Here is a 57,671-nt window from a genome sequence, read left to right on the forward strand (position 1 = left end):
AATAAAAAGTGTTGTGAACTTAAAGTTCGCAACACTTTTTATTTAGTCTCATCTACTGCTTTTTCATTCATATTTTGTTTTTTAACCCATTTGAGGGTTTGATCAAAATTTAATACTGTAATGCCATAACATTTTGCAAGTTTTCTTATTTTATGTGTAACATGACTATTGGTTACAATCATTGCATGGTCCACTTCAAAGAAAGGAATACTTGCCTTAAGGGCATCTAAATGTTTCGGCATAACTTGATTTTTTTTACCAATACATTTAATAACTATCTTTACCCCTTCTTTTTGTGCAATAATCTGAGCCCCATATACTTCAGGTTCTTTTACTTCATCCGTTTGATAACTTAAATTCTTAAGTGTTAACTTTGTCCATTCAAGCCATGCTGCCTGATACATAAACCTTGGTTCTGCCTCCAAAAAATGTTCTCTAACCCATTTGAAAGGATGACACCAAAATGCACTTATAGCCCCATCTAAGCAGCCTTCCAACATTTTGCTTGCGGCTAACATTTGTGCTTCAAGGTGGACGCCATCTACAATCGTAATATGGTTTAATCTGGCAAGCTGAAGAACCTTTTCATCTGTCATGCTCATAGGTGAAACAAGTATGCCTTTGGTAATCGTCTTATCACGGCTAATCCAGCCTACCAATTGCTGTACTGCCTCAAAATCAATGGACTTCTTATTATAACACTGCATTAAAATAACTTGTTGTTCTTTAATCAGCTTAATAGTATTAGGCTGACTGACATTTCCTTGAATTTTGGTATAATAACCTAATGTACGATAAAGCCTTTCTAATAAATACGTAAAGCTACCTTCATCTAATTTATTTAAGTCTTTTAGGGGCTGCTTGAATTCTGTATAATGATTTTCATATCCATTGTAAATACTTAAAATCATAGCAATCAAAAGCCCTAGTACTAATAGTACTTTAATCCATATGGCAAAATCAATCATATAACTTAGTATATAAATGAGTACAAGCCAGCTTATACATGTCAAAATAACACGGCCAACTACTTTTGTATGATATATCATTCTATTTTCATTCATAATATCACCCTTTTGATTATGAACAAAAAAACGTTCTTTTATACGGCTAATTTTAACATTCTTCTATAGCTTGCATAGATTTATTTAACTTACTACTTATCATTTTTATATACTTTATCCTTCTACCAACAGCTTTTTGGAATAAATCCAATAAGTGTTGGTGCTGCTGAACCATTTGGTAACATATATTCAATTGTTACTGTTTCACCTTTTCTAATTGTTCCTACTGTAACAGCTTTAGTTGTTGTTCCTGAAAATGTACCTTCTAAAGGCATATTATAAACTTCATTATTCCATTTAATAGCGCCTTTAAAAGTACCTCCTCTATTATTTAAAATAACACCTGTATCTTCTGTTGCTGTTACTTTTAAATAATAAGATACTCCAAAGTTTCCTGCATTCTCAACATAACCCATTGTACGTTGATCATAACCAACTACCCATTCACCAGAGTTTGGAATACCGATATTAAGTTTTTCAGATTCTTTTCCATCTAATACAATACTGTAGTTAAATGCAATTTTATCGTATGTTCCACTATAATGTGCCCCATCTGCTGGATAATAAGTTAATAAATCTATATCTTTTAAAGTTTGATCACCATTTAAAGCTGCAGTAATAAATGTGACTTCGCCACTAGATTCGATATCTATATGAGCTGTAATACATTGATTATTCAGCCAGTTTTTATCATATATATACTGACTTTCACCTGGTGCTAACTTAATTGTTTCAGGTGCTGAGCCTTTATAATAAGCTTCTAATGCAACTTGGCCTGCACGTAATGTATCGGCTACTGGTCCTTTAATTGCTTTATTAGAAAGTGTGACTGTAATTGGCTCTTGTGTTTCATTACGTAAAATTAATGCTAAACGCTGTGTTTTTGTTGTATCTGGAATAGCACTAATATGATGCACAAGTAAACGCCCTTTACCTTTTAATTTATCTTTATATAAGATTCCTTCACCTTTAACAACTTCTGGTGAATCACTCATAATTAATGTACCAGGTACATCTGTTTTCTCTGTAACAACAACATCTTTGTAGTTAAGATAATTGATGCCTTTAAAGTTATCAATCCAACCACCTGTTTTACCTTGTGTAAAGCGATAAGCAAGCTCACTCATCTTTTCTTCACTTGTAATATGCACACGTGTTTCTATACCTTCACTACGATTACCATAAGCATCATCTAAATATAGGGTGATAATATAATCCCCTTCAGCAAAAAGGACTTCTGGTTTGCCTAATGTAGCACGTTTTGGCTCATCACTACTGCTACGATAAGTCCATTTTCCTTCCTTAACAGTTTCCCATGTTTCATTGTCATATGTATAAACAAATTCCATTTTTTCGCCTTGGGCATAGCTTGACTTTTTAGCTGTAAGTCCTGTAATAACTGGTGCTTTATTCTCTGCAATTGTAACTGTCTCATATGTCCAATCACTCCATAAACCTCTTACATCTTGAACTTGAAGTCCAATAACATATGTCCCTGCACGTGGCTTTTTAAAGATTTTGCCGATTTCTTTATTTGTAACCATTTTATCGCCAACTACACTCCAAAGTTGATCAACGATAGCATCCCCATCTGGATCTGTGCTTGTACTTGTTACAATGACTTCTTGTCCAGCTACATATCTTGAGGAATAACAAAGCTTGCAATAGGTTTTTCATTTGGTCTTTCATCCACTACAGGTACACTGGCTTGTACCTTTTCTGTTAATGTAATAACCTTTGTAGAACTTTCAAATTCAACCTTAATCTCAAAGGCTTCACTAATAAAACGTACTGGTAATAATGTTACCCCATCTTTAATCATAGGTGTCACTTCTAATTCTACTGGCATGCCATCGACATAGGCTGTATGACTTCCTATTGTTACTTGTACCACTGTTCCATTTTTAGTAATTGTAACAGTTTGTGTCTCGCTATTCCACTCTACTTGAGCGTCAACTACTTGATTCACTACAAAGCGAAGTGGTAAAAGTGTTGTATTTTGTACCACAGTTGGTGGACTTAATAAACTTGTCTCTTCACCATTTACAGTAGCCTTTGTTGTATTAAGTATCAAGACAACTTGATTCCCCTTTTGTTCTGATGTCACTTCATTTTCTGACACAGCTGCATTTTCTGTTCCTGCTGCCGAAGTATCTGATTCTGTTTCCTGAGCTGGTGTTTGTACATTTTCTTGATTTGTTGCATCTGATATGTTCATCGCTGCTGCTATTGTTATTGGCGTTACTTCTGGGGTTTCAGCATAAAGACTTGTTTGATTAAGGATCATCCCTGTCATAAGCAAGATTATCATCCATTTACGCTTTTTCATATGCTCTCCTTACTTTTTTATATTTTTTATTCGCCATTTATTATAACATATCTACATTCATTTTTAAAATTTTACACATATATATCAATAATCTGTAATATATCCGTAATGTTCTAATTAAAAAAGAATTACCATACATCTACCTTTAAGTACATCATGGTAATTCTTTTTTTACATTTTATGTTGGATTAATAACGATAACTTTCAAGTACTGGAATAATACATGCTTCATTTTCTTGAAAGATGTCCAGTCCACTAATACGTATTTGTTTTTCAAGCTCTCTATAATCTTCTGGTAAATAGTTAATAATCTTTTTACCTTCTATTACTTTAAAAAGTAGAAATGATTCGCCATCAGCTTGTTCATATAACGTGACTTCATGAGTACTTAGTTGTTTGTCAATCATAATACTCACACGTCTCGTAGCACTTAATTTCTTACACTCCTCTGGTTCTAACCATCTTACGATTTGTCTTGAATCCATATTTATACGCCCCCTTATTGAAGTGCTTTTATACAATATATCAACAAGAGGTCATGTCCTATGACAAGTTTTTGAGAAAAGACAAGCCATTTTGCAAATTTGTCTTACTCGTTTGGATATACAACGCCCCATTTGCTTCTTAAATCGTCCATTAACTGCATCACATAAAGTGTTTCAGCATGTGGCATTGCTTCACATTCTAACTGGCTATTTTGAATTGCCTCAATGCATGCCTTTACTTCATACTCATACCCTGTAATTTGCATTGGCACTTTAATCTCTTTAATAAGTTGACGCCCTAAATCATAAATCTTAATGCTTTCACAGTTATTAATATTCTCAATAACCATATAACCTTTATCTCCTGAAATAATCCCTTGGCGATCTGTTTGCGCGAGAACTGTACTATTTAAAACAGCTATTTTACCATCTATATAAGTGATTGTGATACTATTTTGCAGATCAACCCTCTTATCTGATAAAACTGCTGTAGAAGTAATCTCTTTAATGTCTTTACCAAAATGCATTAAAGCAAAGTTAATTGGATAAAGTCCTATATCTAATAAAGACCCGCCTGCTAAACTTGGCTCTGCAATTCTTTCTTTATTCCAAATCACATAACCTAAATTAGCTGTTAATGCCGCTGGCTTTCCAATAATGCCACTGGCGATTAAATCGTCTATCATTTGACGTGAAGGCATATAACGTGTCCAAATTGCTTCTGTAATAAGGACATTTTTACTTTTCGCAAGGGCTATAATTTCCTCTGCTTCTTTCACATTTCTTGTAAATGCCTTTTCACATAAAACATGTTTACCATGTGTAATGCATAACTTTGCATGTTCATAATGTAGCGAATGTGGTGTGGCGATATATACGAGTTCCACTTCTTTATCTGCCACAAGCTCCTCATAAGATCCATAAGCTTTTGCCATATTAAATTTGTTCGCAAAACCCTCAGCACGCTGAATGTCTCTTGCAGCTACTGCATAGCACACTGCGTCCTCCATTGCACAAAGTGTTTTCGCCATAGTTTCTGCAATACGTCCTGCACCTATAATTCCTATTTTCATTTTATTTCCTCTTTCATTTAAAATGTCTTATCTATTGTAATACATTTTAAAATAAAATGCCAATTTATTCATAACCAATTTCATCAAGCGCTACAACTCCCGATTGATTTACGAAACTTATTTGTATCTCTACAATCTGCGTTAAATCAATGGCCTTATTATTAGCTTTAAACTGTTCACTTGGTATACTTACGGTTTGAAATTGATGTTTATATTCCTTTTCATTTAAAATGTATTGCAGTTTATTAAGCCTTACTAAAAAAGCTGGATAAATAGTGGCATTTTCACCTAATGAAACCTCTGCTTCCTGATTAGCCCCATCAATTACCTTAATCCTTCCTTCTAGAAGCTGTGCCTTATCTTCTTCAAATTTTTCTTGTAAATTCATAATATCAAATTGTAAAGCGCCATCCTTTATATTAAACGCTGGTGTCATAATTTTAAGTGTAGGCTTTGTAATATTCCAATGTAAATAAACTGCACTATTACTTTGTGCTGCTTCCGTAGGATACAAGCCTTCAGTCCATACATTACCACCCTCTACTTCAAGTGTGACACCCTCTAAAGTCCCTGTGACGAGACTTGTATCTTCTTCAAAGTTACATAAGGTTGTAAAGTTTGATGTCTGATAACTTTGGACATATAATGTCTCCGGCAAATACGCCCTATAACGCGCATAATCTTCTAAAAGCCCTATATGGGTTGTATCTTTTTTGAGACTACAATCTAAAAATGTTTTAATAAAAATTTCTGCAATACGTTGTTGATTTCTTTCACTAACGAAGTTTTTGACGTTAAGTACATGGGTATAAAAACCTGATTGATCATAAAGTCCCCATCTTGAATTAAATTGGCCATGGTTACATCCTGCACAATATAAGGCTGTTTTAAGATACTGGCCTTCACCTGTAAAATGAATATTCTTATACTGCTTAATACCGCTAAAATTATATAAGTCTTGGTCATTAGAACCATGTATAATAAGGTAATTTACATCTTCTAAAACAACAGATTTATTAGTGGGCTTATATTGATCAATAGTTGGTGCAATCGCAATAAGCCCTTGTATATTAAAGTTATAATCAAAATGCATGCTGCCATTATTAGGATTAACCTTTTCATGATTAAATAAATAAGCACACTAATGGCCTCGCCGCCTCTTGAATGTCCAGCTAATGCTAATTTTGTTTCATCGATTTTTTGATAAATAGGATACTTGGAGTCCTGATTATACTCTAGTACAGATGCTATATTTTCTAAAAGCAATATAGCCCTTGCATCATTTTCATTATTTAAGAAGTTACAGGCATTTTCATCTACTGATACCACCACATAACCAGAAGAAGCTAAATACTCACCTAAATAAGCATATCCCAAATAAGATTCTTCTCGATAGTCATGATTACCATGCACAATAAATAATGTTGGACAGTGATTGACTTCCTTTGGATACCATATTTGTCCTCTTAAAGGCACACAATTTAAATCATAACCTTGATATTTCTTTTTAATATATCCCATAGTCCCACTTTGACTGGCATAGGCCTTTAAATTAATAGTCTTAGAAAGCATATCTGAATCTTTAATATCATAGGTACTTGATAATACCGTATAATTCCCAGCTGCAATAGATGCTTCAAAACGCTCAACCTCACCTTGAGGTAATACCTGTAGCACCTTAGTTAAATTGAGATAAGTCTTAATATACGTATCCTCAAAACCTTGTGTCATTAAAAACCATCCACTCAGTATAATAAGACCTCCACAAACTACAATCACACCTATATTAAATTTAGTATATAACCTGCCCACTAAAAGGGACCATAAACTCTTTAAAAACAAAATAAGGATTAACCCTGCAATAATGCCTATCACCACTGCACTTATTTGGCTCATTCTAAAGGTAAAATAAGTTACACCAGTTATTACCGCACCTAAAATCATAATAACTGAAATCAATTCTTCTACGCCATTTCTCAATGACAAGGTAATAATCCATCCACCAACAAGCTGCACAGCTACACCTATTATAATGCAACCAAAAACTACGATTAAATCACCTAATCTTCCTAAACCATACTTGCTGCTCACTTTATCTGATACTATTAATGCTACTAAAATCAGTGCCAGCCAGTACATAATCTGACTAGATTTAATAAAATTTCGCGCTTTCCAAGCTTGATACCTCATAATAGCTGTACGCCATATACTTTGAAACTTCGTTTTTACTTTCTTATGCATAGCTCTTACCCCTATATTTATGAACTTATAATGCTTTAACACTTATGCTAACATTCATTTATTTTCTCACTACTTAACTGAATCTATTCATAGGTATACTGTTTAAAAATGGCCGCAAAAAACTACCTAAGCACATTTTAGTCCATGTCCTTAAGTAGCTTTTTATCATGATTTAAATGGCTGTTTTAAAATACGTGTGATATGCCAATAATTTTTCATATTATAGGACTTATCATAAGTTACTTCCTCTAAAAGATTTGGTATCTGTATACAGTCATAAACTAAAGCCTCTTCTTCACTATTAAATTCAATCTCCGCATAATAATAGTGTCCCTTAGTACCAGGATCCACTTCACAAACCTTAAGCCTTCTGTCACCTAATTGATATACACGATAATCCTTTTCAATCATCTTTTCTTGTAAGAGATCTAAAAGTTCTTCATAATGTACCTCACTTATTTCAAACTCTACTTCTTTACGTGATAAAGTCCCATCTGATTTAAAACATAATTTATAAGTTGTACAATCTCTATTCACTGTTTTACGAATACGTGCTTCAATATTGTCAGTGCAAAGATAACCTTGTGCCACCTTGGCCCTTCTAATGCACCCTTCTTCTGGAAAACCTGATACTAAAAAACGTCTTTCTATTTCCATGTGCTTTCTCCTAACATTCTATATTATATACTAATATAACATATTATAAGACATCTCCCAACCTTATTATAATAAAGTTAAAAACAGCCTCCTATGAATTTACTTTATCATAGAAGGCTGTAGTATAACTAACTATATCACATTTAAGCTTTCTTTATTAACTTCTTTATTTTGAATGCTTCCATCTTTTACATATAAAATACGTTGCCCATAATTAGCAGATTCCAGTGAATGTGTTACTTGAATAATTGTCTTTCCTTTTTCTTTATTTATTCTTTGAAAAAGTTTCATAATCTCATTTCCTGATTTTGAATCTAAGTTACCAATAGGTTCATCTGCTAAAATAATATTAGGTTCATTAATTAATGCACGTGCGATGGCAACTCTTTGCTGTTGTCCACCTGATAACTCCCTTGGCAAATGATTTTTACGTTCAGTAAGTCCTACAATTTCTAGTATCTCATCTAAATTTTTCTTATATGCACTGAGCTTTTTGCCATCTAGTAATACTGGTAACATAATATTTTCTTTTACATTTAAATTAGGAATCAAATTATAAAATTGAAATACAAATCCAATATCCTTTCTTCTCATAATGCTTTGCTGTTTATCATGCATCATTGAAATTTCCATGCCATTCACTTTGATGCTTCCCTTTGTAGGTTTATCTAAGCTTCCTAAAAGATACAGCAATGTACTCTTACCTGAACCTGATGGTCCCATGATAGAAACAAATTCTCCTTGGTTAATCTGAAAACTAATGTCCTTTATAATTTCTACCTCTTGATTTCCTAACTGAAAGGTCTTCCATAAATGTTCTACTTCAATCACTGCACCCATGTATTCTCACCCTATTCATGTATTATTTAAGCACTATTTAATATACTGATTCATATATCTGCCAATCTCTTTGGCATTTTCTTCATTTAAGATCGTCATATGACTTCCATCTATCTCATGACAAATTATATCTTGTTCTAAATATTTTTGCCAATGTTTATGGAAGTTTGCGCCGTTTTCCTTAGCTTTAAAATAAGTAAATTCTGTTTTTACAGTATTTAAAGGTTTATAACTTAATACTGCATAAGCAATAGTTCTTATGCCATTAAGCTGTCTAATAAATGTTTCTATAGACATATCTGAATCCTCTTTAAGTAACATCATCAAGTTTTCTGGTAATCTTTGCTTTAACGCTACTAGAGCTTCTTTTATTAAATATTTTTTATTTAAATATTTTAACGCTACTTGCCATGCCTCTTCAATTTCAGTTACACCACTTAGTGATTTATTAAACTCTGAATCATCTATCAATGACTTAATAAACAATTTTTCATCTTTTAGTGCATTCATTTCTTTCTTATACTGACTTGGTGCTGGGGCATCAAACATTGCACAATAACCTATTAATACTGCATCTTCCTCTAGCTGTCTTACAATCTCAAAAGCAATATTACCACCAGCGCTCCAACCAACAATATGATAAGTTCCTTGTGGTTGTACTGTTTTTATTAAACTTATATAGTGCTGTGCTAAATCTTTAACTGTCATCTCTTCAGGTCCAACACCTTTTAAGTCACGTGCACAAATTCCCCATATTGGATAATTACCTTGTAACGCTTTACAAAGTGATAAGTATCCCTCTATTGTTCCACTACCATCATGTATTACAAACAGTGCTTGAGAGTGATCTTCTCCCTGTCTTAAAAGTATAAGTTGCTTAGCATGTTGACTTACCCTATACTTTTGCTTATCTATTAACTGTCCCATCTCTCTAATAGTAGTATATCTAAATAAATCTGCAAAAGCAATTTCTACCTTAAAGACTTCCTTTATTCTAAGTAATAATTGTGTTGCTTTTAAGGAATAGCCGCCTATTTCAAAGAAATGCGCTTCTACACTAATTGGTTCTTTAATGCCTAGAATTTCTTTCCATATTCTCATTAACTCTTCTTCTATTTCATTACTTGGCATAATACAAATACTATTTACGCTAATAGCATTTCTTGGGTCAGGCAATACTTTAACGTCAATTTTACCATTTGTAGTCATTGGTAAATCTTCTACTTGAACAAAGTATGTTGGAATCATATATTCTGGTAAAAATCTTCCTAAATACGTTCTTAATTCATTAATTTCTATGGATTCTTGTGCTTCATAATATGCACAAATAACATGTTCATCATGTGCTAATATTTTCTCCACAACAATGCCGCATTGAATACCTTCATATTTAAGAAGTTGATTCTCTATTTCTTGTAATTCAATACGATAACCTCTGATTTTAACCTGATGATCGATACGTCCTAAAAATTCAATATTACCATCTGGTAACCACTGACCTAAATCTCCTGTCTTATACAGTAATTCTTCCTTACACCAAGGTGCTTGTATAAATTGACTTGCAGTTAATTCTTCCTTATTGACATAGCCCTGTGCTAATCCTACACCACTTATACAAATTTCTCCATGTACGCCTATTGGCAATAATTGATTATTCTTATCTACAATATAAACCTTTGTATTCGCAATAGGTTGTCCTATTGGTAGTTTCTTATCTAATCGCTCTTTCGCCCTCCACATTGTTGCACATATAGTTGATTCAGTTGGTCCATAGGCATTAATATAAGTTACATTTTGTTGCCATTTTGAAACTAATTCCATATTTGTTGCAGAACCTGCTGTAATCAGCATACGTAATGTAGGTAAATTTTCTACCTGAAGCTGTGCTAAATATGTTGGGGGTAATGTTGCAACAGTTACATGATGCTGTGTTAAGTATGTTTCAAATTGACGACTATTTCCTATAACTTCTTTAGGTACAATACATAAAGTAGCACCTAGATGTAATGCCATGAAAATCTCCCAAATAGACGCATCAAAAGAATTACTTGCAAATTGTAAAATACAGTCTTCCCTTCTTATATGTAATGTATTTTTAAATACAGCTTGTAGATTCGCTATTCCTTTATGTCTTACTTTAACCCCTTTAGGTTTACCTGTAGAGCCTGATGTGTAAATAATATAAGCTAAATCTTCAGGTGTATTGATACATGGTAAATTTTCTACCCTCTTCGTATCTACATGGTCTAAATTAATCTTCACACCCTTGAAATCTAATTCATGTGCATATACTTTATCAATTAATAATATTTGTGTCTGACTATCTGCTAACATATAATTAATTCTTTCGCTAGGATATGTTGGATCAATTGGTAAGTAAACGCCACCAGCCTTTAAGATTGCTAAAACACCTATCATCATTTCACAAGAACGTTGCATCATGACACCCACAACAGTATCTTTTACAACGCCTATTTCTCTTAAATATTGTGCGACACTATTAGCCTTTTCATTCAGTTCTTTATAGGTTAGCTGTTTATCATATAAACTCACTGCAACTTGGCTACTAGATTCATCTACTTGATTTTCAAATAATTGCGTGATTGTTTGATGTGTGTCATAAGGCATACTTGTATTATTTAACTTCGTTAGAATTTCCTGTTTTTCTCTATCTGTCATAAGCTCTAATTGATCTATTGGACACTCTAAATTACAGCTAATTTGCTCTAATAACTTGATATAATGTTGTACCAATTTATACATTGATTCTTCTTTAAAGAGCTTTGTGCTATACTCTAATTTAAAACTAATTTTTCCTTCAATTTCTTCTGCTATTAAAGTTAAGTCAAATTTAGCAACATCATTCTCTACATTAACAGGTTCAATATCTATTTGACTTTCTATATTAGCGCCATCTGTATTTTGCATAACAAACATCACATCAAATAATGCATTACGACTTAAATCTCTTTGGACATTTAAATCTTCTACTAACATTTCAAATGGATAATCTTGATGTTCTATTGCATTTAAAGAATTTTCCTTAACACTTGCTAAAAATTCTCCAAATGGCAGTTTGCCATCTATATAGTTTCTAATAGGCAGTGTACTTACAAACATACCCATAACATCTTGTAAACTTGTTCTACTTCTACCTGCAGAAGGAATACCTACAATAATATCATTTTGACTCGTGTATTTATAAAGTAATACATTATACGCCGCCATAAGAAGCATATATAATGTTGTTTTTGTATGATAAGTTAATTCACTAAGATGTTTGGTGAGTATTTCATCAATACTAAAGTCTATACTTGCCCCTGCAAATGACTTCATTGTTTGTCTTGGATAATCTGTTGGTAAATTTAATACTGGCAACTCGCCTTTAAATTGTTCTAACCAATAAGCTTTTTGTTCTAGCATATAACCACTTTCAAATAATTTATTATGCCATACTGCAAAGTCTCTATATTGAATTTCATGTGCTTGTAAGGCTATACCTTCATAAAGTGACATGAGCTGCTTAATAAAAATTCCTTCTGATATACCATCAGATATAATATGATGCTTATCCCAAATTAAAAACCATTTATCTTGCTGTATTTTAACTAGCTTAATTCTCATAATTGGTCCATTTATTAAATCAAATGGTTTTATAAAGTCTTTCATATATGCTTTATAATTCAGTTGCTGCTTATTATATAATACTGAAACATCCTCAATTTCTATTGGCAAGTCATATGTTTCCTCCGTATGTACTTGTTGCATTAAATTACCATCATTCATAGCAAATGTTGTTCTTAAAATTTCATGATGTAGCATTAAATCTTTAATAGCCTTTTTAAAACGTTCAACATCTAATTCTTGCTTAATTAAATAAGCTGATGGCATATTATAACTTGTATTTTCTAAATTCATTTGTTGTAACATGAACATACGACGTTGTACAAATGATACTGGATATAGACCTTGTGCATTGATAGCTGGTGTAATTTCTAGCGTTTCATCTTCTTTTTGACACTTCATAATCAATTCAGCTTGTCCTTTTATTGTTGTCACCTTGAAGAAATCAATTAATCTTAAATTAACATTAAATGTTTCTTGTATCTTACTTAATAATAATGTAGCTTTTAATGAATGTCCGCCAATTTCAAAGAACTCATCTGAAGTACCAATTTCACTAAATCCTAATACTTGTTGCCATATTTCTAGTAACTGTTCTTCTAATTGATTTGCTGGCGCTGTATATGGCTTTCTATTAACCGTATTGACATTTGGTTTTGGTAATGCCTTTCTATCTACCTTACCATTAACCGTTAATGGTAAAGCTTCTAAGAAGATATAATAGGTAGGCAACATGTACTCTGGTAAGCTACTTCTTAGTGCTTCTTTTATTTCAGCTGTATTATGTGATTTATTACTTACAATATAAGCTACCAATTCTGCTTCGCCCATATTATTTTGTATATTACATACGGCTGCTTCCTTCACCCACTCTAAATGATTAATTTGGCCTTCTATCTCGCCTAACTCAATACGATATCCTCTTATCTTCACTTGATCATCTATTCTACCTAAAATTCTATTTGGCCATCAGGAAGCCATCTTCCCAAATCTCCTGTCCTATAAACCATTTGCTCTGCTTGAATTGGATGTTTTACGAACTTCTCTTTAGTCAATTGTGGCCTATTTAAATATCCCTTAGCGACACCTACGCCGCCTATTACGATTTCACCCACAATACCTACTGGCAATAAATTATGCCATTCATCCATAATATATATTTCTGTATTGGCAATAGGTTTTCCAATAGGCACTCTGTTGTCTTCTCTTAGCTTGGCCTGCCAGCTTGTTGCACAAATTGTAGTTTCTGTAGGACCATATGCATTGATATACTTCACATATGGCATCCAACGTTTTACTAACTCTAAATTAGTTGCTGATCCAGCCGTAATAACCATTCTAAGAGATTTTAAATGTTCTGGATTTAAGTAGGTTAAGTAAGCGGGTGGCAATGTTGCTACTGTTACTTGCTGCATTGTTAAATATGTTTCAAACAGACTACTATCACTTATTGTCATTGTATCAATAAGGCATAATGTAGCCCCTACTTCTAATGCCATAAAGATTTCCCAAACAGATGCATCAAATGAACTACTTGCAAATTGTAAAATACAATCTTTATCATTGATGCCTAATGTCATTTCAAAGTATGTTTTTAAGTTTACAACACCTCTGTGAGATAACATAACCCCTTTAGGTTGTCCTGTTGAACCAGATGTATAAATCACATAAGCCAGGTTATCTATATTCCTTGTCAAACATATATTTTCTTTTTGACCTTGTATTTCCTGAGAAACATGAATCACTTCGCCACTAAAATACTCTATACCTAAATCGTCTTGATTTGTTATAAGGATTTTCACCTTACTGTCTTTTAATATATAATCCTTTCTAGCTTGTGGGTAACTTGGGTCTATTGGTAAATAAGCTGCACCTGCTTTTAGTATACCTAATATACCAATAATCATTTCTGGAGATCTATTCATTAACATCCCCACAATTGTATTTTCTCCTACTGCTTTATCCCTTAATATTGCTGCAAGTCCATTTGCCTTCTCATTAAGCATTTCATAGGTCATTGACATTTCATGATACTTAAGTGCAATACGTTTTGGTCCGTTTACTACTTGCTGCTCGAATAATTCACATATTGTTTTTTCTGATTCATATGCTATCTTTGTTTGATTAAATACACATGCCACTTCATTTTCTTGCGTCGTATCCATTAATTTTAACTTGCTCATATGCATCATAGGATTCGTAATAACTTGCATTAATATATTGAGGTAATGCTTCATAAACTGTTTAATTGTTTGAGCTTTAAATAAGCTTATACGATATTCTATATTTAATACTAATTCATTTTCTACGACCTCTGCTAATAAAGTCATATCAAACTTAGATACCTTATTTTTAGCCTCTAAGCTACTAATTTCTAGCCCTTCTATTTCTGCTGTACCTTTATCTGTGTTTTGCATAACAAACATCACGTCAAATAATGGATTTCTACTTAAATCTCTCGTAATATGAAGTCCTTCTATTAATTCTTCAAATGGATATTCTTGATAACTAATATCTTGTAAAATATTTGTTTTTACCTCTTGCAAAAATTCTACAAACTGTTTATCACAATTTACCCTTTGTCTTAGTGCAATAGTATTTACAAATAAACCAACTGTATCTTGAATAGCTTCTTGTAATCTACCAGCTACTGGTGTACCTACAATAATGTCATTTTGCCTTGTATACTTAGAAAGCACAATATCATATACAGCCATTAAAAGCATATATAATGTGACATCATTATGTTTTATGAACTCTTCTATTTTAATAAAATCTCTTTTTGGAATTGTAAAGCTTATACAATCACCATTAAAATCTATAATAGATGGTCTCATATAATCCGTTGGTAAATTATAACTATTTAATTCTCCTGCAAATTTATTAAGCCAATACTCTTTTTGTATAAGTTTATTTGCAGCTGGTAATTGATTTTGCCATACTGCAAAATCCTTATATTGTAACCTTACTGGTTCAAGCACTTTATCATTATATAATTTGACTAGTTCATTCATTAATATGCCTTCTGAAACCCCATCTGATATGATATGATGCTTATCCCATAGCAATATATATTCTTGTGCTGCAAGTTTTACTATTTTCACATGCATTAAAGATGGTTTTTCTAAATCAAAAGGCTTAATAAACGCTGCCATTATTTCTTCTACTTCTCCCTTGTAAGGGTACTACTTGTTAGCTCTGATAAGTCTTCTGTTTGCATTTTAAATGCTACATCTTCACATACTTCTTGAACGAAGGCATTATCTTTTGTATAAAATTTAGTTCTTAATATCTCATGTCGCATAATAAGCTTTGTAAATGCTGTTTCTAATTGTGCTATATCTAATTGCTTAATCTTATAGGCACTTGGCATATTGTAATATGTACTCTCTCTATCCATTTGGCTTAGAATATACATACGTTTTTGCATAGGTGACATTGGATAGAATTCAGCTTTTTCTGCTAATGGAATAATTTCTGTTTCTTGAACCTTTCTATCACTTCTTATAATTAATTCAGCTTGTTTCCTTATGGTTGTATGTGTAAAGATTTCTGCTAATGTAATCTTATAGTTAAACATTTGATGTATTTTAGCCATTAACAATGTTGCCTTTAAGGAATGTCCACCAATTTCAAAGAATTCATCCTCTACACCAACTTGCTCTATACCTAATATTTCTTCCCAAATTACAGCAAGTTTTTCCTCTATAGCATTTTCAGGAGGTATATATTCTACCTTTAGCTTATCATTTGCACAAGGTTTAACTAATGCCTTATAATCAACCTTTCCATTTGAATTAAGTGGTATATATTCTAAATTTATAAAATAACTTGGAATCATATACTGTGGTAAATAATGTGTTAATTGCTTAATGATTTCTTGTTTCTGTAATACCTGTTCTCCTACAATATACGCTACAATTTCTTTTTCGCCTATATTGGTTTCTATAACTGTTACAACTACTTGTTTTACGCCAGCTATATTCGCAATTTGTCGTTCTATTTCACTTAATTCTATACGATAACCTCTTATCTTCACTTGCTCGTCTAATCTACCTAAAAATTGTAGTGTACCATCAGGTAACCACTTTGCCCTATCTCCTGTACGATACATTAATTGTCCTGGAATAAATGGATTATTGATAAACTTCTGATGTGTTAATGCTTCTTGCCCTATATAACCTTTTGCTAAACCAATACCACTAACATAAATTTCACCTGCAACATTAAATGGCACTAACTGCTTATAGGCATCTAATATATAGACTTGATGATTATCAATTGGTTTTCCTATACTCTCTACATGTTGCTCATCAAAATTCACATAAGCTGTGGTTGTAATACTATTTTCAGTTGGTCCATATTCATTAACAAGTTTAATGTTTGGATTGATACATTTACTTGTTTGAATTAATTTTACACTTGCTTTTTCTGCTGCTAATACAATGCATCTTAATGTTTGAATATCTTCTTTGGTACTCCATGCTAAAATTGCTTCATACATTGATGGCACTAAACTCATATGTGTCACTTTGTAGTACTTAATACTCTCTACAACATAACTATAATCCTTAACTTTATCTTGTGGCATTAAAATCAATGTACCACCTGACAATAAGCTGCCATAGCAATTCGAACCAAAGCCATCAAATGCATATGATAATAATTGCAATGTTGTATCTTCTGTTCCTAATTCATAATTTCTAATGCGCCATGCAATATAGTTACTAACGCCTTGATGGGTAACCATAACACCTTTTGGTAAACCAGTTGTACCAGAGGTATAAATAACATAAGCTAAGTCTTCACCTATATTGGAATCTTCTACTCGTATGTTACTTTGTTGCACTTTAAGTGGTAGCTCAATATCCACTACTTCTCCTTCAAATGATAATTCATCTTTAAATTGTTTTTGAGTAAGCAATACTTTTACGTGACTATCTCTTAACATATATTGCTTTCTTTCTAATGGATAACTTGGGTCAATAGGTAAATATGCACCACCGGCTTTTAAAATAGCTAATAAACCAACTATCATTTCAATAGAGTTTTCTACTATCATACCTACTATACAATTTTTACAAATACCAAGTTCCTTCAAATACGCTGCTAATGTATTAGACTGCTTATCTAATGCTTCATATGTTATTTTGTCTTTATCGTATTTAACTGCAACATGATTTGCATACTTCGTAGCTACTTCTTTAAACATACTTGTTAAGGTAGCATATTTATTTTTACTTTGGATTATTGGGTTAAATTCTTCTAATAATTTGTGTTTTTCTTCAACCTGTAACACATCTATCTTAGAAATTTCTAGGTCTTCATTTTCTATAACCTTTTTTAAAATCTGTATATAGCTTTTTGCAAAGCGTTTAATTGTTGTTTCACTATAAAGTGCTGTGCAATATTCAAATACAAACTGAATTTCTTCTTCTTGCATTGTTGCAATTAAACTAAAGTCTAATTTAGACTCCTTACGTTTATGCTCATATGACTTTAATTGAATACCTGATAATTGAATTTCTTTTTGACTATCAATATTTTGTAATGTAAAGACTGTATCAAATAATGGATTTCTACTTAAATCTCTTGATAGATTTAATTTTTCAATCAATAGTTCGATTGGATAATTCTGATGCTCTAATGCCCCTAATGTACTTTCTTTCACTTCATTTAAAAATGTCTTAAACAGCTTATTACCAGTTGGATAGTTACGTAGTGCTAATGTATTAACAAACATACCTACTGTTTCACTATATTCTGCTCTATTTCTTCCTGCTACTGGTAATCCTACAATGCAATCTTCTTGTAAAGTATATTTTGCTAATAATATATAGTAACTCGCTAATAAGACCATATAAAGTGTACTATTATTCTTTTGTGCTAAATCCATAAGCTGCTTTGTAAGATTTGCATCTACACTAAAGTTATACAAATCGCCTTCAAAAGATTGTACTTGTGGTCTAGCATAATCTAGTGGCATATCTAATACCGGCAGCGTTCCTTTAAATATTTCATGCCAATAATCTTCTGCTGCTTTAAAGGCACTTTGTCCAACCTGTTGATTTTCCCAAACAGCATAATCTTTATACTGTAATCCTACTGGTTTTAAATTTTCACCTTCATAAAGCGCACCGAACTCTTCTATTAATTTTTTATTAGAAAAACCATCTGTTACTAAATGATGAATATCTACCATTAATAAATATTCATTTTCTACAAGTCTAATAACACCCACTCTTAATAATGGTGCTTTATTTAATTCAAAAGGTTTTATAAAGTCATTCATACAGGCTTCAATAGTACCTTCTAATTTTTCCCAATAAACTAAGTCAAATTGTACTTCGTCTTCTATGACTTGTACAACTTCTCCTTCTACTAATTCAAAATGCGTTCTTAAGGCTTCATGCCTTGCAATTAATTGTTTAAAGCTTTCTTCTAGATGCTTAAGATTAACTTCACCCTTAAGTGTAAAAATCATAGGTATATGATAGTTCGTATTAACGCCTTCAAATTGCTCTAAAACATATAATCTTTTTTGCATCGTAGATAATGGGTAATAAGCTTGTTTTTGAACCTGGCCTGCTGCAGTATATTCCTCTTTTTGTGCATGCATAATTTCTAATGCCAGTTGCTGTATGGTTGGCGCCTTAAATACTACTCTTAATGATAATTTTACATCAAATACCTCTTGTATTTTATTGATTAATAAGGTAGCTTTTAAGGAATGTCCACCTAGTTCAAAGAAATTATCTTGTGTGCTTATTTGACTCGTTTCTAGAAGTTCTTTCCAAATTATTACCAATTTTTCTTCAATATCATTTTCCGGTGCGACATATGTACGACTTATTTTATTTGCTTCACTTGGTTTTGGTAAAGCTTTATAATCTGTTTTACCATTTAAGGTTAATGGTATATTTGGAATTTGAATATAAAATGTTGGTATCATATAATCTGGTAAATACTGCATAATATATGCTTTTATTTCTTGAATATCTAATGCTGTTTCACTAACTATATAAGCACATAAAACTTTTTCCTTATCTGTTTGTTCAATAGCCGCTACAACTGCTTCTTTAATTTCCCCCATATTTGTTAAGCACTTTTCAATTTCACTTAACTCAATACGATATCCTCTAATTTTTACTTGATGATCGATACGTCCTAAATAACTTATATTGCCATCTACACCCCATTTTCCCAAGTCTCCTGTGCGATATAGTTTTTCACCTTCTTTAAAAGGATGTGGGACAAAGCTTTCTTTTGTCATTTCAGGTAAATGATTATAACCTTTACCAACTCCCAGTCCGCCTATACATATCTCCCCTTGGCATAAAGTTGGTACCAGCTGATCATTTCTTAAAATATAGATTTCTACATTCGGTAAGGCTTTACCAATTGGCAATTGATGCATTTTCTCTAATATATTAGGTTCAACTGTATAAGTTGTAGAGACATCACAACACTCTGTAGGTCCATATACATTTGTTATTTTACTAGCTTTTAATACCTTCATCTGATACCATTTCTGAAGCGTTCCTACAGGTAAAGCTTCACCACCTATTAAAAATCTTTTTACTTTGATAGGCTCATTTATTGATTGTGCTGCTAGCATAATGAGTTGCAAATGGAGTGGCGTACCATCTGATATATCTATATTATTTTCCACATAAAATCTTAACAATTCCTTACCATCAAATCTTGCCTCATTGGATGCAATACATAAACTGTGTCCTAGTAATAATGCTGCAAAAATTTGTTTTATTGAGGCATCAAATACATATGGTGAAATAAGGCTAATATTAAGCGTTTGATCATACTGTTTATAAATACGTTCATTTAATCCATATACTAAATTCACTACATTACTTTGCGCAATCATTACACCCTTTGGCATACCTGAAGTTCCTGATGTATAAATCATATAAGCTAATGCTTCTTGAGCACCCTTAAATGAATCCTCTACATCTTTTAATTGCGCTAAATCTATATCCATTACCTTATATTCTTCTAATAAAGTAGCCTTTTCCACATTTGATACTTTCAATAATAGCTCTGCCTTACTATCTTCCAAAATATAGCGAATACGTTCTTTAGGATACTCTGGGTCAATTGGTACATATGTGCCACCTATTTTTAGAATGCCTAAAATACCAATAATCATTTCTAATGAGCGTGGCATAAGTAATACAACTGTTTGATTAACTTTAATTCCTTCATCTTTAAGGAGCTGTGCTACTGCATTTGCTTTTAACTGAAGTGCCTTATAAGTTAATGACTGATTATTATAACTTATTGCCATGGTATGTGGATGTTTTTGAACCTCTTCATCAAATAAATCTGCAATTGTTCTTTCTATTGGATACTTCATCTGCTCACACATTGCATGATTTAATAACATTTGTTTTTCTTCACTTGTTACGATTTCAATGTCTTTAATTCGTCTGTTAATGTCACTTACTAATGCACTTAAGATATTTATAAAGTGTCTACTCATTTTTTGTATTGTTTCTTTTTTAAATAGCTGTGTGCTATAAGTAAGTGCAAATTCCATCTCCTTATCATCTTCATAAATATGTAATGTAAGGTCGAATTTAGAAAGTACATTTTGTAAATAATCAAGCTTTGTTAATTGTAACTCACTGTCTTCATCTAACTGATGTGTTACCTTTTCATAAGAGAAGAATACATCAAAAATTGGATTTCTATCTAATGTTCTCTTGATATCTAATTTATTAACTAACTCTTCAAATTGATAATCTTGATTTTCAAATGCATTAATTGTATTTTGTCTTATCTCTTCGAGGAATGTCTTTATCGTCTTATGTGGTGCTAAATTATTTCTAATGGCTAATGTATTGACAAACATACCTAGCATTTGCCCTAAATCTGCATGACGTCTACCTGCAATAGGTGTACCAACTATAATATCTTCTTGGTCACTATAACGTGCTAGTAATATATTATATGCTGCTAATAAAAGCATATAAGTTGTACAACCTGTTTGCTTAGATAAATCTTTCAAGGCTTCTACTAATTTTTTATCACAAGTAAATTCTAAGTTGTCACCTGCCATTGTTTTTTCTTGTGGTCTTTCAAAATCTGCTTCTAAATTTAAAATTGGTAATTCGCCTTTTAAGTTCTGTAACCAAAATCTTTCTTGCGCCATCATTTGTGCTAAACCAAATTGGCTATTTTGCCAAACTGTAAAATCCTTATATTGTATAGCAAGTGGTGATAATACGATTCCTTGATAAAGTTGTAGCCACTCTTGAACTAAAATATCTATAGATAAGCCATCTATAATAATATGATGCATATCTAGCAGTAAAATATGTACATCTGTTTCTATTTCAATCATACTTACTCTTACAAGTGGTGCTATGGCTAAATCAAATGGCTTCATAAACTCTTTTGTAATTTGTGCTAAGTCTTCTTTTCTAGCCTTAATTTTTGTAATTGGTATAGAAACTTGGTCATGTATGATTTGTACAGGCACACCTTCTTTAGTTTCAAAACTTGTTCTTAAAGGCTCATGACGTTCTATTAATTGCTTAAATGCCCACTCAAATTGTTCTTGATTTAAGTTTCCTTTAATCTGCACAGCATAAGGTATATGATAAGCCATATTCGCTGCCGTTAAATGCTCAATAATATATAATCGTTTTTGTGCTGAAGAGACCGGATAGTATGCTTGTTTTTCAATTGGCGTTATTGCTTCAAATGCTTGTTTCCTTGCACCTTGAATATATTCAGCTAATTGTTTAATGGTTTGACATGTAAAAATAGTACTTAGAGCGACTTTAATATTAAAAGTCTTACTTAATTTACTTGCTAATATCGTTGCTTTTAATGAATGTCCCCCAATTTCAAAGAAATTATCTTGTATTCCTATTTGCTGAATCTCCAGTACTTCTTGCCAGATTGCAACAAGCTTTTCTTCTATTTCATTTTCAGGTGCAATATATTCTTGCCCTATATAATGATCTGCTAACAAGTTAGGTAAAGCTTTCTTATCCACTTTTCCATTGCTATTGCTAGGAATTTCATCTAATTTTACATAAGCTGAAGGAATCATATAATCTGGTAAATTTTCAGCTAGTTGCTTTTTAATATCTGATACCTTTAACATATCATTCATGACAATATACGCACATAATGTATCTTCATTTACAGGTATGACAACGCTTTGTTCTATACCCTTAATTTCCATGAGTCGTTTCTCGATTTCACCAAGTTCAATTCTATACCCTCTTATTTTTACTTGTTCATCCATACGACCTAAAAATTCAATATTACCATCTGGTAACCATCTTCCCAAATCGCCTGTATAATAAATTCTTTCATACCCCTTACGATTTGTTATAAGATGGTTTGATTGATATTTTTCTTGTGTTAATTCTAATGCATGAATATAACCTCTCGTTACACCTTTGCCAGCTACACAAATTTGTCCTGGCACACCAATTGCACATAATTGCTTATTTCTATCTAATATATAGACTTCTGTATCTGCAATAGGTTTACCAATTGGTATATTGACAGCATCTTGTAAATGACATCTATGATAAGTTACACAAACTGTTGATTCTGTAGGACCATAAGTATTATAAACAACTGCATGTTTTAACAAGTTGTCAATATAATGATATTTTAGGACATCACCACCACTAATATAGGTATGAATACTTTTACAACCACCTTGTTTATTAAATTCATTAAGCAATAGTGGTGAACAACTGATCATACTTACCTTGTAATGTGCTATAAATTTCATTAATTGTGTAATATCTTTAATAGCTTCTTTTGTTGGTATAACGATACTTGCGCCACTTACTAATGCAGGATAAACTTCTTCTACAAATGCATCAAAACAAAATGAAGCTTGTTGTAACATTCTGTCTTCTGCATTTATCATAAATTCATTTAAAAAGGCATTGATGTAAAAGAGCAAATTACGATGTTCTACTACAACACCCTTAGGTTTACCTGTGGAACCTGATGTATAAATAATATATGCGGCTTGTTCTGGTAAAACCTCAATATGTGCATTGTAATGCGTTCTGCAACCTGTTTTTAATTCGTCCACATAAAGAGATTTTATCTCTTGATTCATCTTATTTTTAAGTTGCTTTTGCGTCAGTACCAATTTACAGTTACTATCACTTATCATATATGCAATGCGTTGTAAAGGATAATCTGGGTCAATTGGTAAATAGGTTGCACCTACTTTAAGAACTGCCAATAAGCTGGCAATCATATTCGTTGAACGTTCTACTAGAATACCTACTACATCTTCTGCTTTTATACCAGAATAGGTTAACCATGAAGCAATTATTTCTGCTTTTTCATCTAATTCTTTATAGGTAAGTGTCTGACTTTCAGAAATTACAGCTACTTTGTCAGGTGTGACTATAGCTTGTTTTTTGACTAATTCATGTGCAAGTAATGTACGTCTATTTTGTATTTGTGTTAAGTTAAAATCTACTAATACTTGTTTTTGTTCTACTTGTGATAGCATCTGAATTTCTGCAATCATTGTATGACTATTTTCTGCAATTGATTTCAAGATATTATTATAATGATTTGCCATACGATAAATTGTCTCTTCTTTAAAAAGCTTTGTGCAATACTGGAATAAGAATTCAATTTTAGTTCCTATTTCATTTGCATCTATACTTAAATCAAATTTTGCTTGATTTAAGTCAAAACTAATTGGCGTAATAGCAACATCGCCCATTTGGCTTGGAATATCCTCTGCCATATTTTGAAGTGAAAACATACAATCAAATAATGGATTTCTACTCATATCACGTTTTAAATTTAACTTATCAATTAATTCTTCAAATTGATAATCTTGATGTGCATATGCCATAAGTGCGTTTTCTTTCACTTCCATTAAAAACTCAATAAACGTTTTCTTACCTTCAGGGAAGCTTCTCATGGCTAATGTATTGACAAACATACCTACCATTTGCTCTAAATCTGCTTGTGATCTACCTGCTATTGGTGAACCAATAATAATATCTTCTTGTCCTGTATATTTATAAATCAGTACATTATAAGCTGCTAATAAAAGCATATATAATGTTGCACCAGTCTCCTGAGCAAGCTGTTTGAGCTTTATAGTCGTCTCTTCATCTACTTCTACTCTAAAGGTTTTACCTTCTGTGCTTTGTATAGAAGGTCTATTATAATCTGTTTTCAGATTTAAAACAGGTAATTCCCCTGCAAATTGATTGAGCCAATAAGTTTCTTGTTCTTTCATCATTTCTGAGTTAATCATCTTATTTTGCCATACCGCATAGTCCTTATAATGCAGCTTAATTGTCTCAAGCGTCTCATTATTGTAGAGCTTTGTAAACTCTCTCGCAATAATCCCTAATGAAACACCATCTGATATAATATGATGCATATCATATACTAAAAGATGTTTTTGTACATCTAATTTTATAAGCTTAACACGTATAAGTGGTGCCTCTTCTAATTTAAATGGATAAATACTAGATTTTACGACTTCTTCTATAGATAAGTCATTTGCAGCAGTATACTCTACTTTTACTGTAACTGACTCATTTACTTTTTGATAAACTTGTCCATCAATCACTTCAAAAGAAGTCCTTAGTATTTCATGTCTATTAACTAACTCTTTAAAGATTTCTTCAACCCTTTGAACATCAAGATTTCCTTCTATTAAAAGGATACCTGGAATATTATAATTAATGTTGTCCTCATCTTCTAAACTTCTTAAAATATACATACGTTTTTGAGCAGACGATACTGGATAATATTCTTGCTTTTCTGCTGCTTCAATTGGTGTATATCCCTTCTTATAACTTACTGCTATCACCTTTGCAAGTTGTCTAATTGTTGGTGTTTTAAAGATTTGTTGTAATGTAATTTCAACATTAAATGCCCTTTGTACTTGTGCCATTAAGGTAGTTGCTTTTAATGAGTGACCGCCTAATTCAAAGAAATTGTCTTCAACACCTATAGGCATAATACCTAAAAGTTCTTGCCAAATTTCAACCAACTTCTCCTCAATTTCATTACTTGGTGAGATATGATTTTTCTGTATGACTACTTCATCTGATGGTTGTGGTAATAAACTCTGATCAACCTTACCATTTTGATTAAGTGGCAATGCTGGAAGCTGAATATATTGTGTTGGTAACATATATTCTGGTAATTTTTCTAAAAGACAAGTTCTTAATTTACTTATATCTATTGTTTCATTACTTACAATATACGCACATAAATATTTTTCAGAGCTGCTATTTCCAATTACTTTAATTACTGCCTCTTGAATATAGGCTATTGCTAAAAGTGCTCTTTCAATTTCACCAATTTCTATTCTAAATCCTCTTATCTTAACTTGATTATCAATACGTCCTAAGAAAATTAAATTTCCCTCTGTATCCCACTTAACTAAATCTCCTGTTTTATAAAGCTTGCCTAAACCAAATGGATTTTCAACAAATTTTTCCTTTGTTAAATCTGCTTGATTAAGATAGCCTCTAGCAACGCCATCTCCACCTACCCATAATTCTCCAGGAATACCTATAGCCTGTAATGCACCTAAGTGGTTTACAACATATGCCATTGAATTACTTATTGGTTTTCCTATTGGTATACTTTGAGCATCTAGATGATTAATTGGATAACATGTAGAAAAAGTAGTATTTTCTGTTGGGCCATAGCCATTAATAATCTGTACACCTGGGCATGCTTCACGTACTGCACTAATATGTTTATAGGATAAGACATCTCCTCCTACCAATAAATAATCTAATGTTTCAAACATTCTAGCATTCTGCTGCACGAGTTGATTAAATAATGGTGAAGTAAGCCATAAAATATTAATCTTATACATCCTAATAGCTTGTTCTAAACGCTTGGCATTTAATAATACAGCCTCATCTACTAAATAGAGGGTTAAACCATTAAGTAATGCTCCCCATACTTCAAATGTTGATGCATCAAAGACAATGGCTCCTGTTTGTAATATACTTGACCCTGGCTCAAATTTTATATAATTTGTATTTTTTACAAGGCGCATAACATTTTTTTGCGTCACCATAACACCTTTTGGCTTCCCTGTAGAGCCAGAAGTATACATAATATAAGCTAAATCATTTCCAGCATTAACACTTAAATTCGTACGCAATGACTGTGGCATTTCTTGTATCTTTTCTAATTTTAAAGGTAATGTTATGCCTTCAAATTGAATATCAGATTCTAACGCATCATTACTTAGAAGAATACGTGCATGACTATCCTTTAACATATAATTAATACGTTCTGCCGGGTATTTATAATCTATTGGTAAATAAGCACCACCAACTTTTAAAATAGCTAACATACCAATAATCATTTCTATACTACGTGGCACCATTAAACCAATTAATTCATCTTTTTGAATATCATATTGACTAAGTATACGCGCAAGTTGATCCACTTTTTGGGCTAATGTTTCATACGTGAGTGATTCATTATTATATACAAGTGCTATACTTTGTGGTGTCCTTAAAACCTGCTCCTCAAAGACTTCTATAAGCCCCTTTTCACTTTCATATGATGTTTTTGTATCATTAAATTCATATACAATTTGATTTTCTTCTTGTGTACTAAGCATTGTAATATTATCTAGTGAAACTTCTTTATCTATCACAATGCTGTTTAATATATTTACAAAGTGTCTATAGAGTCTCTTAATACTTTCCTTTTTAAAGAGCTTAGTACAATATTCAATCGTTACAACCAATGTTTCTTCTTCTGTTACAGTTAAATTTAAATCAAATTTAGAAGTTGTTGCTAGCATATCCACTATATTGAATTCTTGGTTCTCCACGATAAACTGATTATCTGCTGAAATATTTTGCACTGTAAATAATGTATCAAATAAAGGATTACGACCTAAGTCTCTTTGAACTTGTAACTTATCAATTAAATCTTCTAATTGATAGTCTTGATGTGCATATGCCTCTAAAGTCATTTTCTTAACTTCTTCTAAGAATGTTTTAAATGACTTACTTCCAGATGGATAAAAACGCATTGCTAAAGTATTTACAAATACACCTAACATTTCTTGGCTATCTACATGAGTTCTTCCAGCTATTGGTGTTCCTATAATGAAGTCTTCTTGATTTGTATACTTATATAGTAATACATTATAGGCTGCTAAAAGTAACATATATAACGTACATTCTGTATCACGTGCTAAGGCTTTTAAACTTCTTGTTAACTCTGGTGAAAGTTTAAATTCTATGCTATTTCCTTCGAAACTTTGAATCTGTGGTCTCGCATAGTCTGTTTGTAAATTAAGAACTGGTAACTCTCCTTTAAATACTTCTAACCAATAGTTTTCTTCTTCCTTAAATTTCTCAGATTGCATCAACTGATTTTGCCAGAAAACATAATCTTTATACTGTACTTCAAGTGGATTTAATGCATTGCCTTTATAAAGGGTTAAAAACTCTTTAATTAAAAGTTGTCCTGATACACCATCAGTAATAATATGATGCATGTCAATTAATAACATATGGTGCATCTCATTCATTGTTACTAAACCTACACGTATTAAAGGTGCTTTGTCTAAGATGAATGGTCTAACAAACTGATCAATACTTTCTTCAATACGCTCTTTAAATTCAATCTTCTCTACCTTAAATACTACTTCCTTTAAAATCTCTTGTACTATTTCATCATTAATTCTTATAAATTGTGTTCTAAAGATTTCATGTCTTTGAATTAATTTATTAAAGATATCTTCTATTTTTTGAGCATCCATCTGTCCCTTAATTTCAAGCATTACTGGGGTATTATATAGTGTTTTTTCATTAGCTAATTGATGTACAACATATAACCTTTTTTGTGTACTAGAAAGTGGATAATAAGGCTGCTGTTTGACCTTAACTATTGGCGCATACTCTGTTTTATAACTAGCTCTAATATATTGAGCTTGTGCTTTTACTGTTGTATGTTTAAAAATTTCTTTAAGTGGTATTTCTATACCAAATACTTTATAAATTTTAGAGATTAATACTGTGGCTTTAAGTGATTGTCCACCTAAATTAAAGAATGAATCTAATACACTAATTTTTTGAGCCTCTAATAACTCTTGCCATATTGTTACTAATTTTTCTTCTATTTCATCACTAGGTGCTTCATATTCACTATGCTCATAATGATTCATTTTAGGTAAAGGTAATGCTTTCTTATCTACCTTACCATTTGGTAATTTAGGAAACGCTTCTAATTGCATAAAGCATGTAGGCACCATATAGTCAGGTAGTGTATTGGCTAAAAATGCTTTAATTTCCTTTATTTCTATTGTCTCTTTCGCCGTATAATAAGCACATAAATAAGTCTGACCCTCTTTATCTCTATATGCACTAACTATGGTATCTTGAATATCCTTATATGTCTGTATACAGCTTTCTATTTCGCCTAATTCTACTCTGTATCCTCTTATCTTAATTTGTTCATCTATTCTGCCTCTATATAATAGCTCTCCATTCTCTGACCAACTTGCTAAATCACCCGTTCTATATAGACGTTCCTCAAAATCTTCTAATACAATAAATTTCTCCGCTGTCAATTCTTCTGCATTATAATAACCTCTTGCTAAACCATCTCCACCAATATATATTTCTCCAGGTACACCTGTTGGTACTAATTTTTGATGTTGGTCTAATATATAAATTTTAATATTGGCAAATGGCCTTCCTATATTAGCAATCTCTTCTGAGCGCATTCCTATATGATAAGTTGTTCCTATTGTATTTTCTGTTGGTCCATATTCATTAATTAATACAATATCTTTATTTAATCTTTTGCTTTCTTTTAATAGCTGTGCATCAGCTTTTTCTGCTGCTAATATAACTTTTTTAACACTTTCTAAGTCTTCTACTGTTGCATTTTCTAAAATCATCTTATACATGCTTGGTACTAGACTCATCTGTGTCACTTTATGTCTTTTAATAATATCTGGTATAAGATGATAACTTTTTCTCTTTTCTTCATTTAATAAAACAAGGCTGCCACCAGATAGTAAACTCGAATATAAATTAGCACCAAATCCATCAAATGAAGGTGAGATAAGTTGTAAACATCTCTCTTCCTCGCTGATATTATATTGCTTGTTTCTACTTTGAATATAATTTACTACACTTCTATGCTCAATCATTACACCTTTAGGTCTTCCAGTTGAACCAGAGGTATAAATAACGTATGCCAGTGTTGTATCTGAAATATTACGCTCTAAGTTTCATAATTATCACTTAGTAAAGAGGCATCAGATACGTTAATCCTCTTACCTGTATAACAATCTATCTGATTTGTTGTGCTATTCGTAATAAGTAACTGTACACCACTATTTTCTAATATATATTCTATTCTGTTTAATGGATATGTAGGGTCTATCGGTAAATAAGCTCCACCTGCTTTTAAAATACCTAGGAATGTTGCGACCAATTCTATAGAAGTTTCTAACATTACCCCTACAACTTCTTTAGGTTGAATTCCCTCTTTTATGAGACTATGGGCAATTTGATTGGCTTTTTTATTAAGGGCTTCATAAGTTACGTGATTTCCATCATTAATTAATGCAATCGCATGAGGTTGTTTCTGCACTTGTTGTTCAAAAATTCTATGTATTGTTTCTTGTGAACCTATCATTTGACTTGATTGACTAAACGTTTGTAAAATCTCTACTTGCTCTTCTTCTGTCATCATTGAATACTTGTCTAAAGTTTGGTCTGGATTATTCAATAGTTGTTTCAATAAGACTTCATAATGACTTAACATCTTTTGAATTGTTTCTTCTTTGAAAAGACCAGTACAGTATTGTATACCTAAAGTTATATCTTGCTGCGTTTCTAACACTTGTAATGTTATATCAAATTTAGAAACCGTATCATCAAATTTATATTCCCTAACTTTAAGGCCTTCTAAATCAATTACTGCATCATCTATATTTTGCATGACAAACATTGTATCAAATAATGGATTATGGCTTAGCTCCTTATTTAAACCTAACTTTTCAATAAGATATTCTAAAGGATAGTCTTGATGTTCGAATGCTTCTAATGTATTTTGTACAACGTCTTTCAAGAAATTTCTAAAAGTCATTTGATATGTCACTTGATTCTTAAGTGCTAATGTATTGACAAACATACCCATTATGTCTTGTACATCTTTATGATTACGCCCTGCTATAGGTGAGCCAATAACAAATGATTCTTGACCTGTATATTTATATAATAAAATATTATAGGTTGCTAGTAGAATCATATAATAAGTCGCACCTGTTGCTTCTTGTAACTGTTTTAAGCTATTTACCACTTCTTGATTTAATTTATGATAAACTGTTTTCCCTTCAAATTGTCTTACAACCTTTCTAGGATAATCTGTAGGAAAACTCAAAATAGGAATATCATCTTTAAACTGTTCCAACCAGTAACGTTCTTGTTGTTCTAATTTTAAATGATATTGCTCACTTACTTGCCACATTGCATAATCTTTGTATTGTATTTTAGGCTGTGGCAATATTTCATTCTTATAATACTTGATAAATTGTTCAATAAATAGCTTAGTAGAAATACCATCTGAAATAATATGATGCATGTCATAGCATAATATGCTCTTATTAGGTGCTAATTGAATTAATTGCACTCTCAATAATGGTGCTTGAGATAAATCAAAAGGTTTAATAAACTCCTTCATATACGTGGTAATATCATCTGTATTCCCCTTTTGAATTTCTACTTTAAAAGATACTTCAGGATTTACCTTCTGCATAATCTTGCCATCTACTATTTCAAAGCTTGTCCTTAATATTTCGTTTCTTTCAATGACAGCTTCAAATGCATGGGTAATCTTTGACTCATCTAATTCGCCTTCTATAATTAAGGCGCCCGGCATATTATAATTTGTACTTTCTGGCTCCATTTGATTTAACATATACATTCTATTTTGAGCAAATGAAACATCATAATATGGCCTTTCTAATGCTTTTTCAATATTGTCACACTGTGCTTGTGTGCCTTGAATAATTTGTGCTAAGCCCTGAATAGTAGGACTTTTGAAAGACTTCTTTCAAAGTAACTTCTTTGTTCAATTTACTATTAATTGCGGCAATCATCATAGTCGCCTTTAATGAATGTCCACCTATTTCAAAGAAATTATCTAATATACCTACCTTGTCTTTTCCTAAAATTTCTTCCCAAATACTTACTAATTTCTCCTCTATTTCATTAGTAGGTGCCACATAAGATTCATTGTTATATAATGCTAGATTAGGTTCTGGAAGCTTCTTTCTATCTACTTTGCCATTTGAGGTCATAGGCATCTTATCTAAGGCAATGAAATAAGCTGGAATCATATATTCAGGTAAATCCTTAATTAATGCTTCTCTTAATGCGGCAATGACTAAAGGACTCTCACTAATTACATAAGCACATAAATATTTTTCACCTTGTTTATCATCTTTTGCAATTACGACAGCTTCTTTAATGGTTGGTAATTTTAAAAGTGCACCTTCTATTTCACCTAACTCAATTCTAAATCCTCTTATTTTAACTTGGTGGTCAATACGGCCCAAGTATTCCATTTCGCCATTTGGTAAAAGTCTAACTAAGTCTCCTGAACGATACATTCGCTCATACTGCTTATATGGATTTTGAACAAATTTTTGAGCTGTTAATGTTGGATTATTCATATAACCTCTACCAACACCATCTCCCCCTACACATAATTCTCCAGGTACACCTATTGGTACAAGTTTCATATTTTGATCCATAACATAAGTTGATAATGTTGGAATAGATCGTCCAATATTAGATATATTAAGCTGTATATCTTCTATTGTAATTTCTTTATAGGTAACGTGTACAGTTGTTTCTGTAATACCATACATATTAATGAGCTTGGTTTGTTGATATTTTTTTGCCCATTCACTTAGTAAAACAGGTTTTAATGCCTCTCCACCAAAAATAACATATCTTAAATTTAAATGATCTGTTTGTGAAGCTAAGCTCTGCTCTATTAAATTATAAAAAGCGGTCGGTGTCTGATTAAGTACAGTTACTTGTTGCTTAGCTAATAGCTTTAAAAATGCCCTAGTATCTTGTGCTACAATTCTAGGCACTAAAACAAGCTTGCCACCATAAAGTAAAGCCCCATACATTTCCCATACAGAAAAGTCAAAACAAAATGAGTGGAACATTGTCCATACATCATGTTCACTAAAATCAAATTGCATCTTGTCATTAAATAATAATCTGATTAAGTTGTGATGTTCAATCATTACACCCTTAGGCTTACCTGTCGTTCCAGAAGTATAAATAATATAAGCTAAATCAGATGGCTTATTCACATTTACTAAATTATCTGTATTCTTATCATACAGTGTTTCATCACATGCCTCTAATACAATGCCCTTATAGACAATATCCTTCATTAATTCGCCCTGTGTAATTAAAACCTTTGCCTGACTATTTTCTAACATATAGTTAATTCTATCTGAAGGATATAATGGTTCAATTGGTAAATAGGCTCCTCCAGCTTTTAATACTGCTAAAGCTGAAATAATCATTTCCATAGAACGGTCTAACATAATTGCTACGATGTCATTTGGTTTAACACCTTTTTCTCTTAAAATGTGTGCTAAACTATTTGCTTTTTCATTAAGTATTTGATATGAAAGCTCTTTTCCCTGCATAAATAATGCAATATTTTGAGGTGTACATGCTACTTGTTGCTCAAAAACCCTTCCTATCGTTTCTTCATATGGATATACTGCCTGTGTATCATTAAATGTATATAAAAGTTCATTCTTTTCTTCAAATGAAAGAATTTCTAAATCCTTAATTAAGCAGTTAGGTACCTTAACAATTTGCTCTAATAATTGTAAATAATGCTTGAGCATACGCTGAATTGTTTCTTTTTTAAATATCTTAGAGCAATATTCCATTTCAAAATAAATAGCTTCTTTATCTTCTTTTACTTCAAGAGATAAGAAGAACTTCGCAAATTTACTTTGAAGTTCAATAGGTGTTAACTTAAGATTATCTATTGCAAATGTCACCTCATCCATATTTTGGAGTGTAAAAACTACATCAAATAATGGATTTCTTGATAAATCTCTCTTTACTCCTATTTCATCTACTAATCGATCAAAAGGATAATCTTGATTTGCATATGCATTTAAGGTTTCTTCTTTAACCTCTTTTAAAAAGTCACTAAAACTTTTTTCTCCACCAGGATAATTTCTAAGTGCTAATGTATTTACAAATATTCCTACAATATCTTCAACACCTTTAATATGACGTCCTGCAATTGGTGTTCCTACAATAATGTCTTCTTGACCAGTATATTTATATAATAAAATATTATATGCTGCCACTAAAAGCATGTATAAGGTAATGCCTTTTTCCTTAGTCAATTGATATAATTCTTCTTTTAACCCATTATGTCCTTTAACAACAATACAATCTCCCTCAAAGCTTTGATGTCTTGGTAAAGGAAAATCAGTTGGTAAATTTAATGTTGGAATCGTTGTATCAAACTTTCTTAACCAATATTTCTTTTGCTCATCATACATATTGGCACTTAACTTTTTGTTTTGCCAAGCTGCAAAATCTTTATATGTTAACCCCATAGCTGATAATAGTTTATTATTGTAGGCAGCCATAAAGTCTTTCATTAAAATATTAATAGAAATACCATCTGAAATAATATGATGCATATCAATAAGTAAAATATTCTTTTCCTCACTTACCTGAATAAGTGCTATACGTACTAGTGGGGTTTTATGAAGCTCAAATGGCTTAATATAACTTAAAATAATTTGCTCTGCCCTTAACTCATCTGCTTCTAAATAATCTATTTTAGCCTCTATATGTGCTGCTATCTTTTGTTTAAGCTTACCATTAATATATTCAAAATAAGTTCTTAAAGCCTCATGCCTATCAAATAATACTTGAATTGCTTTTCTAAATTTATCCTGATCAATTTTACCTTTTATCCAAAATGCACCTGGCATATTATAAGCCGAACTACCTTCTTCAATACTATTTAATATATAAAGCCTTTCTTGTGCAGCAGATGCCTCATAATAATTTGCCTTTGGAACTGATGGGATTGTTTCATGATTATTGTCTTGAATATTAGCAATATAATTTGCCATTTTTCTAATGGTAGGATTTACAAATATTTCTTTTAAAGGAAAATGGATATTAAAGCTTGCATTAATTTTTGACATCAACAAAGTAGCTTTTAATGAGTGACCGCCAATCAAGAAAAAGTCATCTAGTACACTAATATGCTCTATCTCCAAAACTTCTTGCCACAACTTTAATAACACTTCTTCTGTTTCATTATGTGGTAATACGATACGGGCTGTATCTGCTACAATTCCTGCCTCTTCATGATTTGGTAATGCTTTACGATTTATTTTTCCACTAGGTGTTAATGGGAAAGCTTCTATTTGCATATAAAAAGATGGTACCATATATTCTGGTAATTCTTTAGACAAATAACTTCTAATCTGATTGATATCTATTGCATTTTCACCTGTTAAATAGGCAACTAAATATTTATTACCTATTTGATCTTCTTTAGGTACTACAACTGCATCTTTTATGCAGTCATTTTTAACTAATAATGCTTCTATCTCTGCTAACTCTATACGATATCCCCGAATCTTAACTTGATGGTCTATTCTTCCTAAATACTCAATGTCCCCATTAGCTAACCATCTTACAAGATCTCCTGTTCTATACATTCTTTCTTTATTATAAAATGGATCCTTTACAAACTTCTCATTCGTTAACTGCTGTCTATTTAAATAGCCTTTTGCTAATCCATCACCTGCTATACATAGTTCACCTGCTATGCCTATTGGTTGCATACGATTCATTTCATCTAAAATATATGTTCTTGTGTTAGCAATTGGTTTACCAATTGTTATTTTTTCCAAACCTTTTAACTCTTTAATAGTAGAGAAAACTGTTGTTTCAGTTGGTCCATAACAATTATATATTCTTGCATCACTTAATGCATTGAGCTGTGTTTGTATGCGTTCTGGAAATACTTCTCCTCCTAATAAAACTGCTTTAATAAGCGATAGGCATTTTGCACTTTCTGTATCACTTAATAAGATTTGCATACGAGAAGGTGTCGTTTGAATGAACTGAACTTGATTCTCACGAATAAGCTTAGCCAACAAAATAGGATCTCTTTGTTGCTCACTATCTGCTAAAACAATTGTGACACCTTTTGATAATGCAAAAAGACTTTCTGTTACAAACATATCAAAAGATACTGTTGTTACACTTACAATCGTATCAATGTCCCTTAAATCTATTTGCTGCGTTAGTGCTTGGATTAAGTTATTAACTGATTGATGTGTCAAAGCTACACCTTTAGGTTTTCCTGTTGAACCAGAGGTATAAATAATGTAACTCATATCTTCTGGTTTATTAATAGGCTCTAAATTTTCATTATTTGTCTCATCATGACAACTTTTATCATTTTCTAATAAATCAATATTTAAAGTTATACCTTCAAATAAATCTTCATTTATACTACTACTATCCATTAGTAATATTTTTGCCTGACTATCTTGTAACATATAGGCTTTACGTTCCTTAGGATACTCTACATCAATAGGCACATACGCTCCACCCGCTTTAAGCACTGCTAAAATCCCAACAATTAAGTTAACTGAACGTTCTAACATAATTGCTACAAGGCAATTCTCTTTAATGCCTTGACTTCTTAAATAATGTGCTAAATGATTTGCCTTAGCATTCAATTCCTTATAAGTAAGTGTTTGTTCATTAAATTTTAAAGCAATCACATCTGGCGTTTGTAGCACTTGCGCTTCAATTAGTTGTTGAATTAAAGCTTCTTTGTTATACTTTAACTGTGTTGCATTAAAAGTATTTAATATTTGTTGCTTTTCCTCTTCTGTTATAGCCTCTATATTATCAGCTATGCTATTGGGATTTTTGACAATTTGTTTTACGATATTTTCAAAGTGTAGTTTTAAACGTGCAATAAAATCTTCATCAAATAATTTATCATTATAACTTAATCTAACGGTAATTGTATCGCTCGGATAAACTACTAAGTTAAAATCATATGTCGTTTCTTCAAAAAATTCCATATTATCAATGGTTAAACCTAATTTTTGATACTTACTTAGATTTTTTATGCCTTCTTCAATTGGATAATTTTCAACTACCATGATATGATCAAATAATTCACTGTTTAGCATAGACTGTGCTTGAATATCTGCTAAAGGCAAATAGCTATATTCTATAATTTCAGTTTGTATGCTTTGTACTCTTTTAATCATTTCAATAAATGTTTCATTCTTTTTAAATTGAATATACATTGGTAAAGTATTAATAAATAATCCAACCATTTGCTCTGATCCAACTAATGTACTAGGCCTACCTGATACAACAACACCAAAAACTACCTCATCTGAATGATAATAATTTTTAAGCAAAATCCCCCATATACCCTGAAGTAAATTATTAAGTGTAACACCTGCCTTTTTAGATATATCTTCTAACTTGCTTGTTAATTGCTGATTAATTACTAAATCTGACTCTTCTATATGACGTTTTACATCTACACCACTTGAAACATTTTGTGGGAGCTTATAGGCCTTTTCATAACCTCTTAAATATTCTCGCCAATAATTTAATGCCTGTGTATTATCTTTTTTCTTAATCCACTCTATATAACTACTATATGGATATATCTCATTGACATCAATTGATTGATGAGCTTGTAAATTCTTATAGTTTATAAACATGTCTTGCATGACAATGCCCAGACACCATCCATCCATTAAAATATGATGGTAACTCCAAACTAAGCTATACTTTTCTTCCCCTAATTTATAAACACACATTCTCATTAAAATATCTTTTGATAAATCAAATCCTCTATCAATATCTTCTTTTTTTAAGATATTAATTTTTTCCTTTTGCTGCGCCTCACTATAATTTGATAAATCCACATAGCCAATAGTAGCTTTTCGTTCTTTTAAAACGATTTGTATAGGCTCTTTTACTTTATCTATCTTAAATATTGTGCGAAATATATCATACTTTTCAATAAGGCCATTAAATGCTTGTTCTAGCATTTTCATATCCAGTTTACCTGTTATGTCCATTGAAATTTGTTCAAAATATGAGTGTTCTTTTTTGTCTAGTAAGTAATGAAATAACATCCCCTGTTGCATAGGTGTTAAACTATATATTTTCTTTATTACTAATTTGGGTTTCATCAGTATCTCCTTCTCTGTTTATTCAAATAAAAATCCTAATAATATTTAGTTTATAAATATGTTAACAACCCAATACTAATAAAAAATTTAATCACTAAATATATTTAGTGATTATTTTTATCTCTTATAAATATATCTATTTCCTTAACCAATACATTCAGAAATAGCTTCCTTTAAAATATTACAACCTTGCTCTAATAACTCCATTTCTATATTTAATGGTGGCATTAATTTAACCACTGCATCATCTCTTCCTACACGCTCTGTAATTAAACCTTTTTCAAAACATTTCTTCATGACTTCTTTAGATTTTGCGCCGCCACCTAATGATGTAAAGTCAACTCCCCAAATTAATCCAATTCCTCTTGCGTTAATCTTTTCATGAAGTGGCATAATTTCTTTTTCTAAGTATTCCTTTATAAAACTCTCTCTTTCCCATACCATTTCATCTAAATTAACCTGTTCTCTATACTCTATTGCAGCTTTTGCTGCTACAAAGGCCATTTGATTTCCTCTAAATGTCCCATTGTGTTCTCCTGGATTCCAAATATCTAGTTCTGGTTTTAATAAAAGCAATGACATAGGTATACCATATCCACTAATAGATTTTGATAAGACAACCATATCCGGTATAATTTCACTTCTCTCGAAAGATAAAAATGAACCTGTTCTACCACATCCTACTTGTACATCATCACAAATCAATAAAATATCATGTTTTTTACATAAGGCACTTAAATCTTGCATCCATTTGTTAGAAGTAATATTAATGCCACCTTCTGCTTGAGTTGTTTCAAATATAATTGCAGCAGGTTTCTCAATACCTGAATGATCATCTGTCAAAACATCATCTATGTATTTAATTGTATCAATTCCCGCCATAGCATAAGATGGATGTGGCATAAATGTCACATTTTCAAGTGGCACGCCAGCGCCTAATCTACTATCTCTATTACTTGTTACAGCTAAACTTCCTGCTGTCATTCCATGAAAAGCTCCCATAAAAGCAAATACACCATTTCTCTTCTTTACTTTTCTCGCTAACTTTAATGCGGCTTCAACTGCATTAGTACCTGTAGGACCACAAAATTGTAATTTATAGTCTAGCCCTCTAGGCCAAAGAATTTTTTGAGTAAATGTCTCAATAAATTCTCGCTTAGCTGTTGTATACATATCTAAGCCATGCATAATATTATCTTCCATTATATAGTTAATGACTGCTCCCTTAAGATAATCATTATTATGTCCATAATTTAAAGCCCCTGCACCAGCAAAAAAATCAATATACTCCTTGCCATCTTCACTAAATAACCTTGCACCTTTAGCCTTTTTAAATACAACTGGAAAAGACCTACAATAAGATTTTACATTTGATTCCATCGTATATAATAATTCCATATAAATGACCCCCACTCATATTTTGATTATTTAATTTCTCGATTAATTAAAAATGCATATACCCCATCTTGATTCATTAATTCTTCATGTGTTCCTTCTTCAGCTACTTTCCCCTCCTTAATAACAAATATCTTTTGACATTTTTTTATAGTAGATAAACGATGTGCTACTATTACAACTGTTCGGTCCTTCAACAAAGTGTCAATTGCTTGCTGAACCTTTAGTTCATTTTCAGAATCTAAAGCAGAAGTGGCTTCATCTAGTAAAACAATAGGTGTATCTTTTAAAAATGCCCTAGCAATTGCTATTCTTTGTCTTTGACCGCCTGATATATTTTTTCCTCCTTCTTCAATTATAGTATTATAACCTTCTGGCAATGCTGTTATAAATTCATGTATATTGGCACTTTGGGCAGCTGTTATAATCTCTTCATCTGTTGCATTTGGTCTAGCATATCGTATATTCTCCTTAATTGTATCTGCAAAAAGATAAACTTCTTGAGGCACATATGTCACTTGACTTCTTAAATAATCTAAATTATACGCCCCAATAGGTTTACCCATTATTTCTAAAACACCTTTGGTTGGCGGATAAAAACCTACTAATAATTTTAACAAAGTACTTTTACCACCTCCACTTGGACCTACAAATGCAACATTTTGACCTTTCTCAACCTTTAATGATAAACCGTTAATAGCATAATCTTGCTGGTTGTAACTATACTCTAAATCCTTGAATTCTATGATAGGCTGCGTTATTATTTCATCTTGTGTAAATTCACTTATAACCCCTTTTCGAGTTTCACCACTTATTTCTTCATCTAAATCTAAGAGTTCAAATAAACGTCCAGCTGAAGCTAACGAAATTTGTAATGTTGAAAAGCATTTACCTATACTTAAAAACGACTCACTAATATTAATTTGTAGTTGTATAACAGCCGCCAGTGTAGCAATCTCAATTTCGCCATTCATTACAAGGAATGTTCCTATCATTAATGAACCGCCAAATCCTATCATACTTAAAAAATAATTAGTTCCTTCTAATACAGCGACTTTATTAGACCTTGCTACTGATAATGTGGTCAAATTTTCATTTACATCTTCAAAACCTTTATATCCACTATGATTTGTTCCAAACATTTTTAAGACATAAAAACCAGCTAATTGGTCTGTATACTTTTCTGTTAAATACCCCATACTATTTTGAACTTTATTACTTAATTCATGAATAGGCTTTGAAAACAATGTATTAATAAATGTTAAAAAGACACCCATTATGCATAAAATACATGTAATCTTCCAATCCAAAATAAACATTATAATAGCTGAACCTATTCCTAAAACAAGTGTTGAAACAATTTCTCTTAAATTTTCTGTAAAAGCTTTTTCTGCTAATAATGTGTCATTTGCAAATCGAGAAATAATATTGCCACTATGATGTGTATCAAAGTAACTTATAGGCAATCGTTGAAGCTTTTGAAATACTTCTTGTTTAATGATAACCATCGTTTCTCTTATAGCTTTTTTATAATAATAAAAGCAAATTGGCAAACTGATTATTAATATAAGTGCTGCAATTCCTAATATCTTCAGAATGCCTATTATTAATGATAAATCAGATGCCTGTGCAGCTACTACTAGTCTTTCTAATACAAAAGCTAATAGAATATACATACTTGCATTTCCTATGCTTTGCCCTATTAAACCAATAATGTAGGATTTGCTTCGAGGTTTCATATAGGACATTAAACGTTTAAATTCTTTCATTCCTATTAAATTAAGCATGTTCTCTTCTCTCCTCATTATTTTCATAGTTTTCTTGTGGCATCTGCTGCTCATTTAATTGTTTATAATAGAGATTATTACACATTAATTCTTCGTGTGTTCCTCTTCCTACAATTTTTCCTTTATCGAGAACAATAATTTCATCTGCATTCCTAATTGTTGATAATCTATGTGCGATTACAAGTACTGTACTATTTTCTCTTATACGCTCTAAAGATTCTTGAATTAAAACTTCTGAATGGGTATCTAGTGCTGAGGTAGGCTCATCTAATAAAACAAGTGGTGCTTTCCTGAGAAAAGCTCTTGCTATAGCAATGCGTTGCCTTTGACCACCTGATAAACTGTTTCCTCTTTCCTCTAATACTGTATTATAGCCGTTTGGTAAATGTTGAATAAATTCATCCGCATTAGCAGCTCTTGCTGCCTCAACAATTTCATCAATCGTAACATTTTCCATCCCATAAGCTATATTTTCTGCTATTGTATTTGGTAAAAGATATATATCTTGCGACACTAATGAAATATTAGAACGTATCATTTTTAAGTCTAATGTTTCAATTGGCTGTCCCCATAAATTAATCCTACCTTCACTTAATTCATAAAAACCACAAATCAACTTAATAATTGTACTTTTACCACTTCCACTTGAGCCTACTAAAGCTACTGTAGTTCCTTTTCTTACATTAAATTTTACCCCTTCAAGTACAGTATTTGAGTCATTATATGCAAATTTTGCATTATTAAATTCAATAATATTTTCTGCATTCCATTGAAGTACATTGTTACCACCTTCTTTTTCAATAGGTTGGTCTAATATCTCAAATAAATGTTCGACTACACCTGAAACAGTTTTATATTCTGTAAGCATTCTTGGTAACATCGCTGCTGAATTGGATAGAAAATCTAGTAAATATATGAAAGCCAATAATTCACCTGAGGTGAGGATACCTGCAACACACAGATATCCTCCACAGATGACACTTACAATAATAGGACCTATACCTAAAATAGTTCCTATAGGTACTAATAGAGAATTAATCTTCTCAATGCTCAAACTTTCTTTTAAAGTACAATCTAATAAATAGGCATATTTATTAAATAACTTGTCGTATAAATTATATGTTTTAACAATACTCACACCATTGATATTGTCTTGGTAAGTCGCATTTACTTTCGCAATTCCTTTTTGTAATAATTTAATTCTTTGTTTAACAGGAATAACAACAATAAATGTAAGTCCCATTGTAATGCCCATTGTCACAATGCTAATTAATAATAAAATCCCATTAATACGTAAAAGCAGTATAAACGCACCTAAAAATAATATGGGTTCATATACAAAGTTCTTTAAATTATTTTCCAGGAATTCTTGTAACAATATGATGTTATTCGTAAGTCTTGATACAATTTCTCCTGAATGATTCTGCTCAATATAGCTTACATTAATCTTTTCAATGTGTGCATAAAGTGCACTTCGAATATCTCTTATGGAATAAAAGCTAAACCTTGCAGCTGTATATTTCACAAAGTAACTGGAAATAACACCACTTACAGTTATACCTGCAATAATATACACATATTTAACTAATCCATTAGACTTTTTATCTTGTAGTTGTTCTACAAGTGTGCTAATTATTTGAGATAAATAAAGATTAATGCCCACTAAAATGAGCGAAAACACTAAACATGCTAATAAGAAATTCCAATATGGCCTTGTATAGTAACATATTCTCTTAAAATTGTTTTGAGGCAATTGCTTTTTCTTTGTACTCTTATTTTTCATGATTATTTTCTCCTCAAATACATCGCTTATTAATTTCTGAACTTATACTTTGGGCAATCTTTATAGCACCTTCTCCTTTTACCATAGTCCTATGTGTGCCTAATGCCTCAATAACTTCCACATCACTATACTTATTCCACTGTTGATCATTTGTCTTTTCCTTGTTGCTTGCACTAAAATAAGTAATTGCTGCTTTAATATTAGTTCTAGGTATATATGTAACTGCTGCTTGCTGTAATGCTCTTATACTCATGACATATTGCAATAATTCGCTAACAGAAACTTGTTCAATATTAGGAATTAAATAAGCTATATTTTGTGGAAGAGTTTCTTTAAATGCTTGTAATTGTTCAGGTGTATTTATGTCGGTGCTAATAGTTTCAATAGCCTTTTTCCAAACATCTTCTATGATCTTACATTTATTAATTTGTTTGACTAAACTTGTATTCGTTATAAGCGCCTTTACAAATTCTTTTTCACCTTTTAGAGATACTGCATTTTTCTGTACTAACTGCTTATTAGGAGCTGTTGTATCTAGCATTGCAAAATAGCCTACTTCTTTATGACTATCTTCTAATTGTCTTATCATTTCATAAGCTATTGTTCCACCTAAACTCCATCCTACAAAATGATAGGTTCCACTACTTTGTACACTTTCAATTAATTTGATATAACGATATGCTAACGTCTCTATAGAAGATACTTCATAAGTATTTAACTTGCTTGCATTAATTCCCCATACCTTGCAATTAATATTAAGTGCTTTTACAATCTCTCGATAGCCGCTAACTTCACAGCTTCCGTCATGGATAAAGAACACACCGTTTTGAGTATCTTTTCCATCTTTCAATAAGACAATTAAATCATTAGATTTATTTGTATCCATCTTACTTTCAATGTATTTTGCCATATCCCTTAGTCTTGTATAGCTAAACATTTCTGCAAAATTTAATGCAATATTAAAGTAATCATTAATCTGACGAATTAATACATTTGCATTTAAAGAATGTCCTCCTACTTCAAAGAAATCATCATTAATGCCTATGCCTTTTATACCTAAAACATTTTCCCATAATTTAATTAACGCTTGTTCTGTATCACTTATAATTAATTGTGCTTCTGTATGTTGCAATAGTGTTTCTGGGCTTGGTAAGGCCTGTCTATCTACCTTATCATTTGATGTAAGTGGGATACTCTCTAATGGTATAAAGTATGATGGTATCATATATTCTGGTAAGTTTTCACTTAAATAGCTTCTAAGTTCAGTACTTGTTAGAGATTCATTTGAAACATAATATGCACATAATACTTTATCCTTACTTTCTCCTACTTGCTTATCAATAATAACAGCCTCTTTAATTAATGGATGATGTAATAATTCATTCTCTATTTCTGCAAGTTCAATTCTATAGCCTCTTATTTTTACTTGATAATCTGCTCGACCTAGGAATTCAATATTACCATCTGGTAACCATCTTCCTAAGTCACCTGTTTTATAGAGTTTTCCGTCACTATTAAATGGATTTTCTATAAATCTTTCGTTTGTTAATTCTGGCCTGCCTAAGTAACCTCTCGCTACACCCATACCACCGACACAGATTTCACCAACTACACCAATTGGGACAACCTGATTATAAGTATCTACTATATAAATCTGTGTATTGCTTATTGGCTTACCAATTGGCACTTTTTGATCTTCTCTTGCTGCTACTTCCCATGTTGTCGCACATATAGTTGTCTCTGTTGGTCCATAAGCATTAATATAACGTACACAATCTTTCCATTTTGCAATTAACTCTGGATTTGTTGCAGAACCAGCCGTAATTATCAAACGTAAGTTTTCTAAGTTATCTGGTGTTAATTGACTTAAATAAGCTGGTGGTAATGTTGCTACTGTTACCTTATGGGCATTCAGATAATCTTCAAATAAACGAGGATCACTAATAGCTTCTTTAGGTACTAAACACAATGTTGCGCCATTATGAAGTGCCATAAATATTTCCCAAACTGATGCATCAAATGAAGTACTTGCAAATTGAACAATGCAATCTTGATGGGTAATATTAAATTCTTTTTGGAAGAACATTTTTAGGTTGCCAAGTCCCTTATGCTCTAGCATAACTCCTTTAGGTTTTCCTGTCGAACCAGATGTATAAATGATATAAGCTAAATCATTTACAGCATTCATACATGTTAAGTTCTCACATGGCTCAATCAACATTTCTTGTAAATTAATAAGCTGTCCATCAAAACTTAAATCTTCTGTTATAGCTTCATTTACTATAAGAAGCTGTGCCTTGCTATCTTCTAACATATATTTCTTACGTGCTAATGGATAAGTAATATCAATTGGTAAATATGCACCGCCTGCTTTAATAATAGCTAATATCGCAACAATCATATCTATAGAGCGTGGCATCATAATCCCTACAATTGTCTGTGCTATTACACTCTTTTCTCTGAGCTTTCTAGCTAGTCCATTTGCTTTTTCATTAAGTACTTTATACGTCATCTTTTCATCATTAAACCAAAGAGCTACTTGTTCAGGATACTTCGCCGCTTGCTGTTCAAAGATTTCTTGTATGGTGTCATATTTCGTATCCTCTACTTGTGTTTGATTGAAGTCTTCTACAATTTGTATACGCTCATCCTTTGAAAGCATTTCTATGTCTTTAATTGTTTGCTCTGGCAATAATACTACTGCTTTCAGTAAATTAATATAATGCTCGCCTAGCTTTTGGATTGTTTCTTTTCTAAACAATTTTGTGCTATATTCTATATTTAAAATCATCTCATCATCTGCTGTCTCAGCTAATAAGGTAATATCAAATTTAGCTACATCATTTTCATAATCTAATGGTTTAATGCTTAATGTAGATAATGTTTCTTTACCCATGTCCATATTTTGCATAACAAACATTACATCAAATAAGGCATTTCTACTTAAGTCTCTCTTATGACCTAATTTCTCTACTAACATCTCAAATTGATAATCTTGATTTGTAAATGCATCTAATACTTGCTCTTTTAAATCATTTAAAAAATTCATTAAATGTTATTTCTCCACTTATCTTATTTCTTATAGCTAATGTATTAACAAACATTCCTACTATATTTTGTAAATCAGAATCTGTTCTACCTGCTGTTGGCGTACCTACAATAATATCTTCCTGTCCCGTATATTTATAAAGCAGCATATTATATGTAGCCATTAAAACCATATAAAGTGTTGTATTTGTCTTTAATGCTAAATCTTTTAATGCCTCATAAAGTGTGTGAGGGATTTCTAATTTAATCGTATCTCCTTCAAATTGCTTGATAGCTGGTCTTTGATAATCTAAAGGTAAATTTAATACTGGAAGTTCTCCTTCAAATTGTTTTAACCAATAAGCCTCTTGCTTTTGAATAATACCTTGTTCAAAAAGTTTATTTTGCCATACTGCAAAATCCTTATATTGTATACGTAATGCAGACAATGTTTGACCATTATAAATCATCATTAATTCTTTTAATAAAATACCACGTGATACACCATCTGAAATAATATGGTGTTTATCATCCATAAGTATATATTGATTCTCATCAATTTTTGCTACGCCTGCTCTAAATAATGGTGCCTTACTTAAATCAAATGGTCTAATAAACTCTTTACAGATTGCTTTTACTGCCTTTATTCCCTTTTCAGATTGTATTTCTATAGGTTTTTCTACTGCTATATGCTCTACTTTAAATGCTATATCTTCATGAATTACTTGAATAGGTTTATCCTCTACCATATGGAATGAAGTTCTTAAAGACTCATGTCTTTGAACAAGTGTCTCAAAACTTTCTTCTAAACGCTTCATATCTAGTTGACCTTCTACTAAATACACAGATGGCATATTATAATTAGTACTTTCTGTCACAAGTTGATTTAATGCATACATTCTCTTTTGTGCTGATGACATTGGATAATCTGGTGCCACAGCTGCCTTTTCAATATTTGTATACACTGTATTTGAACCATTTTGAATATAGTGAGCTTGCTCTTTAATTGTTGGTAAATCAAATATCTTTCTAAGTGGTATTTCCATATGGAAAGCTTTAAATATCTGAGCACTTAATACAACTGCTTTTAACGAATGACCACCTATTTCAAAGAAATTATGTTTTGTACCAATCTTATGAATGCCTAGTACTTGTTGCCATATTCTTAATAATTCATGTTCGATTTCATTATCTGGTAACACGTATTCTGTGTTCATTATTAAATGATCTTCAGCTAATGCTGGCAGTGCTTTATAATCAACCTTACCATTAGGTGTAAGTGGTATTTGATCTAACTGAATATAGTAAGATGGATGCATATAATTAGGTAAAGATTTTGCTATTTCTGCTCTTAAGTTATTTATATCCAATGTTTTAACAGGCACGATATACGCACATAATGTTTTTTCTCCTTGATGCTCTTTAACTACTACTAATGTCTCTTTAATGCCCTCGTATTGCTTAATAACATTTTCAACCTCTTTAACCTCTATACGATAGCCTCTTATTTTAACTTGTTCATCTTTACGACCAATAAACTTAATCGTACCTTCTGATGTCCACATTCCTAAATCGCCTGTCAAATACATCTTATAATTTGGATTGTAAGGGTTCTCTATAAATTTCTCATTTGTCAAATCACTATTATTTCTATAGCCATTTGAAACACCCTCTCCACATATTGCTATTTCTCCTACTATTCCTATTGGTTGTAATTTTAATGCTTTATTTAAAATATAAGCTTGCATATTCGTAATTGGTCTACCTATAACAGGTTGTCCTTTAAACTCCTCAAAGTTTTCAAAATCTATAGGATATGCAATACAACCTATAGTCGTTTCTGTTGGTCCATAGTGATTAACAATTTGTGCTTTTTCATAATGTGCATGATATTTCTCAATATCTAATGTATTAATCTTTTCTCCACCTAATACAATAAGTCTTAATGTGTCACATTGATTACCTGAATCAAAACTATGTGTATTCACTATTGTATTAAATAAAGATGGTGTTCCTTTAATGTAAGTTATTTTTTGTGTTTGTATATAATCTAAAATTTCTTCTGGTTCTGAGTATTTCTTCCTACTTACAATATGTAATTGTGTGCCACCTAATAATGCTGAATAAACTAATGTATAGCCTAAGTCGAAACTTGCAGAAGATAAAAGTACTGTACGGTCATCTGATGTCACTTTAAATGTAGTCATAAACCAATTGATATAGTTCAATAAATTATTATGATTAATACTTACACCTTTAGGTTTACCAGTCGTACCAGAAGTATAAATTGTATAAAGTACATCTGCCCCATTATAAATTACATCTTCTCTTTTACATGTAGTCTCATCAACTTTTAGATTCTGAATTAATACTTGATTTATTGCTTCATCAATGGCTAAACATTTTTCTGTTGGTATTAATAATACATCTACCTTACTATCTTGTAACATATACTCTATACGTTTTTTAGGGAATGATAGGTCAATTGGTAAATAACCTTTACCTAATTTTAAGATTGCCAATATACCTACCATCATATTTAGTGAAGGTTCTGTTACAATACCAATCATTTCCCCTGTTACTAATCCTTGTGCGTATAAGTAATCTGCAACTTGGTTAGCTTTCTCATTTAATGCTTTATAAGTAAGCGTTTCTCCCTCAAAAACAACTGCTATATGGTTTGGTGTTTCTTTTACACGTTGTTCAAATACTTTAGTTACAGTCGTTTTCTCATATGATTCATAACATTTAGTATTAAATGCTAATACATGTTCTTCTTCCTCTTTTGATAACATTTGAATATCATCTAACAGAAGTGTTGGCTCAACTAATATCGCTTTAATAATATTTTCAAAGTGTTGTGCCATACGCTCAATAGTCATTCTTTTAAAGAGATTTGCATTATACGCAAAGTCAACATATAATCCATTTTCTTTCTCTACTGTATGACAAGTAATAAAGAATTTTGCTACATCATGTGATGTTTGATACTCTTCTACTGTTAAACTTTCAAAGTCATAGTTTACCCCTTCTGTATTTTCTAAAGTAAACATTGTATCAAATAATGGATTTCTATTAAAATCTCTTGTTACATTCAATTTAGAAACTAAGCTTTCAAATTGATAATCTTGATTTTCAAATGCCTTAATACTACGTTCTTTAACTTCTTCTAGAAAATCTGTAAAATGTTTTTCACCGATTACATTATTTCTTAAAGCAATTGTATTCACAAACATTCCAAGAACATTTGTAAGGTCTGGATGATTTCTACCTGCAATTGGTGTACCTACTACTATATCTTCCTGACCTGTGTATTTATAAAGAAGTATATTATATGCAGCTAATAAAATCATATATAGTGTACTACCTGTTTTTTGTGCTAAGGCTTTTAATTCTTCTAATACTGTATTATCTAAATTAAATTGTACGCGATCACCTTTAATCTCTTTGCTTTCTTGTACTGCATAATCTGTTGGTAAGTTAAGTACTGGAATCTCATCTGCAAATTCCTTACACCAGAATTCTTCTTGAGCCTTTAATTTATCTGATTGTAATAATTTATTTTGCCATGCTGCAAAATCCTTATATTGAAGTTTAGCTATCATAAGTGATTTTCCTTCATATAAATCAATTAACTCATGAATAAAAATACCTAATGATGTACCGTCTGTAATAATATGATGTATATCTATAAATAACACATACTTGTCTTCTACTATTTTTATAACTGCGCCTCGCATTAAAGGTGCTACTTTTAAATCAAAAGGCTTAATAAGCTGCGTAATAAAATTAGAAACTTCATCTTCCTCTTTTTCATAATAATCAAGCTTAAAGTCTATCTGTTCTTCTACCTTCTGATATGGTGTACCATCTATTTGAACAAAAACTGTTCTTAATATCTCATGTCTCTTAATTAACTTTTCAAATGCCTCATTAAGTTGTTCTATATTAAGCTTTCCAGTAATTAATACTGTAAATGGTACATTATAATCTGTTGTATCTGTTATTAGGTTGTCAATAATATACAAACGTTTTTGTGCTGCTGATAATTCATAATAAGGTTGCTCTGGCACTTTTTCTATTGCTTCAAAATGTATTTGTTTTGCCTCACTAATATAAACTGCTAAACTTTCTACAGTACTTAACTCAAATATATTACTTAAACTAATCTCTATATTAAATTGTTTACGGATTGCCCCAATTAAAAGAACTGCTTTTAATGAATGTCCCCCTATTTCAAAGAAATTATCGTGTATGCCTATACGTTGTATACCTAAGATTTCTTGCCATATTTCTACTACCTGACATTCGATTTCATTAGTTGGTGCTACATAAGTTTCTTCATCCATTATAGCCATATCTATAGTAGGTAGCTCTTTTTTATTGATTTTACCATTTTGATTAAGTGGCATTTTATCTATCTGCATAAAATATGATGGAATCATATACTCTGGTAATTTTACTGACAGTTGTTTTTTTACTACGTTGATTGGCATTTTTTCTTCTGCAGTAAAATATGCATACAATGATTTTTCAGAACTATTATTACCTCTTGCTACAACGCATGCTTCCTTAATGCCAGAAATTGCAATTAATTCTTTTTCTATCTCACCAATTTCAATTCTAAATCCTCTAATTTTAACTTGTTGGTCAATTCTTCCCATAAATTCTATAGTGCCATCTTCAAGCCATCTTACTAAATCTCCGGTCTTATAAATTTTACCTTCACCAAAAGGATTATTTATAAATTTTTCAGCTGTTAATTCTGGATTATTCAAGTAGCCTCTTGCAACACCATCGCCACCTACCCAAAGTTCACCTGGTACTCCAATAGGTTGTAATTTACCTTGTTCACTAACAACATAAGCCGTTGAATTCGTAATAGGTTTACCAATTGGAATATTAGATTCAAAATCCTTTTCAATAGGATATGTTGTTGAGAAAGTTGTATTTTCTGTAGGACCATATCCATTGAGAAGCTGCATATTAGGTGCATATTTTCTTGCTAAGTTAGCATGTTTGGCAGATACAACATCCCCACCAATAATTAAATATTTCACGCCATTAAACATAGCTGGTCTTTCTTGTACAAGTTGCATGAAGAGTGGCGCTGTTAACCACATTGTTGTAATGCCATATTCTTTAATCGCTTCTTCTAGCATTTTTGAATTTAAAAGTACGGTGTCGCTTATTAAGTATAAGCTTAAGCCATTTAATAAAGCTCCCCATATTTCAAAGGTTGATGCATCAAATACGATGGCACCTGTTTGTAACATATGATCTTCTTGATTGAATGTTACATAGTTTGTATTCTTTACAAGTCTTATAATGTTACGATGCGTTACCATAACACCTTTAGGTTGTCCTGTTGAACCAGATGTATAAATGACATAAGCTAAATCTTCTGCTGCGTTAATTGCTACTATATTTTCACTTTCTGCACTTTCATAGTCAAATGTCATTAAGTCAATTACTGTTCCGTTAAATAATACACCCTCTTTTAAGCCACTATCTGTTAAAACAACTTGAGTATCAGCATCTTTTAACATATAGTTGATACGTTCTACAGGATACTTAGCATCAATAGGTACATATGCTGCCCCTGCTTTTAGTATAGCTAATGTGCCTATAATCATTTCTATGCTACGCTTTGCAATCAATCCTACTAAGTCTTCTCGCTTCACACCATTTTGACGTAATGCATAAGCTAATGCATTTACCTTTTGTTGTAAAATGCTATAAGTTAAAGATTCCCTTTCATAAACAACTGCTACTGCATCTGGTGTCTTATTAACTTGCTCATCAAATATCTCCATTATGCTTTGAGATCTTAGATACTCTTGCTTTGTATTATTAAATGCATATAAGATTTTTTCTTCTTCAGCATCGGAAAGTACTGATATATTACCTAGTCTGATTTCTGATTGTTTAACGATATTTTCAAGTACCATCATATAACGCATTAAAAATTGCTGCATAGTTGATTCTTTAAAGAGTTTTGTACTATATTCAAGGTTAATTTCTAATTCTTCTTTGCATGATGTAACCACTAACATAAAATCAAATTTTGAAATTGTGTAATCAAATGATACAGCTTTAGCAATAATATCTCTTGTCTCTATTTCTTCTGCACCTGTATTTTGCATAACAAACATTGTATCAAATAATGGGTTACGGCTTAAATCTCTAGGAAGATTTAAGTTCTCAATTAATTCCTCAAATTGGTAATCTTGATTTTCAAATGCACCTAATATATTTTGTTTAACTTGTTTTAAGAATTCATTAAATGTCATATCTTTTCTTGGGTAAGACCTTATAGCAAGTGTATTAACAAACATACCTACAATATTTTGTAAATCTGCATGTTGTCTACCTGCTGTTGGTGTACCAATGATAATATCTTCTTGATTTGTATATTTAGAAAGTAATATATTATAGGCTGCCATACAAATCATATAAAGCGTCGTTTCTGTTTCTAAAGCTAATTTCTTCAATGCTTTATAAAGTGTTGATGGTACTGCATAATTAATAGTTTTTCCCTCAAATGTTTTTACAAGTGGTCTTGAATAATCTGTTGGCATACTTAGAACAGGTAATTCATCACTAAATACATTAAGCCAATAATCCTTTTGCTTCTGCATTAAAGCTGTTTTAAATAATTGATTTTGCCATACTGCAAAGTCCTTGTATTGTAATCTCATATCACTGAGAGACTCACCACTATATAACTTCATGAATTCTTCTAATAAAATACTACGAGAAACACCATCAGATATAATATGATGTTTATCATACATCAGTAACATTTTATCTTGACCTAATTTTGCGACACCTACTCTAATAAGAGGTACTTTTGTTAAGTCAAATGGTCTTATGAACTTTCTTTCTATTTCTTTATAAACTAAGCTATTTAAGTCTGTATTTTCAGCTACATTAAATTCTTCTACTTTAAATGTCACATGTTCATGAATTCTTTGTACAGGCTGCTGTCCTTCTAAATGGAAAGATGTTCTAAGGGCCTCATGTCTATTAATTAATATTTCAAATATGCTTTCTACTTGCGCTACGTCAAGTTTACCTTTCAATACATATATTGCTGGCATATTATAATTTGTATTGTCTTTATCAAACTGACTTAAAGCATATACTCTCTTTTGTGCTGAAGAAAGTGGATAATATTCAGCTTCTTTTGCCTTAGTAATTTCTATAAACTCTTCTTTGCCAGATTCCTTAATATATTGAGCTTGCTGTTTAATTGTAGGGAATTCAAAGATTTGTTTTAATGATATTTTACATTCAAAAACTTTATAAATCTCTGCTGTTAATACAATACCTTTTAGTGAATGTCCACCTACTTCAAAGAAATTATGGATTATTCCAATATGTTTACTACCTAATATTTGCTGCCATAATTCAAGAAGCTTCTCTTCGATTTCATTTTCTGGTGCGACATATGCTACCTCTTTACCAACAGCTTCTGTAGGTTCTGGTAATTCCCTAGTAGCCACCTTTCCATTAGCTGTTAATGGTACACGATCTATTCTAATGTAATAAGAAGGTAACATATATTCTGGTAAATGTTTTGTAAGCATTGCTCTTAGGTCACTGATATCAATATATTCTTCACTTACATAATAAGCACATAAACTCTTTTCTTCATTATTACCTGTATAAACCATTACAATTACATCTTTAATACCTACATATTGTTTAAGTGCTGCTTCTATTTCACCAATCTCTACACGATATCCTCTAATTTTTACTTGTTCATCCATACGTCCAATAAAACTAATCGTACCATTTGGCATCCATTTTGCTAAGTCACCTGTTAAATACATCTTCTCACCAGGTAAATATGGATTAGCCACAAATTTTTGATTTGTTAATTCAGGCTTATTCATATAGCCTTTTGATAGACCATATCCTGATATTACTAATTGTCCTGGTACCCCTATTGGTTGAAGCTTATTAGAATTATTTACAATATAAGCGGTTACATTATCAATTGGTCTTCCAATAACTGGCTGAGCTTTAAATAGCTTATATTCATTAAAGTCAATTGAATGGGTAATACAGCCTATAGTCGTTTCTGTTGGTCCATAGTGATTTACAAACTGTGTATTTGGATAATAACTATGATATTTTTCAACATCCTCTACATCAAATTTTTCACCACCTAAAACGATTAATCTTAAACTTTGACACTTCTGACCTTCTTTAAAACTTTGTGTTGAAACAATAGCTTTAAATAATGATGGTGTTAATTTTATATAAGTAATTTGTGCTGCTTCTATATAATCTAATATCTGTTCTGGATCACTATATAATGCTTTATCAGTCATATGTAATGTACTACCACTAATTAATGCAGAGTATAAAGCTGTATAACCTAAGTCAAAGCTAGCTGAAGATACAAGTGCTGTCTTATCCATATTATTAATCTCATACTTACTTACAAACCATGTCATGTAGTTTACAACATTTTGATGTTGTATCTGTACACCTTTAGGCTGACCAGTTGTTCCAGAAGTATAGATTATATACATTAAATCTTCCTTTTTAATATCCACTTGTAAGTTATCTGCAAATTCCTCACTAATTTCTGGACTATTTATGTTAATGCATGTTACCAAGCTAGATACATTTGGTACTTCATCATCAACTGTAATGAGTACTGTCACCTTACTATCATCTAACATATATTGTATACGTTCTTCTGGGAATTCAGGTGATATTGGTAAATAACTATTACCTGTTTTTAAAATAGCCAACATACCAATAATAAGTTCTACTGATGACTTCGCCATAATCCCAATAATAGGTGCCTTTATTGATTGTTTCATTAAATAGTGTGCTAATTGATTTGCTCTACTATTTAATTCGCTATAAGTTAACATTTGTTTTTCATAAACAACAGCTATTTGATTTGGCCCTACTTCTACTTGTCTTTCAATGCATTCTAAAATGGATTGTTGCATATTATAAGGTTTATAAACCTTATTAAAATCACTTAATATTTGCTGCTCTTCTTCTGCTGTTACTAAATTTATTTCATCTAGCGTTACTGATGGATTGGCTATAATGCATCTTAATATTTGTTTAAAATGCTTAATCATACGCTCAATAGTTTCTGCTTTAAAAAGCTGCGTACTATATTCAAAGTCAAAATACATTTCATCATCTTTCTCAGAAGCATGTAATGTAATATAGAACTTCGAGCTCTTATTATCTAATTCATAACTCTCTACAGTAAACTCCTGAGTCTGTAACTGGCTATTAGATGTATTTTCCATTGCAAATAATGTATCAAATAATGGATTTCTATTTAAATCTCTCTTTATATCTAACTTCTCAATAAGCTCTTCAAATTGATAATCTTGATTTTCAAATGCACCTAATACATTTTCTTTTACCTCATTTAAGAACGTATTAAATGATTTTTTACCTTGAGGATAGTTTCTAATTGCTAATGTATTAATAAATATACCTACTACTTGATTGATTTCTGGATGATTTCTACCTGCAATTGGTGAACCTACGATAATATCATCTTGTCCTGTATATTTTGCTAATAACACATTATAAGCTGCTAATAATGTCATATACATTGTACTTCCTGTTTGTTTATTAATAGCTTTCAAACCATCTTGTATTTCTTGATCTATCGTAAAGTCAATTTGTTTACCTTCATGATTTTGCTCAGTCATTAGATTATAATCTGTTGGTAAATTTAAAACTGGGATTTCACCACTTAAATAATTTAACCAATAAGCTTCTTGTTTTTTAATGGCTTCAGACTGTAATAACTTGTTTTGCCATGTTGCAAAATCCTTGTATTGTATTTCAAGTGGTTCAAGTGACTCACCTTTATAAAGTTCAAGTAATTCCCCAATTAAAATATTCATTGAAGTTGCATCTGTAATAATATGATGTAAGTCTATGATTATGGCATATTTTTCTTCACCTAATTTAACTAACTTACTTCTAATCAATGGTGCACAACTTAAATCAAATGGCTCTATCATATGCTCAATTATTATATCTAATTCCTCATCACTTGCTTCCTCATAAGCTAAACTGAAGTCTACTTTTTCTGCTATCTGTTGCATAGGTTGTCCATCTACAAGCATAAAGGATGTTCTTAATGCTTCATGCCTTTGAATTAACTTATTAAAGGCTTGTTCTAACATCTCTTTTTCTAATTTACCTTCTATAATTCCTGTAAATGGTACATTATAAGCTGTACTATCAGGCATTAAGCTATTTACAACATATATTCTCTTTTGAGCAGAAGATAATGGATAATACGTTTCTTGAATTATTTTTTCAATTACTTCGTAATCTTTTTTAACTGCTTTTTGAATATAAGCAGCTTGCTCTTTAACGGTTTGTGCTGCAAATAATGTCTTGATTGTCATTTCAACATTAAAGTGCTTATAAATCTCTCCGATTAATAACATTGCCTTAAGTGAATGTCCACCAAGTCCAAAGAAATTATCTATAATACCTACTCTTTCAACTTTTAATACATCTTGCCATAATTGCACTAACTCATTTTCTATCTTATTCGCTGGTGCCATATATGTACTATTGTTAATAATACTTTCTCCATCTGGCTTTGGTAATGCCTTACGATCTACTTTACCATTTCGATTAAGTGGCATTTGGCTAAGTTGCATGTAATAAGAAGGTAGCATATATTCAGGTAACTTTTTAGCTAATTGATTCCTTAAGTCATTGGCTGTTACTTCATATGTTGCAGTGAAATATGCACAAAGTGCTTTCTCAGAACTTTCTGTACCTACAGCTATTACAATAGCTTCTTGAACTGCTTGAATTTTTACTAATTCCTTCTCGATTTCACCGATTTCTATTCTAAATCCTCTGATTTTAACTTGTTGGTCAATTCTTCCCATAAATTCTATATTGCCATCTTCAAGCCATCTTACAAGGTCACCACTCTTATAAACTTTGCCTTCACCAAATGGATTATCTATAAATTTCTCAGCAGTAAGTTCTGGTTTATTTAAATAGCCTTTGGCTACACCATCTCCTCCTACCCAAAGTTCACCTGGTACACCAATAGGTTGCAATCTACCCTTAGTATCTACAACATAAGCTGTTGAATTGCTAATAGGCTTACCAATTGGAATATTAGACTCATAATCCTTTTCAATTGGATATACTGTTGAGAATGTTGTATTTTCTGTTGGACCATAACCATTAAGCATTTGAAGTCCTGGTGCATTTTTTCTTACTAAATTGGCATGTTTTGCAGAGACTACATCCCCACCTACAAGAAGATACTTCATGCATTTAAACATTGCTGGTCTGTCTTGTACAAGTTGCATAAAGAGCGGCGCTGTTAACCACATAATGGTAATTTCATATTTTTGTATTGCTTCTTCAAGTCTTCTTGCATTTAAAAGTATTTCATCTCTTACTAAATACAAGCTTAAACCATTTAATAATGCGCCCCATATTTCAAAGGTTGATGCATCAAATACAATAGCACCCGTCTGTAAAATGCGATCTTGGGCTGTAAATGCAATATACTTCGTATTTTTTACAAGTCTTACAACATTACGCTGCGTTACCATAACACCTTTAGGCTGTCCTGTAGAACCTGATGTATAAATAACATAAGCCAAATCATCTGGGGTATTTTGTACTTTGTGTATTGGCATATTTAGTGTATAAAGTAACTTGTCCGTAAGATCAATCATTTGACCTTCAAATACTACTTGCTCTTTAAGCCCATTATCCGTGAGTAATAATTTTACTTCACCATCTTTTAACATATAATTAATACGTTCTACTGGATATTTAGTATCTATTGGTAAATATGCACCACCAGCCTTTAAAATAGCTAATGTCCCAATAATCATTTCTACATTTCTACTTGCAATAAGTCCTACCAATTCACCTTGTTTAATGCCTTTTTCTAATAATACAGCCGCTAAAGAATTTACACGTTGTTGTAATTCTTTGTAATTTAAACTTTGTACTTCATCTACAACTGCTATATGATTAGGTTTTGCTGCGACTTGCTCC

19 protein-coding genes (1 of these 19 running past the window's edge) are annotated in these 57,671 nt (G+C 31.5%); all 19 read right to left on the bottom strand.

The genetic code is table 11. From position 1 onward, the window contains the following. Positions 1–38: 38 nt before the first annotated feature. Complete coding sequence (locus JCM14822_RS06230; RefSeq protein ID WP_054740647.1) at positions 39–1,064, bottom strand: restriction endonuclease; 1,026 nt, start codon at positions 1,062–1,064, stop codon at positions 39–41. A gap of 122 nt (positions 1,065–1,186) precedes the next feature. After that, complete coding sequence (locus tag JCM14822_RS06235) at positions 1,187–2,608, bottom strand: hypothetical protein (protein ID WP_054740650.1); 1,422 nt, start codon at positions 2,606–2,608, stop codon at positions 1,187–1,189. A gap of 89 nt (positions 2,609–2,697) precedes the next feature. Next, entirely contained in the window at positions 2,698–3,393 is a 696-nt protein-coding gene (locus JCM14822_RS06240) for a stalk domain-containing protein (RefSeq protein ID WP_054740652.1), read from the bottom strand. 188 nt (positions 3,394–3,581) lie between these two features. Beyond that, complete coding sequence (locus JCM14822_RS06245) at positions 3,582–3,878, bottom strand: hypothetical protein (RefSeq protein WP_054740654.1); 297 nt, start codon at positions 3,876–3,878, stop codon at positions 3,582–3,584. Between the two features lie 104 nt (positions 3,879–3,982). Next, complete coding sequence (locus JCM14822_RS06250) at positions 3,983–4,951, bottom strand: Gfo/Idh/MocA family protein (protein ID WP_054740656.1); 969 nt, start codon at positions 4,949–4,951, stop codon at positions 3,983–3,985. A 64-nt stretch (positions 4,952–5,015) separates the two neighbouring features. Then, on the bottom strand, positions 5,016–6,044 hold the full coding sequence (locus JCM14822_RS06255; protein WP_054740657.1) for a hypothetical protein: 1,029 nt from the start codon (positions 6,042–6,044) through the stop codon (positions 5,016–5,018). Then, a complete protein-coding gene (locus tag JCM14822_RS06260) occupies positions 5,951–7,192 on the bottom strand; it encodes a poly(ethylene terephthalate) hydrolase family protein (RefSeq protein ID WP_054740660.1) in 1,242 nt (413 codons plus the stop codon). The genes JCM14822_RS06255 and JCM14822_RS06260 overlap by 94 nt, the downstream gene beginning before the upstream one ends. 165 nt (positions 7,193–7,357) lie before the next feature. Continuing rightward, complete coding sequence (locus JCM14822_RS06265; RefSeq protein WP_054740661.1) at positions 7,358–7,849, bottom strand: CYTH domain-containing protein; 492 nt, start codon at positions 7,847–7,849, stop codon at positions 7,358–7,360. Between the two features lie 132 nt (positions 7,850–7,981). Beyond that, complete coding sequence (locus JCM14822_RS06270) at positions 7,982–8,689, bottom strand: ABC transporter ATP-binding protein (protein ID WP_054740663.1); 708 nt, start codon at positions 8,687–8,689, stop codon at positions 7,982–7,984. Positions 8,690–8,722: 33 nt separating this feature from the next. Further along, positions 8,723–13,246: a non-ribosomal peptide synthetase gene (locus tag JCM14822_RS06275; RefSeq protein WP_054740665.1), complete on the bottom strand. Its 4,524-nt coding sequence runs from the start codon at positions 13,244–13,246 to the stop codon at positions 8,723–8,725. 17 nt (positions 13,247–13,263) lie between these two features. Next, on the bottom strand, positions 13,264–15,468 hold the full coding sequence (locus JCM14822_RS22485) for a non-ribosomal peptide synthetase (RefSeq protein ID WP_054740667.1): 2,205 nt from the start codon (positions 15,466–15,468) through the stop codon (positions 13,264–13,266). Positions 15,469–15,476: 8 nt separating this feature from the next. Beyond that, positions 15,477–29,570 (bottom strand): non-ribosomal peptide synthetase, encoded by a 14,094-nt coding sequence (locus JCM14822_RS06285; RefSeq protein WP_278287184.1) that lies wholly within the window; start codon positions 29,568–29,570, stop codon positions 15,477–15,479. Positions 29,571–29,578: 8 nt separating this feature from the next. Beyond that, positions 29,579–31,390, bottom strand: coding sequence for a condensation domain-containing protein (locus tag JCM14822_RS06290; protein ID WP_306307302.1), 1,812 nt, complete (start codon positions 31,388–31,390; stop codon positions 29,579–29,581). Beyond that, positions 31,344–37,625: a non-ribosomal peptide synthetase gene (locus JCM14822_RS06295; RefSeq protein ID WP_054740672.1), complete on the bottom strand. Its 6,282-nt coding sequence runs from the start codon at positions 37,623–37,625 to the stop codon at positions 31,344–31,346. The genes JCM14822_RS06290 and JCM14822_RS06295 overlap by 47 nt, the downstream gene beginning before the upstream one ends. Before the next feature lie 144 nt (positions 37,626–37,769). Further along, positions 37,770–39,023: a diaminobutyrate--2-oxoglutarate transaminase gene (gene ectB, locus JCM14822_RS06300; RefSeq protein ID WP_054740674.1), complete on the bottom strand. Its 1,254-nt coding sequence runs from the start codon at positions 39,021–39,023 to the stop codon at positions 37,770–37,772. Between the two features lie 26 nt (positions 39,024–39,049). Further along, positions 39,050–40,807, bottom strand: coding sequence for an ABC transporter ATP-binding protein (locus JCM14822_RS06305; RefSeq protein ID WP_054740676.1), 1,758 nt, complete (start codon positions 40,805–40,807; stop codon positions 39,050–39,052). Next, positions 40,800–42,590, bottom strand: coding sequence for an ABC transporter ATP-binding protein (locus JCM14822_RS06310; RefSeq protein WP_054740678.1), 1,791 nt, complete (start codon positions 42,588–42,590; stop codon positions 40,800–40,802). The genes JCM14822_RS06305 and JCM14822_RS06310 overlap by 8 nt, the downstream gene beginning before the upstream one ends. 13 nt (positions 42,591–42,603) lie before the next feature. Next, positions 42,604–45,639 (bottom strand): non-ribosomal peptide synthetase, encoded by a 3,036-nt coding sequence (locus tag JCM14822_RS06315; protein ID WP_054740679.1) that lies wholly within the window; start codon positions 45,637–45,639, stop codon positions 42,604–42,606. Beyond that, positions 45,623–57,671, bottom strand: partial view of a non-ribosomal peptide synthetase gene (locus JCM14822_RS06320; protein WP_054740681.1) — the 3' portion only. The gene runs 7,058 nt beyond the window's last position; 12,049 of the gene's 19,107 nt are visible here — the last part of the coding sequence; the start codon falls outside the window, past its right edge; its stop codon occupies positions 45,623–45,625. Before JCM14822_RS06320 ends, JCM14822_RS06315 begins: the two co-directional genes overlap by 17 nt.

The organism is Cellulosilyticum ruminicola JCM 14822, assembly GCF_001311925.1.
GTDB classification, from domain to species: Bacteria; Bacillota; Clostridia; order Lachnospirales; family Cellulosilyticaceae; genus Cellulosilyticum; species Cellulosilyticum ruminicola.

Coding starts and splice junctions, on each gene's coding strand:
- JCM14822_RS06230 (WP_054740647.1), bottom strand. CDS start 1,064: ATGAATGAAAATAGAATGATATATCATACAAAAGTAGTTGGCCGTGTT.
- JCM14822_RS06235 (WP_054740650.1), bottom strand. CDS start 2,608: ATGGTTACAAATAAAGAAATCGGCAAAATCTTTAAAAAGCCACGTGCA.
- JCM14822_RS06240 (WP_054740652.1), bottom strand. CDS start 3,393: ATGAAAAAGCGTAAATGGATGATAATCTTGCTTATGACAGGGATGATC.
- JCM14822_RS06245 (WP_054740654.1), bottom strand. CDS start 3,878: ATGGATTCAAGACAAATCGTAAGATGGTTAGAACCAGAGGAGTGTAAG.
- JCM14822_RS06250 (WP_054740656.1), bottom strand. CDS start 4,951: ATGAAAATAGGAATTATAGGTGCAGGACGTATTGCAGAAACTATGGCG.
- JCM14822_RS06255 (WP_054740657.1), bottom strand. CDS start 6,044: ATGCATTTTGATTATAACTTTAATATACAAGGGCTTATTGCGATTGCA.
- JCM14822_RS06260 (WP_054740660.1), bottom strand. CDS start 7,192: ATGCATAAGAAAGTAAAAACGAAGTTTCAAAGTATATGGCGTACAGCT.
- JCM14822_RS06265 (WP_054740661.1), bottom strand. CDS start 7,849: ATGGAAATAGAAAGACGTTTTTTAGTATCAGGTTTTCCAGAAGAAGGG.
- JCM14822_RS06270 (WP_054740663.1), bottom strand. CDS start 8,689: ATGGGTGCAGTGATTGAAGTAGAACATTTATGGAAGACCTTTCAGTTA.
- JCM14822_RS22485 (WP_054740667.1), bottom strand. CDS start 15,468: ATGGCAGCGTTTATTAAGCCTTTTGATTTAGAAAAACCATCTTTAATG.
- JCM14822_RS06295 (WP_054740672.1), bottom strand. CDS start 37,625: ATGAAACCCAAATTAGTAATAAAGAAAATATATAGTTTAACACCTATG.
- ectB (WP_054740674.1), bottom strand. CDS start 39,023: ATGGAATTATTATATACGATGGAATCAAATGTAAAATCTTATTGTAGG.
- JCM14822_RS06305 (WP_054740676.1), bottom strand. CDS start 40,807: ATGCTTAATTTAATAGGAATGAAAGAATTTAAACGTTTAATGTCCTAT.
- JCM14822_RS06310 (WP_054740678.1), bottom strand. CDS start 42,590: ATGAAAAATAAGAGTACAAAGAAAAAGCAATTGCCTCAAAACAATTTT.
- JCM14822_RS06315 (WP_054740679.1), bottom strand. CDS start 45,639: ATGAATTTTTTAAATGATTTAAAAGAGCAAGTATTAGATGCATTTACA.